58 protein-coding genes and 1 pseudogene (1 of these 59 running past the window's edge) are annotated in these 55974 nt (G+C 65.1%); 30 read left to right on the forward strand and 29 right to left on the reverse strand.

The window, feature by feature from the left end; translation table 11 throughout:
* From AC4ELH_RS04970 to AC4ELH_RS05005, 8 genes are all read right to left on the reverse strand, one after another.
* On the reverse strand, positions 1 to 186 hold a 186-nt coding region (locus AC4ELH_RS04970), incomplete at its 3' end, for a helix-turn-helix domain-containing protein (protein ID WP_498883425.1).
* A gap of 103 nt (positions 187 to 289) precedes the next feature.
* Positions 290 to 1030 carry an acyl-CoA dehydrogenase family protein gene (locus AC4ELH_RS04975; protein WP_236734763.1) on the reverse strand — a complete coding sequence of 247 codons (741 nt, stop codon included), beginning with the start codon at positions 1028 to 1030 and terminating at the stop codon, positions 290 to 292.
* Positions 1031 to 1090: 60 nt separating this feature from the next.
* The gene (locus AC4ELH_RS04980; protein WP_064882642.1) at positions 1091 to 2212 is read right to left on the reverse strand and encodes an acyl-CoA dehydrogenase family protein; all 1122 of its coding nucleotides are present in this window, start codon (positions 2210 to 2212) and stop codon (positions 1091 to 1093) included.
* Between the two features lie 22 nt (positions 2213 to 2234).
* Complete coding sequence (locus AC4ELH_RS04985) at positions 2235 to 2681, reverse strand: nuclear transport factor 2 family protein (RefSeq protein WP_498883386.1); 447 nt, start codon at positions 2679 to 2681, stop codon at positions 2235 to 2237.
* Entirely contained in the window at positions 2665 to 3891 is a 1227-nt protein-coding gene (locus AC4ELH_RS04990; protein WP_498883387.1) for a metal-dependent hydrolase family protein, read from the reverse strand. Before AC4ELH_RS04990 ends, AC4ELH_RS04985 begins: the two co-directional genes overlap by 17 nt.
* 2 nt (positions 3892 to 3893) lie before the next feature.
* Positions 3894 to 4223 carry a hypothetical protein gene (locus AC4ELH_RS04995; protein ID WP_064882648.1) on the reverse strand — a complete coding sequence of 110 codons (330 nt, stop codon included), beginning with the start codon at positions 4221 to 4223 and terminating at the stop codon, positions 3894 to 3896.
* Positions 4216 to 5553, reverse strand: a complete 1338-nt coding sequence (locus tag AC4ELH_RS05000) for an aromatic ring-hydroxylating oxygenase subunit alpha (RefSeq protein ID WP_064882668.1) — start codon at positions 5551 to 5553, stop codon at positions 4216 to 4218. Before AC4ELH_RS05000 ends, AC4ELH_RS04995 begins: the two co-directional genes overlap by 8 nt.
* A gap of 23 nt (positions 5554 to 5576) precedes the next feature.
* The gene (locus AC4ELH_RS05005) at positions 5577 to 6107 is read right to left on the reverse strand and encodes a carboxymuconolactone decarboxylase family protein (protein WP_064882650.1); all 531 of its coding nucleotides are present in this window, start codon (positions 6105 to 6107) and stop codon (positions 5577 to 5579) included.
* Between the two features lie 236 nt (positions 6108 to 6343).
* Here AC4ELH_RS05005 and AC4ELH_RS05010 point away from each other — a divergent pair, with 236 nt between their 5' ends.
* The 8 genes from AC4ELH_RS05010 (at position 6344) to AC4ELH_RS05045 (ending at position 14534) form a co-directional block, all read left to right on the forward strand.
* Positions 6344 to 7639 carry an amidohydrolase family protein gene (locus AC4ELH_RS05010; protein WP_064882670.1) on the forward strand — a complete coding sequence of 432 codons (1296 nt, stop codon included), beginning with the start codon at positions 6344 to 6346 and terminating at the stop codon, positions 7637 to 7639.
* A gap of 52 nt (positions 7640 to 7691) precedes the next feature.
* On the forward strand, positions 7692 to 8870 hold the full coding sequence (locus AC4ELH_RS05015) for an acyl-CoA dehydrogenase family protein (protein ID WP_448447958.1): 1179 nt from the start codon (positions 7692 to 7694) through the stop codon (positions 8868 to 8870).
* Between the two features lie 17 nt (positions 8871 to 8887).
* The gene (locus AC4ELH_RS05020; protein ID WP_448447960.1) at positions 8888 to 9646 is read left to right on the forward strand and encodes an SDR family NAD(P)-dependent oxidoreductase; all 759 of its coding nucleotides are present in this window, start codon (positions 8888 to 8890) and stop codon (positions 9644 to 9646) included.
* 4 nt (positions 9647 to 9650) lie between these two features.
* On the forward strand, positions 9651 to 10904 hold the full coding sequence (locus AC4ELH_RS05025) for a CaiB/BaiF CoA transferase family protein (RefSeq protein WP_448447962.1): 1254 nt from the start codon (positions 9651 to 9653) through the stop codon (positions 10902 to 10904).
* A 21-nt stretch (positions 10905 to 10925) separates the two neighbouring features.
* Complete coding sequence (locus AC4ELH_RS05030; protein ID WP_448447964.1) at positions 10926 to 12083, forward strand: thiolase family protein; 1158 nt, start codon at positions 10926 to 10928, stop codon at positions 12081 to 12083.
* Positions 12084 to 12097: 14 nt separating this feature from the next.
* Positions 12098 to 13246: an acyl-CoA dehydrogenase family protein gene (locus AC4ELH_RS05035; protein ID WP_448447966.1), complete on the forward strand. Its 1149-nt coding sequence runs from the start codon at positions 12098 to 12100 to the stop codon at positions 13244 to 13246.
* 116 nt (positions 13247 to 13362) lie between these two features.
* A complete protein-coding gene (locus AC4ELH_RS05040; RefSeq protein ID WP_064882659.1) occupies positions 13363 to 14016 on the forward strand; it encodes a TetR/AcrR family transcriptional regulator in 654 nt (217 codons plus the stop codon).
* A gap of 14 nt (positions 14017 to 14030) precedes the next feature.
* On the forward strand, positions 14031 to 14534 hold the full coding sequence (locus AC4ELH_RS05045) for a hypothetical protein (RefSeq protein ID WP_055120461.1): 504 nt from the start codon (positions 14031 to 14033) through the stop codon (positions 14532 to 14534).
* A gap of 32 nt (positions 14535 to 14566) precedes the next feature.
* On the opposite strand, the gene AC4ELH_RS05050 is transcribed toward AC4ELH_RS05045, so the two are convergent.
* Together AC4ELH_RS05050 and AC4ELH_RS05055 are read right to left on the reverse strand one after the other, a co-directional pair.
* Positions 14567 to 15439 (reverse strand): endonuclease domain-containing protein, encoded by an 873-nt coding sequence (locus tag AC4ELH_RS05050; protein ID WP_448447969.1) that lies wholly within the window; start codon positions 15437 to 15439, stop codon positions 14567 to 14569.
* A 154-nt stretch (positions 15440 to 15593) separates the two neighbouring features.
* Positions 15594 to 16715 (reverse strand): cytochrome P450, encoded by a 1122-nt coding sequence (locus AC4ELH_RS05055; RefSeq protein WP_498883426.1) that lies wholly within the window; start codon positions 16713 to 16715, stop codon positions 15594 to 15596.
* Positions 16716 to 16987: 272 nt separating this feature from the next.
* Between AC4ELH_RS05055 and AC4ELH_RS05060 the strand changes: the two genes are divergently transcribed.
* On the forward strand, positions 16988 to 17344 hold the full coding sequence (locus AC4ELH_RS05060; RefSeq protein WP_064884112.1) for a limonene-1,2-epoxide hydrolase family protein: 357 nt from the start codon (positions 16988 to 16990) through the stop codon (positions 17342 to 17344).
* Here AC4ELH_RS05060 and AC4ELH_RS05065 read toward each other — a convergent pair.
* The 4 genes from AC4ELH_RS05065 to AC4ELH_RS05080 are packed head-to-tail and all read right to left on the reverse strand — an operon-like array spanning position 17301 to position 21294.
* Positions 17301 to 18302, reverse strand: a complete 1002-nt coding sequence (locus tag AC4ELH_RS05065) for an NADPH:quinone oxidoreductase family protein (protein ID WP_498883388.1) — start codon at positions 18300 to 18302, stop codon at positions 17301 to 17303. The two genes, AC4ELH_RS05060 and AC4ELH_RS05065, sit on opposite strands and share 44 nt — an antisense overlap.
* Positions 18299 to 19288: a phosphotransferase family protein gene (locus AC4ELH_RS05070; RefSeq protein WP_498883427.1), complete on the reverse strand. Its 990-nt coding sequence runs from the start codon at positions 19286 to 19288 to the stop codon at positions 18299 to 18301. The genes AC4ELH_RS05065 and AC4ELH_RS05070 overlap by 4 nt, the downstream gene beginning before the upstream one ends.
* Positions 19289 to 19320: 32 nt before the next feature.
* A complete protein-coding gene (locus tag AC4ELH_RS05075) occupies positions 19321 to 20622 on the reverse strand; it encodes an acyl-CoA dehydrogenase family protein (RefSeq protein WP_498883389.1) in 1302 nt (433 codons plus the stop codon).
* A gap of 15 nt (positions 20623 to 20637) precedes the next feature.
* On the reverse strand, positions 20638 to 21294 hold the full coding sequence (locus AC4ELH_RS05080; RefSeq protein ID WP_498883390.1) for a TetR/AcrR family transcriptional regulator: 657 nt from the start codon (positions 21292 to 21294) through the stop codon (positions 20638 to 20640).
* Positions 21295 to 21357: 63 nt separating this feature from the next.
* Here AC4ELH_RS05080 and AC4ELH_RS05085 point away from each other — a divergent pair.
* The 5 genes and pseudogenes from AC4ELH_RS05085 (at position 21358) to AC4ELH_RS05105 (ending at position 24727) form a co-directional block, all read left to right on the forward strand.
* Positions 21358 to 21874: pseudogene (locus AC4ELH_RS05085) on the forward strand (SDR family NAD(P)-dependent oxidoreductase).
* Between the two features lie 135 nt (positions 21875 to 22009).
* Positions 22010 to 23290 (forward strand): cytochrome P450, encoded by a 1281-nt coding sequence (locus AC4ELH_RS05090; RefSeq protein WP_498883391.1) that lies wholly within the window; start codon positions 22010 to 22012, stop codon positions 23288 to 23290.
* Positions 23290 to 23484 (forward strand): ferredoxin, encoded by a 195-nt coding sequence (locus AC4ELH_RS05095; RefSeq protein ID WP_064884102.1) that lies wholly within the window; start codon positions 23290 to 23292, stop codon positions 23482 to 23484. Before AC4ELH_RS05090 ends, AC4ELH_RS05095 begins: the two co-directional genes overlap by 1 nt.
* A gap of 15 nt (positions 23485 to 23499) precedes the next feature.
* Positions 23500 to 23796, forward strand: coding sequence for a DUF1330 domain-containing protein (locus AC4ELH_RS05100; RefSeq protein WP_003880116.1), 297 nt, complete (start codon positions 23500 to 23502; stop codon positions 23794 to 23796).
* 13 nt (positions 23797 to 23809) lie between these two features.
* The gene (locus AC4ELH_RS05105) at positions 23810 to 24727 is read left to right on the forward strand and encodes an LLM class F420-dependent oxidoreductase (RefSeq protein WP_498883392.1); all 918 of its coding nucleotides are present in this window, start codon (positions 23810 to 23812) and stop codon (positions 24725 to 24727) included.
* Between the two features lie 69 nt (positions 24728 to 24796).
* Here AC4ELH_RS05105 and AC4ELH_RS05110 read toward each other — a convergent pair whose 3' ends face one another.
* The 9 genes from AC4ELH_RS05110 to AC4ELH_RS05150 form a co-directional block, all read right to left on the reverse strand.
* Positions 24797 to 25564, reverse strand: coding sequence for an alpha/beta fold hydrolase (locus AC4ELH_RS05110; RefSeq protein ID WP_498883393.1), 768 nt, complete (start codon positions 25562 to 25564; stop codon positions 24797 to 24799).
* A 2-nt stretch (positions 25565 to 25566) separates the two neighbouring features.
* Positions 25567 to 25767, reverse strand: coding sequence for a ferredoxin (locus AC4ELH_RS05115; protein ID WP_055115942.1), 201 nt, complete (start codon positions 25765 to 25767; stop codon positions 25567 to 25569).
* Positions 25767 to 26969 carry a cytochrome P450 gene (locus tag AC4ELH_RS05120; protein ID WP_463794299.1) on the reverse strand — a complete coding sequence of 401 codons (1203 nt, stop codon included), beginning with the start codon at positions 26967 to 26969 and terminating at the stop codon, positions 25767 to 25769. The genes AC4ELH_RS05115 and AC4ELH_RS05120 overlap by 1 nt, the downstream gene beginning before the upstream one ends.
* Positions 26970 to 27118: 149 nt before the next feature.
* Positions 27119 to 27907, reverse strand: coding sequence for an NAD(P)-dependent oxidoreductase (locus AC4ELH_RS05125; protein ID WP_064884094.1), 789 nt, complete (start codon positions 27905 to 27907; stop codon positions 27119 to 27121).
* On the reverse strand, positions 27907 to 28725 hold the full coding sequence (locus AC4ELH_RS05130; RefSeq protein WP_055115937.1) for an NAD(P)-dependent oxidoreductase: 819 nt from the start codon (positions 28723 to 28725) through the stop codon (positions 27907 to 27909). Before AC4ELH_RS05130 ends, AC4ELH_RS05125 begins: the two co-directional genes overlap by 1 nt.
* Complete coding sequence (locus tag AC4ELH_RS05135) at positions 28725 to 29585, reverse strand: alpha/beta fold hydrolase (RefSeq protein ID WP_064960171.1); 861 nt, start codon at positions 29583 to 29585, stop codon at positions 28725 to 28727. The genes AC4ELH_RS05130 and AC4ELH_RS05135 overlap by 1 nt, the downstream gene beginning before the upstream one ends.
* Before the next feature lie 47 nt (positions 29586 to 29632).
* Positions 29633 to 31288, reverse strand: coding sequence for a thiolase C-terminal domain-containing protein (locus AC4ELH_RS05140; RefSeq protein ID WP_064884092.1), 1656 nt, complete (start codon positions 31286 to 31288; stop codon positions 29633 to 29635).
* Between the two features lie 93 nt (positions 31289 to 31381).
* Entirely contained in the window at positions 31382 to 31603 is a 222-nt protein-coding gene (locus AC4ELH_RS05145) for a ferredoxin (RefSeq protein ID WP_064884089.1), read from the reverse strand.
* Entirely contained in the window at positions 31600 to 32889 is a 1290-nt protein-coding gene (locus AC4ELH_RS05150; RefSeq protein ID WP_498883394.1) for an NADH-ubiquinone oxidoreductase-F iron-sulfur binding region domain-containing protein, read from the reverse strand. Before AC4ELH_RS05150 ends, AC4ELH_RS05145 begins: the two co-directional genes overlap by 4 nt.
* Positions 32890 to 32922: 33 nt before the next feature.
* Here AC4ELH_RS05150 and AC4ELH_RS05155 point away from each other — a divergent pair, with 33 nt between their 5' ends.
* Positions 32923 to 33396 (forward strand): hypothetical protein, encoded by a 474-nt coding sequence (locus tag AC4ELH_RS05155; RefSeq protein WP_448447993.1) that lies wholly within the window; start codon positions 32923 to 32925, stop codon positions 33394 to 33396.
* Between the two features lie 19 nt (positions 33397 to 33415).
* Here AC4ELH_RS05155 and AC4ELH_RS05160 read toward each other — a convergent pair whose 3' ends face one another.
* Genes AC4ELH_RS05160 through AC4ELH_RS05175 form a run of 4 tightly spaced genes read right to left on the reverse strand, consistent with a single transcriptional unit; the run spans position 33416 to position 37001 of the window.
* Positions 33416 to 34345, reverse strand: a complete 930-nt coding sequence (locus tag AC4ELH_RS05160; RefSeq protein ID WP_498883395.1) for an alpha/beta fold hydrolase — start codon at positions 34343 to 34345, stop codon at positions 33416 to 33418.
* Complete coding sequence (locus tag AC4ELH_RS05165; protein WP_110777436.1) at positions 34342 to 34734, reverse strand: Rieske (2Fe-2S) protein; 393 nt, start codon at positions 34732 to 34734, stop codon at positions 34342 to 34344. The genes AC4ELH_RS05160 and AC4ELH_RS05165 overlap by 4 nt, the downstream gene beginning before the upstream one ends.
* 38 nt (positions 34735 to 34772) lie before the next feature.
* Positions 34773 to 35915, reverse strand: coding sequence for an amidohydrolase family protein (locus tag AC4ELH_RS05170; RefSeq protein ID WP_463804778.1), 1143 nt, complete (start codon positions 35913 to 35915; stop codon positions 34773 to 34775).
* Positions 35916 to 35939: 24 nt separating this feature from the next.
* On the reverse strand, positions 35940 to 37001 hold the full coding sequence (locus AC4ELH_RS05175) for an amidohydrolase family protein (RefSeq protein ID WP_110777671.1): 1062 nt from the start codon (positions 36999 to 37001) through the stop codon (positions 35940 to 35942).
* Between the two features lie 338 nt (positions 37002 to 37339).
* Here AC4ELH_RS05175 and AC4ELH_RS05180 point away from each other — a divergent pair, with 338 nt between their 5' ends.
* The 4 genes from AC4ELH_RS05180 (at position 37340) to AC4ELH_RS05195 (ending at position 41724) form a co-directional block, all read left to right on the forward strand.
* Positions 37340 to 38344 carry an acyl-CoA dehydrogenase family protein gene (locus tag AC4ELH_RS05180; protein WP_498883396.1) on the forward strand — a complete coding sequence of 335 codons (1005 nt, stop codon included), beginning with the start codon at positions 37340 to 37342 and terminating at the stop codon, positions 38342 to 38344.
* Positions 38345 to 39520, forward strand: coding sequence for an acyl-CoA dehydrogenase family protein (locus AC4ELH_RS05185; protein WP_448448003.1), 1176 nt, complete (start codon positions 38345 to 38347; stop codon positions 39518 to 39520).
* A 145-nt stretch (positions 39521 to 39665) separates the two neighbouring features.
* Entirely contained in the window at positions 39666 to 40628 is a 963-nt protein-coding gene (locus AC4ELH_RS05190; RefSeq protein WP_498883397.1) for an LLM class flavin-dependent oxidoreductase, read from the forward strand.
* 22 nt (positions 40629 to 40650) lie between these two features.
* Complete coding sequence (locus AC4ELH_RS05195; protein ID WP_498883398.1) at positions 40651 to 41724, forward strand: NAD(P)H-dependent amine dehydrogenase family protein; 1074 nt, start codon at positions 40651 to 40653, stop codon at positions 41722 to 41724.
* Between the two features lie 7 nt (positions 41725 to 41731).
* On the opposite strand, the gene AC4ELH_RS05200 is transcribed toward AC4ELH_RS05195, so the two are convergent.
* Both AC4ELH_RS05200 and AC4ELH_RS05205 read right to left on the reverse strand, forming a co-directional pair.
* Positions 41732 to 43051, reverse strand: a complete 1320-nt coding sequence (locus tag AC4ELH_RS05200) for a TetR/AcrR family transcriptional regulator (RefSeq protein WP_064960159.1) — start codon at positions 43049 to 43051, stop codon at positions 41732 to 41734.
* A gap of 187 nt (positions 43052 to 43238) precedes the next feature.
* Positions 43239 to 44168, reverse strand: a complete 930-nt coding sequence (locus AC4ELH_RS05205) for an SDR family NAD(P)-dependent oxidoreductase (protein WP_463794289.1) — start codon at positions 44166 to 44168, stop codon at positions 43239 to 43241.
* Positions 44169 to 44318: 150 nt separating this feature from the next.
* Here AC4ELH_RS05205 and AC4ELH_RS05210 point away from each other — a divergent pair, with 150 nt between their 5' ends.
* From AC4ELH_RS05210 to AC4ELH_RS05260, 11 genes are all read left to right on the forward strand, one after another.
* Positions 44319 to 45962 (forward strand): nitric oxide reductase activation protein NorD, encoded by a 1644-nt coding sequence (locus tag AC4ELH_RS05210; RefSeq protein WP_498883428.1) that lies wholly within the window; start codon positions 44319 to 44321, stop codon positions 45960 to 45962.
* Positions 45963 to 46098: 136 nt separating this feature from the next.
* A complete protein-coding gene (locus AC4ELH_RS05215) occupies positions 46099 to 46947 on the forward strand; it encodes a CbbQ/NirQ/NorQ/GpvN family protein (RefSeq protein ID WP_498883399.1) in 849 nt (282 codons plus the stop codon).
* A gap of 87 nt (positions 46948 to 47034) precedes the next feature.
* The gene (locus tag AC4ELH_RS05220) at positions 47035 to 48150 is read left to right on the forward strand and encodes an ABC transporter substrate-binding protein (protein WP_064886222.1); all 1116 of its coding nucleotides are present in this window, start codon (positions 47035 to 47037) and stop codon (positions 48148 to 48150) included.
* A 1-nt stretch (position 48151) separates the two neighbouring features.
* Complete coding sequence (locus AC4ELH_RS05225) at positions 48152 to 49282, forward strand: spirocyclase AveC family protein (RefSeq protein ID WP_498883400.1); 1131 nt, start codon at positions 48152 to 48154, stop codon at positions 49280 to 49282.
* A complete protein-coding gene (locus AC4ELH_RS05230; RefSeq protein ID WP_498883401.1) occupies positions 49275 to 50192 on the forward strand; it encodes an SDR family oxidoreductase in 918 nt (305 codons plus the stop codon). Before AC4ELH_RS05225 ends, AC4ELH_RS05230 begins: the two co-directional genes overlap by 8 nt.
* Positions 50185 to 51672 carry an aldehyde dehydrogenase family protein gene (locus tag AC4ELH_RS05235; RefSeq protein WP_498883402.1) on the forward strand — a complete coding sequence of 496 codons (1488 nt, stop codon included), beginning with the start codon at positions 50185 to 50187 and terminating at the stop codon, positions 51670 to 51672. Before AC4ELH_RS05230 ends, AC4ELH_RS05235 begins: the two co-directional genes overlap by 8 nt.
* 12 nt (positions 51673 to 51684) lie before the next feature.
* Positions 51685 to 52905 (forward strand): cytochrome P450, encoded by a 1221-nt coding sequence (locus AC4ELH_RS05240; protein WP_498883403.1) that lies wholly within the window; start codon positions 51685 to 51687, stop codon positions 52903 to 52905.
* A 99-nt stretch (positions 52906 to 53004) separates the two neighbouring features.
* Positions 53005 to 54273, forward strand: a complete 1269-nt coding sequence (locus tag AC4ELH_RS05245; protein WP_463804784.1) for a cytochrome P450 — start codon at positions 53005 to 53007, stop codon at positions 54271 to 54273.
* A 43-nt stretch (positions 54274 to 54316) separates the two neighbouring features.
* Positions 54317 to 55192, forward strand: coding sequence for a mycofactocin-coupled SDR family oxidoreductase (locus tag AC4ELH_RS05250; RefSeq protein ID WP_498883404.1), 876 nt, complete (start codon positions 54317 to 54319; stop codon positions 55190 to 55192).
* A 67-nt stretch (positions 55193 to 55259) separates the two neighbouring features.
* Positions 55260 to 55397: a hypothetical protein gene (locus tag AC4ELH_RS05255; RefSeq protein ID WP_165609204.1), complete on the forward strand. Its 138-nt coding sequence runs from the start codon at positions 55260 to 55262 to the stop codon at positions 55395 to 55397.
* A protein-coding gene (locus AC4ELH_RS05260) for a spirocyclase AveC family protein (RefSeq protein ID WP_498883405.1) crosses the window boundary here: on the forward strand, positions 55394 to 55974 show its 5' portion. It continues 199 nt past the right edge of the window; only the first 581 of its 780 coding nucleotides appear in the window; the start codon lies at positions 55394 to 55396; the stop codon falls past the right edge of the window. Before AC4ELH_RS05255 ends, AC4ELH_RS05260 begins: the two co-directional genes overlap by 4 nt.

Here is a 55974-nt window from a genome sequence, read left to right on the forward strand (position 1 = left end):
CTGCGTTCTGGTCGGTTTTGCCACCAGCACCTTCCTGCCATGCAGGACCCAACGGCGATGTATCTCGCGAACCGGCCCCCGGCTCACTCCCAGATACCTCGCCGTGGCGCTATAGCCCCGACCCTGCTCGAACAACGCTACCGCCGCACCGCGCTGGGCCTCAGTCAACGAACTACAAGGATGCAAAAAAGTACTCCCCAGAAGAACAAACTGAATTTCTCAGTCCAACTTCCGGGGAGCACTTCATTCACGTGAAAAGGGGCAGTTCCACGTCTGCTCGGCGGGGAAACTAGAGCTGGGCCAGGCGGGGCACCGTGCCGCGAGCACGCAGTCCGGCGCCGGCTTTGCGGGTGAGTTCTCTTGAGCTGCCCAGCAACCCGTCGAGCACCAGGACTCGCTTCACGTGATTGTGCAGCTCGTGCTCCTCGGTGAACCCGATACCGCCGAGCACCTGCTGGCAGTGCTTGGCCGCGGTCAGCGCGGCCTTACCCGCGGCGGCTTTGGCCAGCAGCGAGTTCAGGTCGACATTGTCCGCACCGGGCAGGCTCAGCGTCGCCTCGGCACCCTCGATGGCCACCAGCGTCTCGGCCAATCGGTGCCGCACGGCCTGGAAGGACGAGATCGGCTTGCCGAACTGGACCCGGTCCAGTGCGTGCTGACGGGCCAACGCGAGCATCGCCCGGGCCGAGCCGACCAGCCACCAGCCCAGCGCACGGCGGGCCTCCGAAACCCGGAGCAGCTGGCCGTCGGGCACCTGCCGCAGCGGCAGCCCGCCCAATGCCGGATTGCTGCTGTCAGTTCTTTCCCAGACCACCCAGGTGCCACCGGCATACGGCATCGGCGGGGTGCCGCCGGGCAGGCCGCCGATGGTCTCGAGCAGCACATCGTTGAGAATCGACGCGTGCGAACCTGTTTCGCCCAACAGCCGGAACACCAGTGGCAGGGCGGTCTCCGGCATGTCGGAGAGCATCTCGGCCCAGCCGAGTTCGGCCAGCGCGGCATCGAGTTCGGCGCCCGAGGCCGAAAGCATGGTCTTGCGCAGGGTGTCTTCGAGCAGGCCCAGTGATTCGGTATCCAAGTCCGTCACGCCTCACTCCTTCCCGAGGTCCAGCAGTCGGCGCGCGATGATGTTGCGCTGCACTTCGGCGGTGCCGCCATAGATGGTCGACGCCCGCGAGTACAGGTACTCGGTGCGCCATTCGGAGTCTTCGAGTTCGATCACCCCGGGCAGCAGATTGCGGGCGGTGTCGTAAAGCAGCTGTTCGGCGCCGGCCAGCAGCACCTTGTCGATCGAGGTGTCCGGCCCGAGCTTGTGCCCCTCGGCCAGCCGGTGTTGAGTTGCCGCCGAGCGGCAGCGCAACGTGTGCAGGGCTAGATAGACCTCACCGAGGTCCGGATCCACGACCTGCCCTTGCCGTTTCACCGCTTCCACCAACGCGTCGAACCGTGAGTACAGGTAGGCGATGCGCTGCCAGAAGCAGGTCGAGCGTTCGTACGGCAGCAGGTCCATCGCCAGTTGCCACCCGTCGCCCGGATTGCCGAGCATCCGGCTCGCGTCGACCTCGACGTCGTCGAAGTACACCTCGCAGAATTCGTCCACGTCATGCATGGTGTGCAACGGCCGCACCGTGATGCCGGGGGCGTCGGTGTCGACGAAGAACGCCGTGATGGCCTGGTGATTCGGCGTGTCCGCGTCGCCGGTGCGGGTCAGCAGGATGCACCGGTGCGAGTACTGCGCGAAGCTGGTCCAGACCTTCTGGCCGTTCACGATCCACTTGTCGCCGCGCTGGACTGCACGGGTGGTGAGCGAGGCCAGGTCGCTGCCCGAACCCGGTTCGGAAAACCCTTGGCACCATTGCTCCTCGCCGGACAGCAGTTTCGGCACCATCTCGGCGGCCAGCTCTTTGGGTGCATAGTCGATCATCGTCGGCGCCAGCACTTCGAGCATCGAATACGGGCCGGGTTCGGCCAGCCTGCGACCCACGACCTCCTCGCCGACGATCGCACGCAGCATCGCCGGTCCGCCCAACCCACCCGCGTGTTCGGGCCAGCCGTAGCGGCTCCAGCCGCCGTCGTACAGGGCCTTCTGCACGCGGGCGAACTGGCGCATGTGACCTTCGAGCGAATGGTCGTCCGGTGGCGTCAGGTCATTCTCGGCGAGCCAATCCTGCAGCGCTGTACGGAAGGTGGCGGGATCGAACAGGTCGCTCATGCGGTTGCCTCGCTACGCTCGCTCATCCGGCTTCCGGCCTGCCGATCGCATGGGGCCTGCCATGGTCGTGATCACCACTGCGCCGGATGAAGGTCATCGCACGAGTCTTCAGCCGCCAGCCCTCACTGGTCCGCACGTAGGTGTCGCGGTAGTAGCCGATGCGCATGTCGTGCTTGGAGTGCTCGATGAAGCACAGCGGCTGCGTGCCGGTCGCAGAGTCGGCACCCTCGACCAGGTCGATCAGGGCGGTACCCGTCATGAACAGGCCCTTGGGGGCGGCGTCCACCAGGACCGGGAAGCGATTGAGCGTGTAGGTCTCGCCGAACGCGCTGTAGGTGCCGTCGGGGGTGAAAACACTGATCAGTCCATCGATGTCGCCCTGGGTGATGGTCACCGCGTACTTGGCGAGCACCTGCTGGATCTCGATCAGATCCTCGGTTCGCGTCGGGGAATCAGTTGATGTGCTCATTGCGGAAGACCTTACCGCCTTTCATTACAAAATCCACATGTTGTGTAACGGTGATGTCCTCGAGTGGATTGCCCGGCACCGCGATGATGTCAGCCAGCAGTCCCTCGGCCAGCCGACCCCGGTCGGTGACATTGATCAAATCGGCGGCGATGGTGGTGGCCGAACGCAGCACCGCGGCCGGCGGCATACCCCACTCGACCAGTGTCACGAGTTCGTCGGCGTTGCGGCCATGGGGGATGGCCGGTGCATCGGTACCCACCGCGATCTTCACCCCGGCCTCATACGCCGCCTTGATCGAGGTCTCGGCCTTCGGAAACATCTCGGCAGCCTTGTCCTGCAACACCTTCGGTGCCTTCGACACGTCCATCGCCTGAGCCAGCCGACGGGTGGTGACCAGGAACCGGTCGTTGTCCACCAGCATCTGGATCGCCTCGTCGTCCATCAGGAAGCCGTGCTCGATGCAGTCGATACCGCAGGCCACCGCATGCTTGACCGCTTCGGCGCCGTGGGTGTGCGCGGCCACCCGCAGGCCGCGCCGGTGCGCCTCGTCGACGATGACGCGCAGTTCCTCGTCCGAATAATGTTGTGCCCCAGCCTCACCGGTGAGGGACATGACACCGCCCGAGCAGCACACCTTGATCAGCTGAGCCCCGTGCTTGATCTGGTATCGCACCGCCTTGCGGATCTCGTCGACCCCGTTGGCGATGCCTTCCTCGATGGTCAGCTCCAGCACTCCCGGCATGAACGCCGCGAACATCGTTGGATCCAGGTGCCCGCCGGTGGGGGTGATGGCGTGACCGGCGGGGATGATGCGCGGACCTTCGATCCACCCCGCATCGATGGCTTTGCCAAGGGCGACGTCGAGCAGGTAGCCGCCGGTCTTGACGAACAACCCGAGGTTGCGCACCGTGGTGAATCCGGCGCGCAGAGTCCGGCGGGCATTGCCCACCGCGCGCAGCACGCGCGTCGGCGGATCGTCCTGAACCTGGGACAGGCCCGGATTCTCACCCCGGCCACCCATGAGCAGGTTGACCTCCATGTCCATCAGCCCGGGCAGCAGAATCGAGTCACCGAGATCGATGACCTCTGAGCCCTCTGGGATTTCGCCACCTACACCGATTATCCGGTCCCCGTCGACACGGACAATGCCGGGACGAATGATCGTCCCGGCATCGACGTCGACAAGACCCGCAGCTTTGAGGGTCAGCACGACTAAACCACCGGCTCCTTGATGAGATTGATATAGGCAGCACCGCTGTCGAGCACCCGCGGTTGCTTCCAGACCTCGACCGGGAAGCTGACCTGGACAATCGACTGACCCAGGTGCACAAGGGCTTTGGCGTCATCGGGCATGCTTGCCAGCGGGAAGCGGGCATCGACGTAGACCATGATGTCCTCGAGCCGCGCCATGCCGGCGTCGTAGAGCTCCTGCATCTCGTCCATCGTCGAGCTCAGGCGCTTCTGATAGCGCTCTTCCTCGGTGGGCAAGCACCAATCGCTGAATCGCTCCAGATCGGCGAATTCCTCGGGCAGCTTAGACATTTACTTCATCCTTCTTGTCGGCACCGGCGTGCTTGCCATTGGTCGAACCATTTCCGTTGGCCTTGGCCTCTTGGTACCGGTCCACGTACTTGTGGGCGGTGTGGTGCAGGTGGCGCAGCAGAATTTCCTGGTCGCACAGCGGGAAGTCGAGCACGGCGCGGGTGCCGATCTGCGTCTGGGTGGCTTCCAGCGTGTTGGCGTCCTGGAACGCGTACTCCTTGAACGTCACCGCGGCCAGTTCCTGGGACAGCCGCTCGCGCAGGTTCTTCGGCGGCACGAAGTACAGGTCGGCCTCGAAGATGTGGCTGTCTACGCCGGTGGGCCAGTAGTTGTAGGTCAGATACCAGCCCGGCGCCCAGAAGAGCAGGGTGAAGTTCGGGAAGAACTCGAAAGAGTCCTGGCCCCACGTCGAGTGCCGGCCGGGATTGATCGCCGGTGGCAGCTCGTCGGGCAGGATGCCCTTGATGTCGGGACGATCCCATGGTCCGAACAGGCCACTGTGCAGGATGCGCTCGATGGGCTTGACCATCTTGAGGTCCTTCGGCGGGCTCATGCCGCCCCAGGACGAGATCATCGAGTGATCGCCCTTGATGTCGTAGTGCAGCGCCTCGAAGCCGAACTTGGCCAGCTTCTCGGCTTCCTCCTTCTCCGCCTGCTTCATGTGCAGGATCGGCGCGTGGTAGAACTCGACGAACGCGTCGATGAACAGCTTCCAGTTGGCCTTGACCTCCGAGCGGTAGCTGTAGTGCTCGGTCATCTCGTGGAAGGGATAACCCTTGAGGCCCTCGCCGAACTCGCCCAGGTATTCCTCCAGCGAGACTGCGTCGTCGTCGAAGTTGACGAAGATGAAGCCTTCCCAGACCTCGCAGCGCACCGGCTTGAGCGGGTAGTCGGCTTTGTCGACGTCGAAGAACTCCTGCTCCTGCTGGATGAAGGTCAGGTCGCCCTTGAGGTTGTAGCGCCAGGCGTGGTACTTGCAGACGAACTGGCGGCAGCTGCCGGACACCTCCTCGCCGGGGTAGTCGTTCCACACCAGCTTGTTGCCGCGGTGGCGGCACAAATTGTAGAAAGCGCGGATCTCGTCACCGTCGTTGACGATGACGATCGACGTGCCCGGGCCGACCGACGGCAGCTCACGGGTGATGTAGCTGCCTTTCTTGGGGATCAGCTCCACGCGGCCCATCTGCAGCCAGGTCTTGCGGAAGATGGCCTGCTGCTCCAGTTTCCAGTGCTCCGGGTCGATCGAATCCTCGTAGTTGACCGGGGCGGTGCCCAGTTCGGGCCAGTTCTCGGTCCAGCTGCCTGCAGCCGGCTTCGGGAAGAACGCCATCATCTACCTACTTTCTTCTTGAGTTAGTGGCCGGATTCCGGCGCAATTCCAAAGGTGTTGTAGGCCATGGCCATCAGGCCATAGCCGCCGATCGTGAAGACCAGGTCCATGCGCTGGCGCTCGTCGAGGTGCTCGCTCAGGGCGGCCCAGGTGCTGTCCGAGATCTCCGCCTGTCCGTCGAGTTCATCGACGGAGTCGAGCACCAACTGGTCGAGGGGAGTGGCACCGTCGCCAGTCGTGCTGCTCGCGATCCGCTCATCGGTGAGTCCCTCGGACTTGCCGATGAAAGCGTGATGCGTCCACTCGTATTCGCACTTCTTGCGATGGGCGATCCGCAGGATGGCGAGCTCACGCATCTGCGCATCCAGTGTCGAGCGGAACAGCAGATGATTACTGAACCGCAGGAACGCCTTGGTCAGGGAGGGGTGGCGAGCCAGCGTCGACAGCGCGGTGCCCGCTCCCTCGGGGTTGAGCCGCTCCTCCGGAAGCATGACGGACAGTGCTCGTCGCACGTCGTCGTCCCACTCCTCGGCGGGCAAGGGGGCCAAGCGCACGGGGCGGTTCTCCTCTCGATGACCCATCACTGACTCTCGGTTGCGAGAATCAGGTTCTCATTTCCGACTAAGAGGTTTCCATCTTTTGCGCCGATGGTCAACAAGAAGGCGCGAGATTGCATGGTGACCTGGCTAAATCTGCTCGTCAGCGGCATCAGACATTGATTCTCTCTAGACGAGAAGCTAGTTTTCTCCCATAGAGAACCAATGTGACGGCCATGGAACGGAGCGAGGCAGTGCACAAAGACGACATGATCTTGATCAGCGTCGACGACCACATCATCGAACCGCCGAACATGTTCAAGAACCATCTTCCGGAGAAATACCGCGACGAGGCACCACGCCTGGTGCACAACCCCGACGGCAGCGACACCTGGCAGTTCCGTGACACGGTGATCCCGAACGTGGCGCTCAACGCCGTGGCAGGCCGGCCCAAGGAGGAGTACGGGTTGGAGCCCCAGGGGCTCGATGAGATCCGCAAGGGCTGCTATGACCCCGACGAACGGGTCAAGGACATGAACGCCGGCGGTGTGCTGGCCACCATGAACTTCCCGTCGTTCCCTGGTTTCGCCGCTCGGTTGTTCGCCACCGACGACGACGAGTTCTCGTTGGCGTTGGTGCAGGCCTACAACGACTGGCACATCGACGAATGGTGCGGGTCGAATCCGGGTCGGTTCATCCCGATGGCCATCCCGGCGATCTGGAATCCGCAGTTGTGCGCCGACGAGGTTCGTCGGGTGTCGAAGAAGGGCGTGCACTCGCTGACCTTCACCGAGAACCCTTCGACGCTGGGCTACCCGTCCTTCCACGACCTGGAGTACTGGAAACCGTTGTGGGAGGCCCTGGTCGACACCGACACCGTGATGAACGTGCACATCGGATCATCGGGCAAGCTGGCGATCACCGCCCCGGATGCCCCGATGGACGTCATGATCACCCTGCAGCCGATGAACATCGTGCAGGCCGCGGCCGACCTGTTGTGGTCGGCGCCGATCAAGGCCTATCCGGGACTCAAGATCGCGCTGTCCGAGGGTGGCACCGGCTGGATTCCGTACTTCCTGGACCGGGTGGACCGCACCTACGACATGCACTCCACGTGGACGCACCAGGACTTCGGTGACAAGCTGCCGTCGGAGGTGTTCCGGGAGCACTTCATGACCTGCTTCATCTCCGACCCGGTCGGGGTGAAGAACCGCCACGAGATCGGCGTGGACAACATCTGCTGGGAGATGGACTACCCGCACAGTGACTCGATGTGGCCGGGCGCGCCCGAGGAGCTGAGCGCGGTGTTCGACACCTACGAGGTTCCCGACGACGAGATCAACAAGATCACCCATGAGAACGCCATGCGGCTGTATCACTTCGATCCATTCGCCCACATTCCCAAGGAGCAGGCCACCGTCGGGGCGTTACGAAAGGCCGCCGAGGGTCATGACGTATCCATTCGCGCGTTGAGCCACAAGGAGAAGACCGGCGCCACGTTCGCCGACTTCCAGGCCAACGCCAAAGCCGTTGCCGGCGCGCGAGACTGAACGCCGAGACGATCGGCCGAGAAAAATAGGAGAGCACACAGTGTCGGGCGGTATGAACTTCGAGCTGACCGAGGACCAGCAGCTGATCCGCAAATCCGTTGCGGAGCTGGCGGGCAAGTTCGACGATCACTATTGGATGACCAAGGACCAGGCCCACGAGTTCCCGCAGGAGTTCTACGACGCCATCGCCGGCGGGGGCTGGCTGGGGATGACCATCCCCGAGGAGTACGGCGGGCACGGCCTCGGCATCACCGAGGCCACCATCCTGGCCGAGGAGGTGGCCCGGTCCGGCGGAGCCATGAACGCCGCCAGCGCGATTCACATGTCGATCTTCGGGATGCAGCCGGTAGTGGTGTTCGGCTCCGAGGAGATGAAGAAGGCGACACTGCCCCGCATCGTCAACGGCGATCTGCATGTGTGCTTCGGCGTCACCGAACCCGGTGCGGGACTGGACACTTCACGTATCACCACGTTCGCCAAGAAGGATGGCGGCAGCTATGTGGTGAACGGCCGTAAGGTGTGGATCTCCAAAGCGCTTGAGTCGGAGAAGATCCTGCTGCTGACCCGCACCGAATCCCGCGAGGACGTGGAGCAGCGTGGCGGGAAGCCGACCGACGGGTTGTCGTTGTTCCTGACCGACCTCGACCGGGATCACGTCGAGATCCGGCCCATCAACAAGATGGGCCGGAATGCGGTGAGCTCCAACGAGTTGTTCATCGACGATCTCCGGGTGCCTGCCGAGCACCTCATCGGCGAGGAAGGCAAGGGGTTCAAGTACATCTTGCACGGGCTCAACCCGGAGCGGATGCTGATCGCCGCCGAAGCCCTCGGCATCGGTCGCGTGGCCCTGGACCGTGCCGTCAAGTACGCGAACGAGCGGGTGGTGTTCGACCGGCCGATCGGCATGAATCAAGGCATCCAGTTCCCGCTCGCCGACTCGCTGGCCCGCCTCGACGCCGCCGAGCTGATCCTGCGCAAGGCCACTTGGCTCTACGACAACGGTAAGCCGTGCGGTCGGGAGGCCAACATGGCCAAATACCTGTGCGCCGACGCGGGATTCGGCGCCGCCGACCGTGCGCTGCAGACCCATGGCGGGATGGGTTATTCCGAGGAATACAACATCTCCCGGTTCTTCCGGGAGTCCCGACTGATGAAGATCGCACCGGTGAGCCAGGAGATGATCCTGAACTTCCTCGCCGCGAACGTTCTCGGCCTGCCCAAGAGCTACTGAGGAGATATCGAAGTTCAATGAGGACCTATTTCGACCTGACCGGACGTTCGGCACTGGTGACCGGTGCCGGCGCCGGGATCGGTGCCGCGGTTTCCGAGGCGCTGGCCGCTGCCGGCGCCGCCGTGCTCGTCACCGACATCAGCGGTGAGGCGGCTGCGAAGGTCGCCGAGCGCATCAATACCGCGGGCGGCAAGGCTGACAGCGCCGCGCTTGACGTCAGCGACCGTGACGCGGCAGTGGCCGCCGCCGCGCAGGCCGCCGCCCTCGGCGAGGGAAACCTGCACATCGTGGTCAACAACGCAGGGGTCACGTCGCCGGCGATGTTCCCCAAGCTGACCGACGAGACGTTCCGGGTCACCTTTGACATTCATGTCATGGGCACCTTCCACGTCACCCAGGCTGCGCTGCCACACATCCCCACTGACGGGACCGGTCGCGTCATCAACGTCACCTCGGCAGCCGGGCTCACCGGCACTCTGGGCCAGGTGAACTACTCGGCGGCGAAGGCCGGACTGATCGGGTTCACCAAGTCGCTGGCTCGTGAGCTGGCCACCAAGAACATCATGGTCAACGCCCTGGCGCCGCTGGCCGCCACGCCGATGACGGAAACCATCCGCACCAACGAGAAGTTCGCGGCCAACATGATGAACCGCATCCCGCTCAAGCGGTGGGCCGATGCCGACGAGGTCGCGGGCGCGTTCGTCTTCCTGGCCTCTGACGCTGCGTCGTACATCACCGGGCAGGTGCTGCCGGTCGATGGCGGCATGGTTATGTGAGCCTGTGAGCGAGTTTACGAGCGAACCATCAAGCACAGCGGCGAAAGCCTCTTTGCCGCTGGCCGGTATCACCGTCATCGCGATGGAGCAGGCGGTCTCCGCGCCGATGTGCACCCGGGTGCTCGCTGACTTCGGCGCCAGGGTGATCAAGATCGAGAACCCCAAGGGGGGTGACTTCGCCCGCGACTACGACGATGTCGTGCTCGGTCAGGCGGCCCATTTCGTCTGGGCCAACCGGGGCAAGGAATCGGTCACCCTCGATCTGAAGTCACCCGGGGGCATGGAGGTCCTGCACCGGTTGCTCGACGGCGCCGACGCCTTCGTGTCCAATCTCGCTCCGGGAGCCACCGCGCGGTTGGGGCTGGGGCCCGAGGATCTCAAGGTGCGTCATCCCCAGGTGATCCCGGTGGAGATCGACGGTTACGGACCCGGAGGACCGCTGTCGCACAAGCGGGCCTACGACCTGTTGGTGCAGGCCGAATCCGGTTCGTGCGCGTCCACCGGCTATGCCGGCATGCCAGCCAAACCCGGTGCGGCGGTTGCCGATATCACCACCGGGCTGTATTCGGCGTTGTCCATCATGGCGCTGCTGGTCGGCCGGACCCGCTCGGGCGACACCGAGGCCGCGCCGGCCGTGGCGGTCAGTCTGTTCGACACCATGACCGACATCATGGGGTACCAGCTGGCCTACACCCAGCACTCCGGAATCGACCAGGTTCCGCTGGGGATGAGTTCGCCGGCGGTGGCGCCTTACGGCGCATTCGATACGCGCGACGGCCAGACCGTGGTGCTGGGGACGACCAACGACCGGGAGTGGCAGCGGTTGGCCCGCGAGATCATCGAGCGGCCCGATCTCGCCGACGATCCGCGCTTCGCCACCAACTCCGATCGCTGTGCGCATCGCGACGAGCTCAACAAGGCGATCGAATCCTGGTGTGCCCAGCATGATCTCGATGATATTCAGCGGACCGCCGATGACGCCGGGATCGGCAATTCGCGGTACAACCTGCCCAGCGAGGTCATCGACCACCCGCATCTGAAAGCCCGTGACCGCTGGCGTCAGGTCGGGACCCCCAACGGGGAGATCGCGGCGCTGTTGCCGCCGCCAGTCATTAGCGGGATGGAACTGGGGATGGGCGCAGTGCCGGGGCTCGGCGAACACACCGATGCCATTCTGAGCGGGATCGGCCTGAGCGCCGAGCAGATCGCCGTGCTGCGCGAGCAGGGCGCCATCGGCCCCGCCTACCCGCAGTCCTAGTCAACAAGAACGGAGAATCCAATGCGCGAAACCGTCATCGTCGAGGCCGTCCGTACCCCGGTCGGCAAGCGCAACGGCGGCCTGTCGGGATTCCATGCCGCAGACCTGTCGGCGCTGGTGCTCAATGCACTGGTGGAGCGGGCGGGTATCAGCCCCGAGATCATCGACGACGTGGTCTGGGGCTGCGTCTCCCAGGTCGGTGACCAATCCAGCAACATCGGCCGATACTCGGTGCTGGCCGCCGGCTGGCCCGAACACATTCCGGGCACCACGGTCAACCGCGCCTGCGGATCCAGCCAGCAGGCGCTGGATTTCGCGGTCCAGGCGGTGATGTCGGGCCAGCAGGACGTCGTCGTCGCAGGCGGGGTCGAGGTGATGAGCAAGGTGCCGCTGGGGGCGGCCCGGGCCACCGGCCAGCCTTACGGGCCGAAAGTCTTTGAGCGGTACCAAGATTTTTCGTTCAACCAGGGCATATCGGCCGAGATGATCTCGCAGAAGTGGGGTTTCGGCCGGACCCAGCTCGACGAATACTCCGTCGCCTCGCACGAGCGGGCGGCGACGGCGCAGGACCGCGGCGCCTTCGAGAACCAGATGATCACGGTGTTTCCCGACCCGGCCGATCAACTCGACCCGGTAGTCGCCGACGAAGGGGTCCGCCGTGGCACCACGGTGGAGAAGCTCGCCGGTCTCAAGCCCGCCTTCACCGAGGACGGGGTGATCCATGCGGGCAACTCCTCACAGATCTCCGACGGTGCGGCGGCCCTGCTGGTGATGACGGCCGAAGCTGCTCTGACAATGGGCCTCACGCCCATCGCGCGGTACCGGGCCGGCGTGGTGACGGGCGCGGACCCGGTGTTGATGCTGACCGGGCCCATCCCGGCAACCGAGAAGGTGCTGCACAAGGCCGGTGTGCGTCTGGACGAGGTTGGCGTGTTCGAGGTGAACGAGGCGTTCGCCCCGGTGCCCCTGGCCTGGCTGGCCGAGACCGGCGCCGACGAGGCCAAGCTGAACCCGCTCGGCGGCGCCATCGCGCTCGGACATCCGCTCGGCGCTTCGGGTGCCGTGCTGATGACTCGGATGATCAACCACATGCGCGACAACGGAATTCGTTACGGACTGCAGACCATGTGTGAGGGCGGCGGTACTGCCAACGCCACGCTGGTCGAGCTCATCGACTGACAAGAGGACAACGCATGCAGCGAAATCTATTCACCGAGGACCACGAGGCGTTCCGCGCGCTCGCAAGGGATTTCATCGAGAAGGAAGTGGTCCCCGCCTATCCCGAGTGGGAGAAGGGCGGGCGGATGCCCCGTGACGTCTTCAAGCAGATGGGTGAGCTCGGCATGCTCGGGATGGCGATCCCCGAGGAGTACGGCGGCGCCGGCATCGGCGACTACCGCTACAACGTGGTGCTGCAGGAGGAGGCGGCCCGCGCGTTGGTGACGTTGTCGACGGTGCGGACTCAGCTCGAGGTGATCCTGCCTTACTTCCTGCACTACGCGAATGAGGAGCAACGGCAGCGGTGGTTCCCCGGGCTGGCCGCGGGCACGCTGCTGACCGCTGTCGCGATGACCGAGCCGGGAACGGGTTCGGATCTGGCCGGAATGCGTACCACGGCGGTCCGGGATGGTGACGAGTACGTGCTCAACGGTGCCAAGACGTTCATCACCGGCGGCGTCCAGGCCGATCTGGTGGTCGTCGTGGCGCGGACGTCGACCGACCCGGAGAACCGGCGCAAGGGGCTGACACTGCTGGTCGTCGAGGACGGCATGGCGGGCTTCGAGCGGGGCCGCGAGCTGGAGAAGATGGGCTGCAAGGTGCAGGACACCGCGGAGCTGTCGTTCACCGACGTCCGGGTGCCCGTGGCCAACGTGCTGGGGGAGGAGGGCGAGGCCTTCAGCTACCTCGGCCACAACCTGGCCCAGGAGCGGCTCACGGTGGCGGTGGGTTCGGTGGCTCAGGCGCGCTCGGCGATCGCGGCTGCGATCGGCTACACCAAGGACCGCAAGGCGTTCGGCCAGCCCGTGGCATCTTTCCAGAACACCAAGTTCGAGTTGGCGGCCTGCTCGACCGAGGTCGAAGCGGCTCAGGCGATGCTCGACCGGGCGGTGGCCCTGCATGTCGACGGCGAACTGTCCGGCGCCGACGCAGCCCGGGTGAAACTGTTCTGCACGGAGATGCAGGCGCGGGTGATCGATCGTTGCCTGCAGCTCTTCGGCGGGTACGGCTACATGATGGAGTACCCCATCGCCCGGCTCTACACGGATGCCCGGGTGGCTCGCATCTACGCCGGGACCAGCGAGGTCATGAAGGTGATCATCGCCAAGTCGCTGGGGCTCTGACCGGGCATATCCGGCGGCTGTGACGGCCCTCGGAAACTTCTTTCGCTGAGACGCTTGTCACAACGGTCAAACCAACCTACTGTGTGTTCACTAGGTTGGTTCGACGAAGGAGTCCGGTGACCTCAGTTGCAGGGGCAGAGGTGTCCTCTCAGGGTGCACGGCCCTATGAGACGCTCCTGGCCAAAGGGGAAGACCGCAGGCAGCGGATACTTTCTGTGGCTGAGAAGCTGCTTGCCCGCAATGGTTGGCGCAACACCTCCCTGGCTCAGATCGCCCGGGAGGTCGGCGTCACCCCGGCTGGTCTGTTGCACCACTTCGAGTCCAAGGAGCAACTGCTCAACGCAGTGCTCGATGCCCGCGATCATGACGACGACACCCATGCCGACCGCTCCGGCGATCTCGCTCAGGAGATCAAGCGGGTGGCCGAGCGGTTTGTCCGGGCGCCTGAACTGGTCGGCACTTTCACGGTTCTGTTGGTGGAGAACATCCAACCCGATGCGCCGCTGCACGATCGTTTGCTGAAACGGCAGCAAGCTGCGCGCGACATCGTCACCGACATCATCACCCGCGGGCAGCGCAGTGGCCGCTACCGCTCTGACTTCGACGCGGCCACCAAGGCCGTGGAGATCCTGGCATTCATCAATGGAATGGAGACCTCATGGCTACTCGATCCCTCGCTCCCGTTGACGGACGTGTTCAAGAGCTACGCCGACATGCTGGGGCGGGAGATCGAGCAGCCGGACGGCCGCAACGGGGCGACCGTCCAGTGAGATTGGAGGACGACATGCGGTATCGGCTTGATGTGGTCGCCCCCTGTGTGGTCGACGCGGTCCGGTTCGCCGGCGGCTGGCTCGTCGATCGGGTGATGGCCGGGTGGGACGTCACGGTGCTGATCGGCGCCGACGAGGATGTCCGACCGCTGGCGATCCTCGGGGTCGAGACCATCGCCCTGGAGTCTGTCCTGGAGTCTTGGGAGGACCGTCCGCATCCGCAGACCGTCGCAGTGGCCGCCAACCTGTTCAACACCGACGAGCGCGTGCGACGCGGCGTCCTGGGTGCGCTGGAGCAGGGCCACACCGAGGTGACGCTGTGGGGTGACGAGTGTCCGGCGGATCTGAGCGTCGACCCGGTACGTCACGAACTGTCCGCCGCCGCACGCGCTTTCAAAGCCCAGGCGCTCGCCGCAGTCAACGATCCCGAAGCCAAGGTGGTCGGAAACACCGAGGCGTTCCGCTGCGGCACGATGCTCAGCCGCTCGGTGCCCGCGGATCTGATTCCGGCCAGCTGATCTCTCGCCGAGCGTGCATACAGATCGCGAATTCACGCGATTTCGCGATCTGAGTGCACCGTCGCCGCCCAGGCCTTCGACAATCGCTCTAGCACTTCTACCGGTGTATGCCGCTTGGCAACTCTGACTCTCGTCCAACCGAGCTCATCGAGATCTTCCGAGCGGATGATGTCGTGGGCGAACTGCTGCGGGTCTTTGCGGTGGTGGTCGCCGTCATACTCAACCGCGAGCATGCGTTCTTCCCATCCCATATCCAGCCGGTAGCGCCGGCAGCCATCGATGCTCGTCACGGGTATCTGAGTCGTCGGACGCGGGTATCCGGCGCGAATCACCAACAGCCTCAACCACGTTTCTTTCGGCGACTCCGAGCCTGGGGCGTAAAGATCGAGTGCGGCCAACAATTGGCGAATGCCTCGGGCACCTCGATGGCCTACTGCTACCCGAAGTACGTCATCGACACGAAATCCCGTGGCATTTCCCAGTGCATCGAGTCGGGCGACCGCGTCATCCAGATGTCCACGCCGACCGAGGTCAAATGCCGTCCGCTCGACAGTGGTGAGTGGAAGTCCCCGGTGCTCCGTGACCTCGTCGGAGGCAAGCGATCCGGTTTTGAGGGTGGTGATCCCTCGCGGGGGCCTGCGGTTCGGCCAGACCAACTCGATCGGGAGCGTGTCCTCGACGTATTGCGCACCGTGTAGCGCCGATGCGGTGACACCCGCAAGCACTCCGCCACGATGCGACCACAACCATGCGGCTTTGGCACGGTGGCGGATCGTCATTTCCGCTGAACGGCGTGTGTAGACGTCGGGGAACACGGTGACGAACGGCCCGCGATGATTGCGCAGCTGATGCTTGGCCACCAGCCCAGCCGCGACGGCCTCGCTGCCGAGGAACGGGGTGTCCATGTCATCACTTTGACGTACTCAGGGCGGCATCAGCTCAACGCTTTTGCGATGTGGGGATCAACCGTGCGTTGTGGATAACTCGCCTGTCCCGAGCGTGCATACAGATCGCGAATTCACTCGATTTCGCGATCTGAGTGCACGCTCGACGGCGGAGCTAGACGAAGGTGGGCATCGCGGACCAGCCCCGCACCGCGGCGGTCTCCGACGGTTTGGCGTTGGCCCAGTCGACGTTCCACTCGGGGAAGCGTTTGAGGATCTCTTCCAACGCGATGCGCCCCTCGAGGCGGGCCAGCGCGTTGCCCATGCAGAAGTGCGTGCCTGCGCCGAAGGTCATGTGAGACTTCTGTTCCCGGTGGATGTCGAAGATGTCGCCGTTGGGGGCGAACCGCCGGTGGTCGCGGTTGGCCGCGCCGACCAGCATGAGCATCGCCGAGCCCGCCGGAACGGTCTGCCCGTAGTACTCGACATCGCGGGTGACGTAGCGGGCGATCTGCAGGGCCGGCGGCTCCCAGCGCAGGATCTCCTCGATCGCCTGGGGTATGAGCTCAGGATTCTCCACCAGCTCACGGCGTTGGTCCGGGACGTCGGCCAGGGTCTTTCCGGCCCAGCCGATCAGGCGCGTGGTGGTCTCGGAGCCGGCTGTCGCGATGACCGTCAGGTATAGCAGTAGCTCGTCGCGACGCAGCGTGCGCACGGTGCCGGTCTCGTCGGTGAATTCGGCATTGAGCAGATCGGTCATGATGTCGTCGGATGGGTGCTCGGTGCGCCAGTCGATGAACTCGGCGAACACCTCACCGGTGGCCAGGGCATCGACCGTCTGCCCCTGCAGAGTCTCCTCGCCGTGGTCGGTGATGGCGCGTTGCCGGTCCTCGGGGATGCCCAGCAGCATGCCGATGACGCGCATCGGCATCTGTTCGCCGAGATCCTGTACGAAGTCGAACTTGTCAGACCCGACCAGCGGATCCAGGCAACGTGCGGTGAATTCTCGGATCTGCGGTTCGAGGGCGAGCACCTTGCGCGGGGTGAACACCCGCGACAGCAGGTTGCGGTGGATGTTGTGGATCGGCGGATCCTCGAAGATCAGTGTTCCCGGCGGTATCTCCATGCCGGACTTGATGATCTCGAGCAGGGCTCCGCGCCCGGAGATGAATGTCTCGTGGTCGATGACCGCCTTGTTGACATCGTCGTACCGGCTCAGCGCGTAGAAGTCGTGCTGCTCGTTGTAATACAGCGGGGCCTCTTCCCTGATCCGGGCGAACACCGAATAGGGATCCATATTGAGCTCGACGCTGTACGGGTCGTAGTACAGGTCGGCTTCGGTCGACGTGGGCACGGCTGGTCTCCTGACCGTATCGAATGGGCTGTGCACCTGCTTAGCAGGCCAGAGGTGGCCCGGTCAAGGATCGGCCCGCCGGCACCCATACCCGGCTCGAATTCGATACGGGCTGTTGCGGATTGAAAGGTGAGCTGATCCGAAAATGATGTCTATCGGAATTACACTCGGGCGCGCTAGTGTAAATCTCTGTCACAACGGCCGACGGGGGAGTGATGACCGCTGAGGAGATCGTGCGCGCCGAGATCGCCGCATGGGGGAGCAACGACGTCGACGAGGTCATGGTTCATTTCGCCGACGACGCCACCTTCGACATCGGGCCCGACTGGCCGAAACTCTCGGGGCGCGACGCGATTCACGAAATGATGAAGGTGTTCTTCGCCGGCGGGAAATGCGTGGACCTCGAGATCCGGTACCTCGCTGTTGACGGGAACGTGGTCCTGATGGAACGGCGCGATCACTGGATCGTGGACGGCAGGCAGATGAGCTGGCCGGTCATGGGTGCCTACGAGGTGCGAGACGAGAAGATCACGGCGTGGCGGGAGTACTTCTATCCGCCGAAGGAGTCTTGAGGTCGATCACGACCTTGCCGACAGCCTTCCCGGAGGCCACCTCGCGCAGTGCCGCGGGGGTTTCGCTCAGCGGATAGACCGCACCGATGTGTGGCCGAACGGCGCCGGCGGCCAGCAGATCCCGCAGTTCCGCTTCGTTGCGAGTGAACTCGTCTGGGGCGATGTCCTGGAATTGAAAGCCGAGCACGTGAATTCCCTTGACCAGAACCAGGTTCAGCGGGATTCGGGGGATGACGCCGGAGGCGTAGCCGATCGTCACGAACCGGCCGCCGCGACGCAACGACCGTAGCGCCGGCTCGGACAGGTCGCCGCCGACCGGGTCGAGCACGGCGTGCGCGCCGTCGGGCAGGGCGTCCCGCAGTGCGGCGCGTAGGTCGCCGCGCGTGTGGTTCACGAGCGAGACTGCACCGTATTGAGCTGCAGTGGAGAGCTTTTCGTCAGATGAGGCGACTGCCGTGACCCGCGCCCCGAGGGCGGTTGCGAGCTGCACCGCCGCCAGACCCACGCCGCCGCCGGCGCCCAGCACGATCACGTCGTCGGCCGGTTGGATCCGGGCCACCGAGCGCAACGTGTGATACGCGGTGCGGTGAGCCACCCCGAAGGCCGCCGCGGTGCCGTCGTCCACATTGTCGGGAATTCGGGCCAACCCCGATGCCGGAATGCACACCTGCTCGGCGAACGCACCGAACAATCCGGTTCCGGTCACCCGGTCGCCGACGGCGAAACCGCTGGTGTCAGAGGCAACCTCGGTGACCACTCCGGCGAACTCACTCCCCGGGATGAACGGCACCGGTACGTGAATCTGGTACTTGTCGGCCACCAGCAGTACATCGGGGAAGTTCACCGCGGCCGCGCCGATCTGGACCCGTACCTGGCCGGACTGCAGCGGGGGAGCGGGGACATCATCGAAGCGAACGACATCCGGAGGCCCGTACTCGGGGCAGACGGCGGCCTTCACCGGTAGTCGGTGGATTCGGCGAGTTCGGCGGCAGACCGCATCAGCTCGGTGACCACCGGCCCGAACGCCAGCAGCTTCTCGTCGTCGCCTGCCCGCTGAAAACCCTGCTCCAGGACGATCGCCAGCTTCCACTTCGCCAGCACCAGGTAGTAGTCGAGGTCGTCCACCTGGCGTCCGGAGACCTTCGCGTAGTGCGCGACGACGTCGTCGCGCGAGGGCATCCCACGCATGTCGACGTAACCCATCTCGGACGGTTCCGGGTTGTCTGTATCGGCTGGCCAACTCTGCACCATCCACGCAAGGTCCAGCTTCGGGTCGCCGACGGTGCCCATCTCCCAGTCCACGATCGCGGCCATCGTGGCCGGTGTGCCGTGGCGGTACATGACATTGGCGAACTGGTAGTCCCCGTGCATCAGGCCCGGGATGAAATCGAGCGGCTTGTGGGCGCGCAGCCAGTCCGTGGCCACCTCGAGCCCGGGCAACTCACGGTTCTTGATCCGGTCGAGGAATCCGATCCAGCGGTCGACCTGGCGTTCGTGAAAGCCGTCGGGCCTACCGAGATCGCTCAGCCCCTTGGCCTGCCAGTCCACTTTCGACAGCAGCGCAATACCCTCGGCCAGCTGATAACTCAGCCCGGGCCGGGTGCTGGGGTCGGAGTTGAACGGCTCAGGCCAGCGACCGTGGGTATCCATCGGCGACCAGCCGTCGACGAATCCCATCAGATAGAACGGGCGGCCCAATACGTCGGGATCGGCGCACACGCCGACTGCCGCCGTGTGCGGGACCTCCGTGCCGTCGAGTGCCTCGATGATGCGCCACTCCCGCAGGATGCCCTTGTCCCGGTCCGGCGGGGCGCCCTCCGGCGGCATGCGCAACACGCAGGTGTGCTCGCCACGGCGGATCTCGAAGATGACATTCTGGGTTCCGCCGGACAGGAAGCGGGCCTCCAGCGGCTCACCTTTGCCCGCCAGCCCGGCGTTGTCCATCCAATCGGCAAGGCGTGCAGTGTCGATCGTGCTCACAGATTGCCCACCTCAGCTTCCAGGTATTCGGCGAACTTGGCCTTCGCGGCGTCGCGCTTGCGCGGGATCCACTCGGTCGGCCAGGTGTCGGTGGTCGGCTGGTAGTCGCGCAGCACCTGCCGGGCGACGGTGGTCTTGTGTACCTCCGTCGGGCCGTCGGCCAGGCCCATCACCGCGGCGCCCGTGACCATGCCGAGGAAGGGCATCTCGTTGGTGACACCCAGCGCGCCGTGGATCTGCATCGCCCGCCAGGCGATGTCGTGCAGCACGGTGGGCATGGCGACCTTGACGGCGGCGATGTCCTTGCGGACCTTCTTGTAGTCGTTGTACTTGTCGATCTCCCACGCGGTGTAGAGCACCATCAACCGGAATTGCAGCAACTGGGCGTAGGAGTCGGCGATATAACCCTGGACGAACTGTTTGTCGGACAGCCGGCTGCCCTGCGTCTCGCGGCTCAATGCACGTTCGCACATCATGTCGAGCGCCTTCTGAGCCAGACCGATCGTGCGCATCGCGTGGTGAATCCGGCCGCCGCCCAACCGCGTCTGGGCGATGACGAAGGCCTGACCCTCGCCGCCCAACAGCGCCTCGGCGGGAACCCGGACGTTGTCGTAGTGGATCAACGCGTGGCTGCCCTCGTTGTCCGGCTCGCCGTACAAACCCACGTTGCGGACGATCTTGACACCGGGGGTGTCGGTGGGCACCAGGAACATCGACATGCCCTGGTAGGCACTGACCTCGGGATTGGTCACCACCATGACGATCAGGAACGACGCGGTTGCGGCGTTGGAGGAGAAGAACTTCCACCCGTTTATCACCCAGTCGTCCCCGTCGCGCACCGCGCTGGTGGTGAACAGCGTCGGGTCCGCACCGGCGTGGGGTTCGGTCATCGAGTAGCAGGAGAACAGCTCACCCTCGAGCAGCGGATGCAAATACTTCTTTTTCTGCTCCTCGGTCCCGTAATGCGCGATGATCTCGGCGTTGCCCGTATCGGGGGCCTGACAGCCGAACACGATGGGTGCCCACTGCGAGCGGCCGAGGATCTCGTTGAGCAGCGCGAGCTTGAGCTGCCCGTGACCCTGCCCGCCCAGTTCTGGCCCGAGATGAGTGGCCCACAAACCTTTTTTGCGCACCTGTGCCTTGAGCGGGTCGATGGCCTCCCGGCGGCTGCCCTCCAACGGGGTGAACTGTTTGTGCGGCCACGCCAGGTCGAGCGGTTCGACCTGCTCGGTCACGAATTCGTCGGCCCAGTCCAGTAATTCCTGATACTGCGGGTCGGTCTCGAAATCCCACGCCATCGGGGGTCCTCCGATCTAGTTGTTGAGGGTGTTGAAGCCGGTGATCATCGCGCCGATGTCGCACGCGACGCGGTCGGTGAACGAGCGGTTGCCGAAACTGCCTCCGGCCCAGTGCCGGACGCCCTCACTGACCAGGATCTGCGCCAGCCGCGACAGGTGGTCCACGTCGACGTGAGCGCCGAGCTTGCCGTCGGCCTGGGCGCGTGTGAACAACTCGCCGAACATGTCGGCGTCCTCTGTATCGGGGTCGACGTCGCCGGTCAGGATCCGGTGCTCGTGCCGGTAACCCTCCAGGATCGTCTCGACGATCAGTTCGGGTGGGTTGCGCGCCATCGACCGTTCCAGGCTGCGGAGTGCCTCCGTGATGACGGCCATCATGTCGTAATCGCCGGTCAGGAGCGACTTCACGCGCTTCTGGGCCAGGCGGGTCGAGGTCAGGCCGACCTCGAACAGCACGTCTTCTTTGGCCGGGAAATAGAAGTAGAACAGCGCCCGGGACACCCCCGCGGCTCGGCAGATGTCAGCCACCGTGGTCTTGGCGTATCCGTTGGTGCGCCAGAGCGCCATCGCGGCCTGGACCAGGTCGCGTTTGGTCTGGTGTGAGCGAGCCCGTTGGAACGAGGCGCGACGTTGACTGCTGTCAGCAGTGTCAGTCGTGGCTTCCTTGGGCATATTCTGACTCTAACAACGGATTCTGCTATTGAAAATAGTTGACGTTTGTCTAACTATCTCAATATGAACCAACCGCTGCACGGCCGCCGGATTCTGGTCACCGGCGGTGCGTCCGGGATCGGGTGGGCCGCCGTGGATGTGCTGAGCGCCGCGGGCGCCGATGTCATGGCCACCTATCACCGGACGCCACCGCCGGACGGCGCGACGATTCGTTGGCTGCAGTGCGACTTGCGCGATGCGGCCGCCGTCGACGCCATGGTGACCTCGGCGGCGCAGGCGTGCGGTCCAGGCCTGGACGCGTTCTGCGGCCAAGGCCTGGGCGGCTGACCGGGTCACGGTCAATGCGCTCGCGCCGGCGGTCGACACCCCTGGGGCGGATCGTCTACGCGACTTCCTCGGGCCCGAGGTCGCAAAGCTCGTCGACGCGCAGATGAAGATGACGATCCCGTTGGGCGGCGCACTCGGGGACCCGGCCCGCGATCTGGGGCCGGTTCTGGTGTTCCTGGCCGGAGAGGGGGCGGCCTTCATCACCGGTCAGTTGATCGCTGTCGACGGTGGCCTGACGATGCTGGGTGGATAGCGCGAGAATCCTATTCTTGCTGTTTGTCGCTGATCGGTCGGGGTCCGGCGTTGACGCGCAACCGGGGCTATGGAAATCTACTATTCATAGATGAGAGGCGCATTCTCATACGCGTGGCTGGAACGGGAGTAACAGATGGCGATCGACCCGACGGGTATCGATTTTTTCCGCGATGAACGATTGGTCGACGACCCGTATCCGTTCTTCGAGGCGCTTCGGAACAAGTGCCCGGTCAGCCCTGAAGACCACTACAACGTGACCATGGTGACCGGCTGGGATGAAGCCGTGCAGGTCTACAACGACGAGGAGACCTTCTCGTCATGCCTGTCGGTCACCGGACCTTTCCCGGGTTTCCCGGTCCCGCTGGAAGGGCGCAGTGCCGAAGAGGTCACCGCGCTCATCGACAAGCATCGCAACGAACTGCCGTTCAGCGATCAGCTGCCGACGCTGGATCCGCCGACGCACACCGATCACCGCTCGCTGCTGATGCGGCTCATCACGCCCAAGCGCCTCAAGGAGAACGAGGACGCCATGTGGCAGTTGGCCGATGAAGTACTCGACAGCTACCTCGCGCCCGGCCAGGGCGAGTTCATCAAGGGTTTCGCGGGTCCGTTCACCCTGTTGGTGATCGCCGATCTCCTCGGTATCCCAGACGAGGATCGCGAAGCGTTCGTCAACGGCATCAAGCAGAATTCCGGCGGCGGCATCGGCAGCACCAGCAAGGAGTCGTTGTCCCACAGCCCGCTGGAGTTCCTCTACGGTCAGTTCTCTGACTACATCTCGGACCGTCGAGCCAACCCGCGCGACGACGTGCTCACCGGTCTCGCCGAGGCCACCTTCCCCGACGGCAGCATCCCCGACGTCGGCGATGTCGCGAGGGTGGCGACCAACGTCTTCTCGGCCGGGCAGGAGACCACGGTGCGCCTGCTCAGCACCGCGCTGAAGGTCCTCGCTGAACAACCGGAAATCCAGCAGCGGCTGCGCGCCGACCGCAGCCTGATCCCGAACTTCATCGAGGAAGCGCTGCGGATCGAGAGCCCGGTCAAGGGTGACTTCCGGTTGTCGCGCTGCCCGGTGACCATCGGCGAGACCGAGTTGACCGCCGGCACCACGGTGATGGTGCTCAACGGTGCGGCCAACCGCGACCCTCGCCGCTTCGAGGATCCCGACACCTTCGACCCGGCGCGCAAGAACGCTCGCCAGCACCTGGCCTTCGGCCGTGGCATCCACAGCTGCCCCGGCGCCCCGCTGGCACGCGCCGAGACCCGGGTCGGCCTTGAGCGTCTGTTGGACCGCACCACCGACATCCGCATCTCCGAGGCCAAGCACGGCTCGGACGGCGACCGGCGCTACAACTACATCCCGACCTTCATCCTGCGCGGGCTCACCGAGCTGCATCTGGAGTTCGACAGCTGATGAAGGTGAGGGTCGACGAGGACCGTTGTGCAGGCCACGGCATGTGCCTGACTCTGTGCCCCGAGGTCTTCGAGATGTCAGACGACGGTTGGGCGGTGGCCGACCCGGAAGAAGTTCCGTCCGGGTTGGAAGACGCCGCCCGCGAAGCGATACAGAACTGCCCGGAACGGGCGATCAGCGAAATCGACAACTAGAGAAAGAGATTCGCAATGGCATCTGCCAAGGGTTACGTCATCATCACCGAGGACATCAAAGACCCGGCCGGTATGGGTGAGTACGCCAAATTGGCGTCGAAGGCGATGGGTGGCGCGACCATCGTGGCCGTCGATCAGAAGCCCGAGGTGATCGAGGGCGCCTGGCACGGAACTCAGACCGTGGTGCTCGAGTTCGAATCCGTTGACGCCGCCCGTGAGTGGTACTACTCCGACGCCTACCAGGCGGCCGCCAAGGTCCGCCAAGGCGCCGCCGAGTGCAACGGCGTGATCCTCTCCGGCTTCCCCTCCTGATCGGGCGGCCGCAGTGCGCTACAGCATCACGTACCCGATGCACACTCATCCGTACCATCCGGATCTGGTGAGTGGCAGCGGAGTTGCCGCGATGGCCGCTGCGGCCGAGGCTGCGGGTTTCCACGGCTTCGGATTCACCGACCATCCCGCTCCGTCCCAGCGCTGGCTCGACGCCGGCGGCCACGACGCCTTGGACCCGTTCGTGGCCATGGCCTTCGCCGCGGCGCACACCACGACGCTGCGTCTGGTGCCGAACATCGTGGTGCTGCCGTATCGGAATCCCTTCGTGGTGGCGAAATCCGGTGCGAGTTTGGACCTGTTGTCCGGTGGCCGGTTCACGCTGGCCGTCGGAGTCGGTTATCTCAAGCGGGAATTCGCCGCGCTCGGCGTCTCCTTTGACGAGCGCGCTGCACTGTTCGACGAGGCCCTCGAGGTGATCCGCGGCATCTGGACCACTGATGATTACACCTTCGAGGGTAAGAACTTCAGCGCACGCGGTATCACCGCGCACCCCCGGCCGGCGGCGACGCCACATCCACCGATCTGGATCGGCGGCAACACTTCCGCGGCGCGGGCCCGGGTCGCCAAGCACGGCGACGGTTGGTGCCCGTTCGCCGCACCAGCGGGCCTGGCCAAGACCGCGGGAACAGCCGCGATGGACTCGTTGGACGCCCTGGCCGCCGGCATCGAGGATCTGCGGGCCCGGCTTACCGCCGCCGGTCGCGATCCCGACGGAGTCGACATCGTGTTCAACAACTTCGAAGGCGGTAACCCCGGCAGCGACGATTTCGACGCCGACGCCTACCTGGCCGGTGTGGACAAGCTGGCCGCACTCGGGGTCACCTGGTTGCACGTCACTCTGCCCGGCGACAGCCTGGCCCACGCGCTGGAGGCCACCGAGCAGTTCGGCAAGTCGGTAATCGCCGCCTAGCGACATTGACTCTGCGGTGAGGGCTCAGCGCACTCGCACTTTCGCGCCCTCAGCGCAGAGTCGACAGTCTCAAGCAGACGTCAAGGCCGCGATCGGCGTCGTCGTGGTGGCGTGCACCAACAACTCGGCCAGTTCACGTGGTCGGCTCAGGAACGGCGAGTGCGACGCGTCGATCGTGAGTTGCTCGACACCGAGACGTTCGGTCACGGTGTCGGCGAGCCATTGCGGCATCGAGCGGTCCTGGGTGCAGCGGATGAAACTGCGGGGGAGGTCGGCGGCCCAGAACTGTGGCACCGACACCGGCGTGACCGTCGTATCGCCGAACCGCTCCGGCCCGAGACGATCGAAAGCCCAGCGGGCCGTTGCCTCGTCGCAGTCGTGGTAGAAGTAGCGCCACGCTCCATCGAAGTCGGCGAAGTGCATCGCACCTTCGTCGTCGAAATGCAGATAGCCCAGCATCTCGCCGACGTCACCGTCGAACTCGCCGCCCAACTCGTCATCGGCCGAACGCATGGCCATGGCCTCGGGATACGTGCGGCCCTCCCTGGGCAGCGCCGCGGCCAGGTACACGATGTGGCCCACCAGTTCCGGTGCGGCGTCCGCGGCGAGGGTGGCGTCGAACCCGCCGCCAGAGTGTCCGACGAGCACATCTCCGGCCTGCATCACGTCGAGGATCGCGGCGCACCGATTGGCCAGCGTGGACTCTTCGGCCACCCGGGCGCCGTGCCCGGGCAGATCCACCGCGACGCCGTCATGACCCAGATTCTGCAACTCGGCGATGGTGCGCTCCCAGCACCAGGCGGCGTGAAAGCCGCCGTGTACGAAGACGAACCGCACGCCTACTCGTCCACGATCGAGATGGCCTGGCGGGGGCACTGCCGAACCGCTTCGCGGATCTGTGCCTCGTTCTCCGGCGTCACGTCCTCCTGAAGGATGTGCAGGTAATCCTGATCGTCGAGATCGAACACCTCGGGGATGATCCCCATGCAGACCGCGTTGCTCTCGCAGATCTCGAAATCGACGTGAACCTTTTTCGCCATCACCTCAACACCCTTACCGGCACATGCGAATAACCCGCCACGTTCTGCATTTGAACCCGTTGCAGCTCATCCCATTTCACCTCATAGCGGGGCATGAAATCGAGCAGCTTCTCCAGGGCGACCGCACTCTCCATGCGGGCCAGCGCCGCACCGAGACAGCTGTGGATGCCGTAGCCCAACCCCAGGTTCTGGGCCTCGGTGCGGTCGCGCTCGATGTCGAAGGTGTCGGCATCGGTGAACGCATCGGGATCGCGGTTGGCCGCGGCGCTGATCAGGAAGACTGCCTTGCCCGCCGGAATGGTGCCGCTGGGCACGTGGGCTTCTTTGAGGGTGTAGCGGACGTTGTACTGCACCGGGCCCTCGTAGCGCAGCAACTCCTCGACAGCGGCCCCGACCTTCTCGCGGTCGTCGAGCAGTTTCTGCCACTGCTCGGGGTTACGGGCGAAGAGCACCATCGCGGTGCCGACGAGCTTGGTGACGGTTTCCGCACCCGCACCGCCCAGAAGGGTGGCGAAGCCGGTGATCTCGATGTCGTCGAGACGACGCATCTGGCCGTCTTCGCCGGGGATCTCCGCGGCGATGAGCCGGCTGATCATGTCGTCCTGCGGGTTTTCCCGGCGCTTCTGCACCAGCCCGTAGTAGTAGATGCCGGTGTCGATGTTGGCCTGCATGCCGGCCTCGGAGTAGCCGATCTGCCCTGGCTCACGCGACAGGCTGGTGTCGATCCAGTGCCGGACCTGCTGGCGGTATTCCGGGTCGACGCCGGCCATCCGGGTGATGACCTCGACCGGGAACGGACCCGAGAAATCCTGGACCACGTCGAATTCGTCGGAGTCGATCAGGCTGAGGTGATGGTCGATCTGTTCGACGACAGTCTCGCGCTGAGACTGGATCATGCGCGGGGTGAACGCCTTGTTGAGCAGGCTGCGCATGTGCCGGTGATCGGGTGGGTCCATGAAGATGATCGACTTCTGCGGCGGTTCGTCGCTCTGCACCATGGCCAGATCGCAGCCACGCGACGAGGAGAACGCCTCGTGGTCCTTCAATGCTGCCGACACGTCCTCATGCCTTGTCAGGGCATAGAAGTCAGAGTCCTCGTTGTAGTACAGCGGTGCGTCCTCGCGCATCCGGCGGTACATGTCGAACGGGTTGTTGAAGAACTCCTCGGAGAACGGATCGAAGATCACCTGGGCCTTGGTCATTTGGCTGGCTCCTCCTTCGCGGCGGGCTGGGCCGGAAGTTTCGTGACACGTTACGGGAAACTGTTGAACTGTAACGCTAACAGTAACTCTGTTGAGAGTGTTTGAAAAGCACAAAATAGGTGCTGATCAGGTCGTGATGTCCGTGTGGGTTACCTGATGGCGGCGTCGAGGAGTCCCTCAAGCCGGCCAAGGTCGCTGTCCAGTTCAGAGGCTGTCCTGCGCACCACGGCGACGTCTTTGCCGATGAATTCGCCGACCCGCTCGATGAAGGCGTCGGCCGAGCCGGTGGCGGCGATACCGCCGAGGGCGCGGCTTGCCGCACTGCCGTGCGTGAGGGCGGTCAGCAGTGTCGCCTCGTCGATGCCAAGCCGATCGCCCAGGCGCACTCCCTCGGCCACGGCGCCGATCTGCGCGGCGAACAGCGCGTTGTTCACCAGCTTCACCCGCTGCCCGGCACCGACCGGGCCGACGTGCAGTACCGGATCGGCATAGGCCGTCAGCACCTCACGGGCGCGGGCTATCGCGTCGGCGTCACCACCCGCGAACACCGTGACGGTGCCGGCCGCGATGTCATGCGGTCCGCCGCTGACCGGAGCGTCGACGACGGCGATGCCCCGCGCGGCCCCGCGCTCGGCGAGGGCCTCGGCGGTGCGAGGGCTGCCGGTGGTGTGCAGCACGAGCACCGACCCGTCCGGCATCTCGTCGATCAGGCTTGGGCAGAGGTCCCGGACCTGATCATCGGTGAACACACAGACGATCGTCACGTCGGCGCCCGTGACCGCCGCTAGTGGTGAGCTCACCGGGTCGGCGCCGAGTTCGGCCACCGCAGCGCGCTTTTCGTCGTCGCGGCCCAGGACCCGTACCTGGTGCCCGGCACCGGCCAGGCGGCGCACCATCGGTGCGCCCATCCGGCCTGCTCCGATGAAACCGACGCGCATCAGCGGGGATGGTTCATGATCGCCAGGGCGTTGTCGGCGGCATCAAACACTGCCCCCTGGGGAGCTGAGGCATCGTCGGCCAGGCTGGCGGCATGCCTGCAGTCCTTCTGCAGCAGCGCGCCGGCGATCGGTGCCAGGTTGTCCAGCGTCCCGCCGAACATCGCGATGCTGTTGAGCGCCTTGCTGGTGGCCGAACCGCGCGAGATCACCTCGCACAGTGCCTGACGCGGAACTCCCAGTGCCTCACCGAGTTCCAGCGCGCTCATGGCCGCGCCCAGGTTGGCGCTGAACAGCAGGTTGTTGAGGATCTTGGCGACCTGGCCGGCGCCGACGCCGCCCAGGTGCACGATCGGGTCGGCGTAGGTGGCGAACACTGGACGCACGCGCTCGACGACCTCCTCGTCGCCGCCGACCATCACCAGCAGAGTGCCGGCGGAGGCAGCGGGCTCGCCACCGCTCACCGGGGCGTCGATGACGGTGATTCCCTGGGCGGCAGCCTTTTCCGCAAGCTCGCGGCAGGTGTCGGGGTGCACGGTCGAGTGAATGGCGATGACGCCGCCCGGGGCCAGTCCGGCCAGCACGCCCGTCTCGCCGTCGAGCACCTGACGGACGTCGTCGTCGCCCACGACGCACAAGCAGACCAGATCGCTGGCGGCAGCCAGTTCGGCAGGGGAGCCCGCGGTCTTGGCGCCGGTGTCGGCGAAGGGTTCCAGCGAGGCCGGGCGCCGGGCCCAGAGGGTGGTCTCGAACCCGCCTTCCACGATCCGCCGCGCCATCGGCGCCCCCTGGCTGCCCAGCCCGATAAATCCGACTCGCATCAACCTGCCTCCACTTCCAGTTCGGTATTCACAGTGCCTTTCGCCGGCTCGGGGCCACGGTTGGCCACGCACTCATCGGCGAACGACAGCACCTTGCGGTGATAGGTATCGGCGGTCAGTCCCACGCTGAGATTGTGTCCGCTGTCGGCCAGTTCGCCGGTCTCTACCCGCGGCGAGACGGTGAACATCGCAGCGATCCCGGCCAGTGCCTCGGCATCGGACTCCCAGACGTTCTCGTACTCGCCGGCGAGGAACTGCACGGGAACGGTGGTCTGCCCGGCCAGTGCCGGAAACTCCTGCCGTGACCAGGTTTTGACGACATCGCCCTCGTAGGCGGTGCCGCCCGCCGACAGTCCGGCGCCGATAACATCCGGCGGATAGAGCCGGGCCGGTTCCCACAGCAGCTCGCGCAGACCACGCGGCCGGTTCACCGGTGAGGCGTCCTTGAGCAACTCCTGAGCGGCAGGGTGATACCGACGGCCGGTGCCGGCCAGGGATACACCGAGCACTTCGGGCCGTTGGACGGCCAGGTGCAGGGCCAGCTCACAGCCCATCGAATGGCCGAGGACGAACAGGTCAGCCGTACCGGTGATCCGCTGGATTGCCCCGAACGCCAACGCGACCCGCTGTTCGGGTCGTGCCATGGCGTCCGGGTAGGCCGCCGACGCACCGTAGCCGGGGCGGTCCAGCGCGATTGCGGTGTACCCCTGGTCGACTGCGGTCCGCAACAGGGACAGCCCCGGGTGACCGGGGCAGTCGAAGTAGGCCGACGTGGTGGCGCCACCGTGCAATGCGACGACGACGGCGCGCGGGTCGGGGGACTCGGCGACCAGGGCTGACATCGGGACTCCGTCGACCATCACCACTCTGGGGTGCGGATCGGCCTTGCTCGCCGTCGACGTCACGGCTAGTCGTCCCTGCGCATGAGCAGCACACCACTGGGGGTCAGGCCGCCGCTGCTGGCCACGGCGACGCGCACATCCTTGACCTGACGTTCGCCGGCCTCGCCGCGCAACTGCGTGACGGCCTCGTGGATCAGCCCCATGCCGTGGGTACGGCCGTGCGAGAGCTGACCGCCGTGGGTGTTGAGCGGGATGATGCCGTCGCGGGCGATGTTGTGACCGCCGTCGAGGAAGTCCTTGGCCTCGCCGATGCCGCAGAAGCCCAGCCCCTCCAGCCAGGACAGGCAGTTGAAGCTGAACCCGTCGTAGAGCTCGGCCACGTCGACATCGCTGGGCCGCAACGAGGTTCGCGACCACATATGTGCACTCTGACCCAGCACCTGAGGCTCGTGGGTGAGCGTGGTCTGGTCCCAGTCGAGTCGTTCGATGATCTGGGTGCCGACGGCCTCGAACAGGATCGGCGGCTTGGCCAGATCACGCGCGGCGTCCACAGCCGAGACGATGACGGCCACCGCACCGTCACACGGCACGTCACAGTCGTAGAGGCCGAACGGCGTCGTGATCATGCGGGCCGACAGGTAGTCGTCCATGGTCAGCGGATCGCGGTAGATGGCGGTCGGGTTCAGCGCGGCATTGGCGCGCTGATTGAGCGCGATCCAGCCGAGGGTCTCGCGCGTGGTGCCGTACCGGTCGAAGTGACGGCCGGCGTTCTGCGCCAACGTGTGTGCCGCCGAGGTGGACCCGAACGGATGCTGCCAGTTGTCGCTGCGGCCACCCATCGGAGGGGACATCTTGCCCTCCTTGACCAGCTGGCCGAAGGTCGCCTCCCACAGTGTGCGGAAGCACAGCACATGGCGTGCCATGCCGGTGGCCACGGCCATCATGGCCGCGATCACCGAGCCACCCGGACCGAAGGTGTCCATGCCGCCGTTGATCCAGGTCGGCCGGAGCCCGAGTGCGCCCTCCAGGGCGCTCACGCCGCCTTCGCCCATACCGGCGATGGCCAGACCCGGGTAGGTGGAAAGTCCGTCGATGTCGTCGAACGTCAAACCCGCATCGGCGACCGCTTTTTCGGCGGCGTCGATCGTGAGCGCCAGGGGCGGCACCATCTGTCGACGACCGATCTTGGACATCCCGATGCCGGTGATGGCCGAGTGATCCTCGAATTTCTCCTTGGTCAGCATCGGCCGGACGTACTTGGCGACGTCCTGGGGCGCGACGGGTTCGGCGACCGGCGGGGTGGAGGTGGTGTCGGACGACGGCTTGAACACCGGCAGCCAGACATCCTCGATCTGCTGGAATTCGACCTCGACGGGCATCCCGAGCTTGAGGTCCTCGGAATCGCAGTCGACGATGTTGGTCGTCAGTCGGACGCGGGGATCCTCGGCGATGGCCACCTCGGCCACCACGTACGGCGGCGGCAGATCCGGGAACCCGAAACGGTGGTTGACCGTGAACCCGGCGAGCGATCCGCGCCCGGACACGTCACGCACGCCCATGTTGCGGCTGCGGCAGTACCGGCAGACCGGCTGTGGCGGGTGGATGAGGGCGCTGCAGTCCTGGCACTCCTGGATTCGCAGCACCCCGTCGGCGCCCGCGGTCCAGAAGTACTCGTTGAGCGTGGTGACCGTCGGGAGCGGACGTCCCGGTATCTGTGACAACTCGACTCCGGTGGTAAGCGGGTTATTCTGTGTGGAGAATCACGTTACCAGTTTCCGGGATCGGTGATCCAGCCTCTACGCATCCGAGCCGGGTCAACCCGCCTCGCGCTCCGTCCGCGTTTCCTTCAATTCGATGATCGCGTGCACGGGGCAGTCCAGCAGGGCACGTCGGACCGCGTCCTCGTCGGCTTCGGGGATGTTGCCGTCGCCTTGAAGTGAGGCGTAGCCCCAGTCGTCGAGCGGGAAGTACTCCGGTGCGTGCTTGGCGCACAATCCGAAGCCATCGCACAGCGTGCGATCGAGCTTGACCTTCATACCGCCACCACCGCCTCCAGGGACTCCACTTCGTACGGCCGTGCAGCGGTGAAAGCGCCGGAACGGCAGGTCTGACAGCCATTTTCGAGGTGGCGCTGCACCAGATCGGGGAACTGGGCCAGCAGGCTGGCTGCCACATTGGCCGCGCCGTCGAGCGTCGCGCAGGCGCCGCGGCCCCGCAACACCACCGACCACCGCTTGAGCCGATCGAGATCATCCTGGGTGGCGTTGCCGTCGCGAAGTCCGACGGCAACCGCGGCCATCGCGGCCGTCCCGTTGAAGCACGACCCGCACTGGCCGGCGTTCTCGCGGTCGAAGTAGGCCAGCACCGACGCGGCGACCGCCACCGGACACTCGTCGGTGAGGATGCCGATCGCGCCGCAGCCCAGCCCGCTGTTCAACGCCCGCACTGACTCGTGATCCAGTGCGGCTCCCACGATGTCGCGGTTGACCAGCCCGGCGAAGTACCCACCCATCAAGGCTCCGCGGACGTTGTCGGGGGATACCCCGTGCAGCGTCAGCAGATCCGCGAACGCGATACCGTGCGGCAATTCGTACAGTGCGGGTGCTCGTCCGGCACCGGTGATCGTGGCCAGGAAGGTTCCCGGTGAAGCCTCGGTGCCCAACTCCCGGAACGCCCTCGCGCCGTGCTGGTGGAGGTAGGCCAGGTGGGCCAGCGTCTCGACATTGCTGATCAGTGTCGGCTTCCCGTCCACCCCTTCCTCGAACGGGCGTGGGGGTTTGTCGGTCGGCTTGGCCGGTCCGCCGTTGACCACGTGCACCGCCGCAGTCTCCTCGCCCGCGACGTAACCCGGTGCGACGGTGAGTAATTCGATTCTCACACCGTCCCGTTCACGCGGGCTTTCGTCGAGCGCCAGCTCAACACTGTCGGCTGCCGCCGAATCCGATACATACACCACGGCGCGGTCGGCGCCGACAATCCCGGCAGCGAGCCGGAGACCGTCCAGCACGACATGTGGGCGGTTGCGCAGCAACCAGCGATCTTTGATCGAGGCCGGCTCGCCCTCTTCGCCGTTGGCGATCACTACCGTGCCCGACGCGTCCCGCCCGTTGGCGCGCACCGTCTGCAGTTTCACCGCCAACGGAAAGGCCGCGCCACCCCGGCCCAGCAGCCCGCTGGCGTGCACCTCGGCCAGTAGGTGATCTGGATCGGCAAGGGCGCCATAGCCTCCGGACTGCTGGTACTCCACTAAGCTCTCCGGCCGGTCGCGGAGCAGACGCGGGGTGATTCCCGGCCATACCGCGACGCTGAGTTCGGCTGTCATGGTTACATCCCGTCCCCGGTTAGGCTTACCGGCATGAGAACTGCGGTGGTGCGCGTCGGAGTCGACCCGGCTGGTGAGCTCGGCGCGGAACAGCTGTCCGACGGCATGGCAACGCTTCGTGAGTTGCTGGGAGACCGGGGCGCCGAGGTGCTGGACAACCAGCTCGCCGAACTGCCCGCCCATCGCCGCGAGGTCGAGGTGCTGATCGCCGGCAACGACGCACCAGAGTTACAGGCCATCGCGATGGAGCTGTGCGCCAAGGCCTTTGGCACCAGTCCCGCGGCCGGGGTGGTCACATTCGTCAGCCGCGGCACCGATGAGGATGTCCGGGGTGTGCTTGCCGGGTTCGGCTTGTCGGGCGACATCGTTCGATCGGTCGATGGTGAAGGCTGGGATGTCGTGACGGTGACCCTGGACAAAGCCGATCTGGCCCGCATCCCGGAAAGCCGCGTCCACACCGCTCTCGAGGCTTCGTTGAACTGCGAGGTGCACATCCGGACGGTGTGACGGTACGGCGGCACCGGCGTCACGAGGACCTCAGGAAGTCGATGATCGCCGGCGCAGCTTGCACCCAGGTATCGAACAGGCAGAACGTCTTACCGCCGCTTTGGGCGAACCTCTCGCCCGCACGCTCCCAGGCGTCCTCGGGCCAGGGGGGATCGATCAGCTCGGAACCCTTGATCAGACAACTCACTTCAAGCGAGGTGCGCTTGGGATGATCCCAGTCGTTCTCGCCACCACGAATGATCAGGGTGGGCACGGTGATGTTGTCGAACATCTCGTCGGGAACACCTGGAATGGTCTGTCCGGGTTTCGACACGAACGCGTTGAGCCAGCGCAGCATGACCTTGAGGAACTCGTCGGCGTCGAGGTCGAGCAGGCGTTGTCTGTTGGCCGGGTTTTCGGCGATCCGCTCACGCCATTCCGGCACGTTCAGCAGCCCCTCGATCCCGAGCCCGCGCACGGCCAGGATGCTCGGAGTCACGTAGTGGCCGCCGAGTACGAACGACCCGTACACCCCGCCGACGATGTTCCACACCACCAGCTTTCGCACGATCTCGGGATAAAGCATGGTGGTCAGCATCGAGTCCCGCGCACCACCGGAGCCACCGAGGATGAAGCACGGCCCGATGTCAAGGCCGGTGATCAGGTGGTACAGCGTCTCGGCCCGCATGTGCGATTCGCTCTGCCCGTAGAACTGCACGTCCGACCTGCCGCAGTTCGGCCGGTCCCACAGCAGCACCCGGTAGCCGCCCTCGACGAGGGCCTCGGCCAACGGCCGCAGGCCCGGAATGTCCTTGCTGAACCGGCCGCCGGGAGTCAGCGCGATGAAATCGCCCTTGTCGCCGAGAATTTCGTAGACGACGTTGCCGCCGTTGACCTCCATGGTCTTCTCGCCCGGCTTGAGTGGACGAGTCACCGCCAGATCCGTTGATTCGCTCGCAAGCTCGCTCATGCCATCACCAACACATCATCTCCAACCACACGGACCGGGTAGGTACGGATACTCCATTCCGGCTTCACCGCGGTGGTGCCGGTTGCCAACTCGAAACCCCATTGGTGCCAGGGGCAGTAGATGTACTCCTTGTCGCGCACCATCACCGCGTCGCCGGGCACCTTCTCGTCGACCACAGTGCGGCCCCGGGCGCGCCCCGAGCACAGCGGACCACCCTCGTGGGGGCAGTAGTTGGCGATGGCATAGAACGTGCCGTTGACGTTGTACACGCCGACGCCGTGACGGCCGATCGGTACGAGTTTGTGCGTGCCCGGCGGGATTTCGTCGACGGTGGCGACGACATGCTCGCGTCCCTGCGCGAGTCGGGGGCGCTTCTCGGGCTGCTGCACAGATTCCCCGGTCGCTTCGCTCCTGCCCTCCGGAATCATCAGAACACCCGGGCCTGTCCCTCGAGGACCGGAACGGTCTCGGGCAACTTGTAGGTCTGGATGCCATTGCGGAACATGATGGCCTCGCGGGCGTGCTCGGGCAGATGCTTGACCAGCCAGCGCGGGTCGTCGAACGTCCAGTGCGGGTAATCGCTGGAATACAGCAGGATCTTCTCGCACTCCATCCACTCGAATGCCCGGGACAGCTCGGTCTTGTCCTCGGGGTAATCCAGCGGCTGGGTGGTGAACTTGATGTGGTCCTTGACGTACTCACTGGGCTTGCGCTTGATGTCCATCCAACCCTTGCGGGCTGCGTAGATGGCATCCATCCGCCACATCAGCGGCAGGATCCAGGTGAACGCATGCTCGACGAACACGATGCGCAGCGTCGGGAACCGGTCGAAAACCCCGTCGAAGATCAGGCTCATCACCTGGTTGGCCGCCAACAGTGAGTAGCTGACCATGAAGTCGTGGTTGTAGCTGGGCAGCCCCACCGGCGGTGTCGGCAGCGTCTCGTACTCGCCGCGGGACAGGTGGCAGCTCACCGTGATGTCGTGCTTGGTCGCCGCGGCCCAGATCGGGTCGTACTTCGGGTCACCCCACGACGGGCGGGGCTCAGCCTTCATCAGAACCTGGGCCATATAGGGGTGTTCGGCCCACTGCTCGATCTCGGCCACCGCGGTCTGCGGCTCCTCGATGGCGACACAGATGGACCCCCGCCAGCGCTCGTGCCAGTTGTTGTGACCATCCAGCCAGTGATTGGCCAGCCATAGGTTGACCGCGGTGCAGTAGGCCGCGGTGGCCTCGCCCAGTCGGTGCTCGGAGTGTGTTGGTTCGAGGATGGCGATGTCGGAGCCGGCTTCCATGATGAGCTGACGCAGCGCCATATCCGGATCGCTGCAGGCGAATTCACCGTCGGGAGGGAAAGCGTCCACTCGCATGGCATAGGCGTGTGCGTAATCCGGCGCGTCGTAGTAGATCTGCTCGCCGACCTTGTGGCTCAGGAAATACTTACTGCGCCATGGCTCGGGGATGTACTCGATCAGCTCACCGCGGCGCGGCATGGGGTGTACGTCGGAGTCGACGCACCGGACTGCAATCCGCTCGGCTGCAGGCACCCGGGGGTTGGTTGTGACGGTCATCTGTGCTGTGCCTCCCTCGAATACCTACTGCGCCGCAACTGCGGACGCCGAACCGGATGCAACCGCATCCTCTAGCCCGTAAAGCTCTGCGGCGTTGCGCCACAACAACTTGTCGCGTTGTTCGGGGCTGAACGCACTCGGGATCTCCGGTTCGTTGAGCTGCCAGTGTGGATAGCTGGAGCCGTACATCACCATGTCTTCCTTACCGGTGAAGCTCAACCACTCGCCGGCGAACTCGGTGTCGCCGGGCCCGTCGAGGGCGCCCTGAACGAAGTAGACGTGGCCGGGCAGATAGTCGCTGGGCATCTTGGGCGCCCACGGGGTCTGCTCGAGGTGGGGACGGCCGAAGCAGTCCATCCGCCACATGAACGGGGTCAACAGATCTGCGGCGCCGTCGGCCCAGACGAACTTCAGTGTCGGCGTCCGCTCGAACACGCCCTCGGCGATCATGTTCATCAGGTGATAGATGTAGTTGAGCGCCATGAAACCCAGGTACTGCTCATAGGTCCTGGTCTTGCCCGACGGGGTGGGCGCGAACTGGATACCCGCCCCGCCCTCGATGTGCACCGCCACCGGCAGACCGGCGGCGGCGGCCGCGTCCCACAACGGCCAGAACTGCGGCTTGCCATACAGTTCGCGCGACTGCATCGGGATGCCGATCTGCACCACGCGCGGGTGGTCCTTGTACTTGTCGATCTCGCGCAAGGCGCCGACGATGTCGTCCGGGTTGACCCGGATGGTGCCGCGGAACCGCTCACCGTGCTCGGGGTGCTCAAGCCAGCGGGTCACCATCATCGCGTTGTGCGCGGCCGCCAGAGCGGTTCCGAGGTGACGGTCGGGCATGATGCCGCGGGTCATCGGGTGCAGAACCGCGATGTCGACGCCGCGGTCGATGAACAGATGCTGCGCGGCGATGTCGGGATCGGAGCCCGGGTACTGGCGATCGGGCCCCTTGGTGCCCTTGGCGTACTCGCCACCGGGTGCGCCGTACCAGTTCATCTCGTAATCGGGGAAGCCGCGACTGGCGAACGGCTCTTTCAGGAAGTTCTGCCGCAGGTCTTTGTTCGAACCGAAGAAGACATGCACGCTCGCGTCGATAACCGGCGTTCGCGCACTGCCAGGTTGTGCAGGGTTGTTGATCGCCAAGACTGTCCTCCGATGTTCCGTCCGGAAACGAGCTGTGCACACCGCGATGGGCGACGTGCTTTTCACGCCGGACCGTATCGCCAGTCTAGATCCATATTCTTCTATTGCAAGAACATAGTTCTCGGATGACGGCAGGGCTTACGTGCAGGTAGCTGCGGTGCTGGTCGGTCGCCTAGCGGTGAGTTTCCGAGAACGGCCACTTGCCAGAGGAGAATGTCACAACATAGAAAGAGAATGATATTCTCGTCCGGACGTGACAGTGCAGCAGGAGGCGACGGGTGCTACTCGAATTCGATGCCGATCAGCGGCTATGGCAGGAAACCGTGCGCGATGCGGTGACCAAACAGTGCCCGGCCACGCTGGTCCGTGAGGTGGCCGAGCAGGGTGTCGATCCGACACCGCTGTGGCAGAGCTACATCGACCAGGGCTGGACCGAGCTCACCGACTCGGAGAACGCCGTCGAGTTGGCGATCGTGCTCGAAGAACTCGGTCGGGCCACCGATCTGACTCCCTACCTGGCGACCATGACGCAATACGCACCTCTGGCGGGGGATCGCTTCGACGCGGCTCGGGCCGGCACTGCGGTCTACCGCGGTGTGGCGGCCAACCGGGATGCCACCGGCTGGGTGCTGACGGGAACCGCCCATCACGTCCTCGACGGCGACCGCGCCCAGAACCTCGCCGTGGTGACCGACGGTGGTGTGTTCCTGGTCGACGCGGCTCAGGTTTCCGCCAAGCGCAGCGCGGTGTTCGATCCGGTGTTGCACGTGGCCGAGGTGTCATTCGACAACGTTCTTGTCGATGACACGGACCGCCTGCACGTCGACACCGAGAAGGCACACCATCTGGCTCTGACCGGGATGGCCATCACGATGGTCGGCGCCTGTCAGCGGGCGCTCGACCTCGTGCTCGACCATGTGAAGCAGCGGCAGCAGTTCGGGGTGGCGATCGGGTCTTTCCAGGCCGTGCAGCACAAGGCTGTCGACATGCACGTGGCGATTGAGCGGGCCCGCGCGCTGGCGTATTTCGCCGCACTGACCATCGCCGCCGATGACCCGCGCCGTCGACTGGCGGCGAGGATGGCCAAGGCGGCCGCCGGGGAGTGCCAGACCGTGGTGTTCCGCCACGGTGTGCAGTTGTTCGGTGGGATGGGTTTCACATGGGAGAACGACGTGCAGTTTGCGCTCAAGCGGGCCAAGGCCGGCGAGCTGATGCTGGGCGGCGCTGCCGAGCACCGAGGCGTGATCGCCGCTGAGTACCGCACGACCTACAGGGGACTGTAAATGCAGCTGACATACGATTCCGACGTCGAGGAGTTCCGCGCCGAGTTCTCCGCGTTCCTCGATGCGAACCTGCCGTCGGAGGCCGACACCTTGGAGCGGCCTCGTTCGGTCTCGCACATGCCGCAATGGGCCCGCGATTGGCAGCGGCTGCTCTTCGACAACGGCTATTTGCTTCCGGCCCAGCCGCCTGAGTTCGGTGGACGCAACGCTTCGGTGGTGCAGACCTTCGTCCACCTCGACGAGCTGTGCCGTCGCCGGATCTACCACAGCTTCAACCCGCAGGGCGTCAACATCATTGCGGCATCACTGCTGACATTTGGCTCCGACGAGCAGAAGCACCGCTGGGCGGTACCGGTGCTGCGCGGTGAGAAGACTGCCTCGCTGGGGATGAGCGAGCCGAGTGCGGGTTCTGACCTCGCGTCGTTGCGCACCCGGGCTGTCCTCGATGGTGACCATTTCGTCGTCAACGGACAGAAGGTCTGGACCTCGGGCGCGCACGACGCCGATTTCTTGCTGACGTTCGTGCGTACCGACCCGGATGCGCCGAAGCACAAGGGAATCAGCGTGCTGATCATCCCGACGGACACCCCCGGGGTGGTGTGCCGGCCGTTCGCCGACATGACGGGGGAGGAGAACCTCGACTTCAACGAGGTCTTCTTCACCGACGCCCGGGTGCCGGCCGAGAACTTGGTCGGTCCGCTCAACGGCGGCTGGGGAGTGGCCAACGGATCGCTCGGTCACGAGCGCACCATGATGTGGCTCGGTTTCGCCGACCGGATCGACAACATGCTGGCCGACTTCCAGCCCAAGACCGAGCTGGAGCGCGACCAGTACGCCACTACGATCATGGACTATCAGGCCTTGCGCGCCATGGGATCTGCGGCGCTGGCCAAGGCCTCACGTGGCGAAGCGGACACCGCCTCTGTGTCGGTGCTCAAGCTCTTCGGTTCCGAGGCCGAGCGCAACGCGTTCGAGAACGCGCTGACCGCGGCCGGCCCCGACGGGTTGATCCACCCCACCACGTCGGGCCCGTACGAGCACATGAATCTCGACCACTACTTCGCGAGCTGGTTCGAGCGTTATGCAAGGAGTTTCGGCGGCACCATCGCCGGTGGGACTTCGGAGATTCAGCGCAACATCATCGCCACCCAGGTGCTGGGGTTGCCCCGCCGCTGAGGCCCATGGCGCAAATTCGCGTCGTCATACCTGCGCTGTCACGCTGGAGTGGCTTTCGAGCCCGGGAGTCACTCCAGCGTGACAAATGCGAGGTGATCAATTCGCACCGGTGACGCGGAACAAAACTTAGGTTACAGTCGGCGTGATGTTCACGCTGCGCTTCGATATGCGTGCTCCACATACTCCGGCGACCGAGCTCTACGGCGCCGCGATCGACATGTGCGCCTGGGCCGAAACCCGCGGCGCGGTGATGGCGGTGCTGTCAGAGCATCACGGCACCGCCGACGGGCATCTGGCGGCGCCGCATATCCTCGCCTCGGCGATCGCGGCCCGCACCAGCAGTCTGGCGATTCTGCTTGCCGCCGTACCGATTCCGTTCTGGGATCCGGTGCGCCTCGCCGAGGAGATTTGTGCGCTGGACATCATCAGCCGGGGTCGGGTCTCCTGTGCGTTTGGGATCGGACACCGTACCGAGGAATACGAGCATTTCGGCGTGGACATGAGCATTCGCGGCAAGCTGGCCGACGAGAAGCTGGCGCTGCTGCTACGACTGCTGGCGGGGGAGACCGTCGATCACGACGGCCGATGCATCACAGTGACGCCCATGTGCGCAAGTCCGTCCGGACCGTACCTTCTGATCGCGGGCGGTAGCCGGGCCGCAGCGCGACGCGCGGCACGGCACGGCCTCGGGTTCATCTCGCAGACGGCCACTCCCGGGCTCAAGGAGTTCTACGAGGCCGAATGTCGAGCCAACGGCCACGAACCCGGCGTGATCCAGTTCCCGGTACCGAATACCCCCACCGCGATATTCGTGGCCGACGACCCGGACCAGGCGTGGGATGAGTTGGGGCCCTACCTTCTTCATGATGCACGCACCGCGGCGTCCTACCGACACGGTGACGATACGGTCGCCAGCATCTCCCGAGCCGACGATGTGGCGGCGCTGCGGCAAGCCGACGGGCCGTATCGAATCCTGACCATCGACGAGGCCGCTGGCTACCTCCGGGACGGCAGGCCACTGCCGCTGCTGCCGCTGTGCGGCGGGCTGCCTCCGGATGTCGCCTGGCCGTACCTCGAGCGGGCAGCCGCGGCCGCCCAATCCACATGACCCGACTACGAAGGAGTCGAGAATGCCGACACCCTTACGGACCGTCGTCTGGGCAACCGGCGGTGTCGGGTCGATCGCGATCGACGCAGTCGCCCAGCGCCCGGATCTCGAACTGGTCGGCGTCTGGGTGCACTCGGAGACGAAGGTCGGCCGGGACGCGGGTGAGCTGGCCGGACGGGCGCCGCTCGGAGTCACCGCCACCGGCGATGCCGATGCGCTGATCGCGTTGTCTCCCGACTGCGTGGTGTACGCGGCGAGCGGCCCGGACCGCGACGCCGGCGCGGTGCCGGACTATCTGCGACTGTTGAACGCCGGAATCAACGTCGTGTCAACGACTTCGACGGCACTGGTGTACCCGCCGGCGTACTACTCCGCAGAATGGCGAGATCAGCTGGAAGCCGCGGCCAAGGCCGGGAACTCGTCGTTCTATGCGTCGGGCGTATTTCCCGGGTTCGCCTCGGACGAACTGGCACTCATGCTGGCAACCCAGTCGAAGAAGATCGACCGCGTCACGGTGGCCGAGGTGTCCCTCAACGACCACTATCCGGTGGCCGACGTGATGATGGACGGAATGGGTTTCGGGCGTCCACTGGATTTCGAACCGATGCTGAAGACCCCCGGTTTCATCGAGATGGCCTGGAAGGCGCCGATCTATCTGATGGCCGATGCGTTCGGGGCGGAAGTGTCCGAGATTCGCGGCTCGCTGGATCGCCAGATCACCGAGCGTGACATCGAGGTCGCTTTCGGCACTATCCCGGCGGGAACCTGTGGTGCAGTATGCACACGCGCTGTCGGCATGGTGAACGGCCGGGAGGCCATCGTGATCGAGCACATCATCCGGATGTCGCGCGACGTTGCACCCGATTGGCCGGCATCAGAATTCGACGCCACCTACCGGGTGGACATCGAGGGAGATCCCGACATCCACTGCGTGATGAACCTGGGGGAGGCCGACGGACACGGTGCCGGGCAGGCGGCAATGGCGGCCACCGCGATGCGGGTGGTCAATGCGATTCCCTACGTCGTCGACGCACCCGCAGGATTGTTGAGCTCACTCGACATACCGAATACGTTGCCGCGACACGCCTTCGGCTAGCCCACAGTCAGCGCGCGACGACACCGCGCAGGCTCGTATCACGCACATGGATCTGCGCCGCCCGGGTACCCAACTGCCGCAGGATGTTCTCGGGGATCCAGCCCACACAGATCACGGACCGGGCCAGCATCTCGTTCGACGGACTGTCGATGCTGATCTCGCCGGCCCTGATCCCTGCGGCGAGCAGTGACTTGACCTGTTTGACGCGCTGCGTGAACAACCAGCCGGGGTTGGGGGTGTCCGGCGGGGACTGGCGCATCCATGCGAGCTGGATCCTGAACTCGTCTCCGAACTGGTCCAGCGCGTTGGTGTGAATCCAGCTCAGCGCGTCGAGCTTTTCGATCGTGGTGCCCTCGGATCCGAGGACTTCGGTCCAGCCCACGGCGATCTTCTCCCCGAAGGACTGCATGATGGCCGCCAGCAGTTCGTCCTTCGACCCGATCAGCCGATAGACGGTGCCGGTGCCCATACCTGCGGCCGAGGCGATATCCCGCACGGTCGTACCCTCATAGCCGCGCCGGCCGAACTCCGCCCGCGCTACCGCGCGGATATGGGCGGTCTTGTCATCGGCCTCGGAGGCGGCCTCCTCGATCCAGGTCCGCACCACGGCGTCGGCCGCGATGAACGGGACGGACCTGTCGAGTTCGGTGTCGGTGGGCCGGCCGGTGGCCAAGCCTTCCAGCAGAATCCGGCACAGCAGGGTGGCGACCTTCTCCGGTGCGGCGTTGTGGCGCATGACGTCGAGGCCGACCTGCAGCATGGTCTGGCAGATCCGGTCGGCCAGAACGGCCAGATCGATATCCGAGCGCAGGTAGCCGGCCCATCGGGCGGCTCGCAGCGTCTGCTGCATGGCATCCAGCGTCGCCGTCGGGCGGCGCTGTGCCAGCGCGACGAGGTCGGGGTTGGAACTCGGGCTCTCGTAGAACGACATCTGAAGAGCGGCACGGTGTGCGACGGCGCATCGCGCGATATCCGAGCCGAGCTCGGCGATCCGGTCGAACGGCGATGCCGGATCGGGGCCGTCCAACCGGCGCTGGGCGTGCTCGGCGATGCGGTCGAGGTCTTCGTGATACCGCTCGAGCAATTCCACCAGGATGGCTTCTTTGGATTCGAAATGGTGGTACAGGCTGCCCGGCAGAATGCCTGCCGCGTCCGCGATCTCCTGCAGCGATGTGCGCAGGCCCGACGTGGCGATCAACGTGGCGGCGGTCTCGAGGATCTCGGTCCGGCGCGTGCGATCCTCCGCTACGGTGCCGGGTTCGGTTGCGCGACCTGGGGTGCGCTTGAGCGTCTTGCGCTCCCCAGGGGTTACCTGGGGACGGCCCACAGCGGCTCCACGATGATTGCTGGCTCCCGTCATACGATTTGGGTTTCCGACCCAATATTTGGTTAGAGGCTACCAGAACAGCGCTGGTGCGCCGGGGATCCCGTGAAGCCAAAGACGCCGGTAGACCCTGCACGGCCGGGTTCCGGGCCTTGCGCCGAACGTGCCGACGGCAACGCTGTCGCCGGACTCACCCGGTGACGCCGAGCCGCTCGGTAACCGCGAATACCTCGTCGTAGATCGACCCCGGCACTGTGAACGGCTCTGTCGCAGCCACTTCCGACAGATGAGCGGCGACATCGTCGGCGGTCGGGTTGCTGCCGGTGGGTGCCAGCCAGCCCTCACCCAGCCCGACGAACACCCGGGCGAACCGTCCGGCGCAGGCAGAGAAGTTCTGATGGCTGAACTCGCAGTCACGGCTGGCCAGGTACACCACCAAGGGTGCCACCAGCTCAGGCCGGATCGCCTTGAAGAAGCCGTTGCCCTCAAGCGCTTTCGGGTCGCCGAGGGTCTCGGTGACCATCCTCGAGATGCCGAACGGCAGTACGGTGTTGGCCAGGATTCCGTGCGGCGCGCCCTCGAGCGCGATCACATTGGCGAGGCCGACCAGGCCGGCCTTGGCTGCAGCGTAATGGGCTTCGAGGTGCTGGCCGAACATCCCTGCCGACGAGGCGATGAACACGAACCGGCCGTAGCCCTGGTTCTTCATGACCCGGAACGCAGGCTGGGACAGGTAGAAGCCGCCGTCGAGGTGCACTCGCAGCATGCGACGCCAGTCTTCGGGGGAGAGCTCGTCGAACGGGACGCTGTTGAAGATGCCCGCGTTGCTGATCACTACGTCGAGCCGACCGAACTGTTCGACGGCGGTGCGCACGATCGCCTCGCCACCTTCGGGGCTGTCGACCGAATCGTAGGACGCCACCGCGGTACCGCCGGAGCCGACGATTTCGTCGACAACCTGATCGGCCACCGCGACGTCCGAACCGTCGCCAGACATGGACCCGCCCAGATCGTTGACCACCACTGCGGCGCCGCGCCGTGCCAGCTCGAGAGCGTATATCCGGCCGAGGCCGCGGCCGGCACCGGTCACCACGGCGACCTGGTCGTCGAAGTCGATCACTTTGTAGCCCTTGCCAGTTGATGTTCCGGGTCGGTTGATTGACTCCGGTCGGCCCGAACTCTACGGTGGAACAGATATTTGGTCAACGGGGTGCGGAGGTGGAAAGTGCCCGGTGGCGGTGACGACGACGGCCGGTTCGCCGGGCTGGGCATGCTGGCGTCCGCCCTCGCAGCTCGTCCGGTTGCGGTGACGGCGGCCGCCCCGGGGGCCGCGCCGTGGACCGATGGCAAGACCGTGTTCGTCGATCCGTCGGCGTCCACGCGTACGCAGCTCGAATCGGTGGCCGTGCAGGCATCACTGATTGCGGCAGGCAGCCTGGACCCTGATGTGCTCGGAGCCCTGGTCCGTCATCGGCGGTTGGCCGGCCGTTATCTGGCCGTCGAGGGACACCGCGCGCTGTTGGTAAACCGCGCACTCCTGCCGAATTCCCTTGGCGCCATTGCGGACCCGAGGGTCTGCGAGGGTAGCGATTCACCCGCAGCGTCCCTGGCGATGGCGAGCGGCAAGGGTGCGTTACCCGATCCGCCGACGGGATTCGGTGCGATCCAGGCCAGGAAGGTCCTGGCGGCGTGCGCAGCGGCCAAGCCTGTAGATGAGCGGTCGGTGGCACATGTGCCGCGGCGCGATGAGAAGCAGGAGCTCGAGGAACTCGATGAAGACGACGTCGACGACTCTGATGACCCCGATCTGTTCTCCAGCCCGGTCGGCGGGGGTGGAGCCATTGGAAAATGGCTCAAGAAGCTCTTGTCGTCGTCCCGCAAGACAGGTGGCAGCAGTGGGGGGCCGCCGGGTGCCGATTCGCCAACACACCGAACCAACTCGACGAAACGTGGGGTGCACGCGGTCTCCTCGCTCGCCACGGTGTCGTCGGAGGAAATCGTCGACATCAAGACCGACGGGGTGAAGTATCCGGAATGGAACGCCGAACGCCGCGTCTATCGACTCGACTGGTGCACCGTCCGCGAGGCTGACCCGCAGATCAAGCCACACGCGACCCAGCAGATCGAGGACGCGATCAGCGTGCGGCGCCCCCTGGCGCGTCTTGGCATGGGACTGCATCGGCGTCATCGGCAACCGCAGGGCGACGACATCGACATCGACGCCGCGCTGGAGGCCCGGGTCGAAGTTCGGGCCGGATCGGTGCCCGACGAGGCCGTCTACCTGGACAGTCTGCGTCGCCGGCGGGACCTGTCGGTGCTTTTGCTGTTGGACATCTCCGGTTCGGCCGCTGAGCCGGGCACCGTCGGGCGCACGGTGCATCAGCAACAGCGGACGGCAGTGGCCCATCTGATGGTGGCGCTTCACGACCTGGGTGACCGGGTGTCGCTGTACGCCTACTACTCCCAGGGTCGGTCGGCGGTGACGATGGTTCCGGTGAAACGGTTCGACGACCACCTGGATGCACAGGTGTTCCGGCGACTGAACAGCCTTGAGCCGGGCGCGTATTCGCGTCTCGGAGCGGCGATCCGGCACGGCTCGGCGGTCTTGGAGGAGCGTGGTGGCACCTCGCGGCGGCTACTGGTCGTGCTGTCCGACGGACTGGCCTACGACCATGGTTACGAGCGCGCCTACGGTGCTGCCGACGCCCGACGCGCCTTGACCGAGGCTCGGCGTCGGGGGACCGGTTGCGTGTGTCTGACCATCGGCGCCAGCACCGACGTGGAGTCGTTGCGTCGGGTGTTCGGGAGTGCCGCTCACGCCACCATCGCCAGTCCCGATCAGCTCGCCGGCGTGATCGGGCCGGTGTTCCGCTCCGCGATTCGTTCCGGCGAGGTTCGTCGCCGAGTGTCGTGATATGAAGGCCCAGAATGTCTTTGGGGCTGACCGGATATGAGCAGCCGCGTTGTGAAGAATGGTTGAAACAAACATCTGTTCCACGATAGGCTCACTTCCGTACCGCAGCGTCGCGGCTACGACGAAAGGTGTGTTGATGGCCAACGAGTCCGGGCTCGCTCACCAGAACGGCGCCAGTTCGCAGGCCCTGAGTGCACGTCCCTATTACCGACCGGTCGGCAACGAGGAGATAGTGTTCAAGGCGGCGTACCGCCAGGGCCTTTCGCTGGTCTTGAAGGGGCCGACGGGGTGCGGTAAGACGCGCTTCGTCGAGGCGATGGCTCACGATCTCGGGCGCCCGCTGATCACCGTCTCCTGTCACGACGACCTCACCACCGCCGACCTTGTGGGTCGGTATCTGCTACGCGGCGACGAGACGGTGTGGGCGGACGGGCCGCTGACTCGCGCTGTGCGAGAAGGTGCGATCTGCTACCTGGACGAGGTGGTCGAAGCTCGGCAGGACACCACGGTGGTGCTGCACCCACTGTCCGACTACCGGCGCCAGTTGCCCATCGAACGGCTCGGCATCACGCTCGATGCGGCACCGGGATTCGGTCTGGTCATGTCCTACAACCCGGGCTACCAGAGTGTGCTCAAAGACCTGAAGGACTCGACGCGCCAGCGGATGGTGGCCATCGAGTTCGGTTTTCCGGATCCCGATGTCGAAGAGGGGATCATCGCCCACGAAGCGGGCGTGGATCATGCCACGGCTGTCGAGTTGGTGCGGTTCGGCCAGGCGATCCGGCGCCTGGAGACCGGCGGCCTGCGTGAGGTCGCATCGACCCGCGTGTTGATCGCGGCGGGACGGCTCATCGCCGAAGGCCTGCCGGTCGCGGTGGCGGCAAGGGTGGCGATCGCGGGACCGCTCACCGATGACGTTGCGGTAGGTCGCGGTCTGCACGAGTTGATCGACGTCTACCTGGGCGGATCCGCATCGGGTGATTGACGGTGTGTCCGGCCGCCATTAGTGTCTGAACAAATATTAGGTCTGCCCACGGCGCCCTCGCGATGAGTGCCGAAACATGGAGGTCAGATGTCGTACGAGAGCACTGCGCAGCCCATCAAAGTCGGCTATTTGATGGATTTCACCTTGCCGCCGGGTTTCCCGGAAGAACTGATGGCCTCGTTCACCCAGACGTTTGAGCTGGTGTTCGAGGAGGCAGTTGAGCAGGGCCTGATGGATCGCCCGGTGCAGATGATCTACCGCGAGGTGGAAGGGCTGCCGAAGGGATCGGTCAAGGCAGTGATCGACGCCTTCGGTGAGCTCGTCGACGAGGGTTGCCTGGTGGTGTTCGGGCCGAACATCACCGACAACTGCGTACCACTGCGGGAAGCGATCGAGGAGCGCTTCAAGGTGCCCGCGATCAGCGTTACCGGGACCGACGACTGGCTCGGCGAGTGGACGTTCGCCTTCCCCCAGGGATCGATGACCGACGAACCCATCTTCCTGGCGGATCTGATCTCGAAGCGGGGCCTGACCGAGATCGGCGTCCTGGTGGAGCAGAACCTCATCGGTGACAGCTATCTGAAGAATCTACGAACTGCATGTGCCCGCAAGGGTATTCGGATTGTCGCCGAAGCCGCGATCGCGCAGACCGCCCAGGACATCAACGCCGCGGTGAGCACGCTGCACGAGGCGAAGGCAGAGGCGATCGTGCACCTCGGTTTCGGTTTTGGCATTGTCTTCATCAATCCCGCACTTGAGGCCGTCAACTGGGATCCCCCGCGCTTCACCACCACCGCGTTCCAGAACGCGTGGGTCAATCCGATCATGTGGAACGCGCTTCTGGGTTGGGTCGGGGTCGATCAGTACGACGAGGGAAATGCCGTCGGGCAGGCCTGGCTGGACCGGTATGCGAAGCGGTACAACGGGAGTCGCCCCGAGTACTGCGTTTCGGTGGTCAACCACGACGTGGCGGCCACGCTGGTGCGAGCCTTCACCGACGCGCATCCGTTGAGCCCGCGCGGGGTCAAAGAAGCGCTCGAGCGCGTGAAGATGATGCCCGCGGCGTCCGGCGCGCCGGGAACCCGGGTGTCCCTGGGGAAGTGGACGCGACGCGCATGGATGGGGCCGGGATATCTGGTCGCGCGGACCCTTGATGCCGACGGCATCAACTCGCACCTCGTCGACCGGTTCGGGGCGGAATGACATGACTACCAGGGAATCCCTACCGCCTGACGCACAGGTCAAGCCGCCGCCGCGCAAAGGGCCGAACTGGGGCCGGGTCGTGGCGCTGCTCGCCTGGCTCGGCTTTCTCGGCCTGTTCGTCGCGGTCGGGCGGACGGACGTCGACCCGCGGGTGGCCAACCCGAACGTCGAGGGGCGGCCACGTCCCGTCGCGTTCCTGACCGCGTTCGACCACTGGCAGATCATCCCGCAGGTGGGTGCCGTGATCATCGTCGTGGCGTTCACCGTCATGTTCATTGTCGGCTGGCGGAAAAACCCCGGCAGTCCGGTACTGCTGATGGTCCTGTGCACGACGCTGATCGTCTGGCAGGACCCGATCATGAACTGGTCGCCGTACGCGGTGTACAACCCGATGCTGCTGCACTGGCCAGAGAACTGGTACCTGATCATGATGTCGCCGACGGTGGAACCGTTCATCGTGTTCGGCTACGTATTGTTCTACTTCGGACCGTACTTCCCGGCGATCTGGATTCTTCGCAAGCTGCAGGCCAAGCGCGGCCCTGAAGCGTTCGTTACCCGACACCCGCTGGTCAGCCTGGGCGCCCTGGTGCTGGTGATCGGGTTCATCTTCGACGCCATACTGGAAGTCAGCCTGGTGCGGACCGGACTCTACATCTACTCGCAGGCGATTCCGTTCGGAACGTTGTTCCCCGGCAGCACCTTTCAGTTCCCACTCATCTGGGAATCGCTCTCGGTGACGTTCGTGATGATCCCGGCGGCCATCCTCGTTTATCGCGACGACACGGGAAAGTCGGTGGCCGAGAAGCTCGCTGCGAAGGCGAGGCTCTTCCCGACGAAGCCCGTACTCGGCACGTTCCTGGTGATGTTCGCGATCATCAACGTCTCGTACTTCGCCTACGGTGGCTGGTTCTGGGCGATCAAGGCCAGCGGGCTCGCCACCTCGGTCGCCTGCCCGTGGCCATATCCCGAGGCCAAGATCTATGACCCCCAGGGCTACTACCGGGCGAACGGTGCCGAGGGGCCGTACTCGGTGGGCAAGTGGTCCACCTGGCAGCAGGGACCGTCCCGCAACCTCGACGTCGAGCTGGGTTCGAAGAGCGATCGGTGCGCAACGGGGAACCAGCATGACTGAGCGGACCGATGAGCGCTTGCGCGAAGAGCATAGAACGGTCCTCATCACGGGTGCGTCCCGTGGGCTCGGCTTCGCTTCGGCCACGCACCTTTATCGCGCGGGGTGGCGCGTGGTGGCGGCGATGCGCACGCCGGACCGCGGAATGACACTGCTGCGGGAGGCAACCGGGGCAGGGGACGACGACGACCGGCTGATCGGCATCCAGCTCGACCTCACCGACGCCGCTTCGATCGCCGCGGCGGCCAAGGGCATCACCGAAACCGTCGGGGCACCACATGCGGTGGTTCACAACGCCGGGATCTCGGCGGCCGGAATGGTCGAGGAGACACCACCGGATCTGTGGGAGCGCATGTTCGAGACCAACGTCTTCGGCCCGGTGGCGCTCACCAAGGCGCTGCTGCCGTCGATGCGAGACGCCGGACGGGGCCGCATCGTGCTGATCTCCAGCGCTGCCGGGGTTCGTGGAATGCCGGCCACCGCACCATATTCGGCGGTCAAGGGAGCGCTGGAACGTTGGGGGGAGTCGATGGCCGGTGAAGTCGGGCCGTTCGGGATCGGCGTCACCATTCTGGTCACCGGTACCTACGACACGGAGATCATCACCGACGCGGGCACGACAGACGTCCGTGACCTCGACGGGCCCTATGCCCGCCACCACCGCACGATGGACAAGCGGGGGCGGGCCATGATGAAGCGCGCGGCCCGGCCCCCCGAGAAATTCGCCGCGGGTCTGGCCAAGGCCCTCGAGAGTCCGAAACCCTTCGTCAAGACCGCTGTCGGCCCGGACGCACGAATGTTGTTGATCGCCAACCGCTTGCTTCCCGCGGCGGGTTTGCACCAGGTGACCCGGCTGATGATGGGCATCCCACGGTTCGGCGCGTTACGAGGGGAGGGTGCAGGCCATGACTGACTTCGAAGCGAGGATGTTGATCGACGGCAAGCTCGTCGAGGGCGAGTCAGGAGCCTTCGCCAACATCAACCCGGCGAATGAAGATGTGCTCGGCGAGGTTTCAGACGCGTCGAAGGCCGACATGAACCGGGCCATCGACGCGGCCCGCCGGTCGTTCGACGAGACCGACTGGTCGACCGACCATCAACTCCGCAAGCGGTGCCTTGAACAATTGCACGAGGCGATCGAGGGCGAACTGGAGTCGCTGCGCGAGGAACTCATCGCCGAAGTCGGTGCGCCGCGCGCCGTGACCCACGGCCCCCAACTCGACGCTCCGTTCGCCGACGGGCTCAAATACCCGGCCCGACTGATCGACACCTTTCCGTGGGAAACCGATCTCGGCGATACCGTCGTCTCCGTCACCGGGGTGAACACCACCCGCAAGGTGTGGCGTGAGCCGGTCGGCGTGGTCGGTGCCATCGTGCCGTGGAACTTCCCGTTCGAGGTCGCCGTCAACAAGCTGGGGCAGGCCCTGGCGACGGGTAACACCGTGGTGCTCAAGGCTGCGCCCGACACACCGTTCAATGCCACGCGGCTCGGCCGGCTCATCGCCGAGAACACCGACATCCCAGCGGGTGTGGTGAATGTCGTGACGGCATCGGACCACCTCGCCGGCGAAGAACTCACCCTGTCACCCAAGGTCGACATGATCTCGTTCACCGGCTCCACGGCCGTGGGTAGGCGAATCATGGAAAAAGGTGCCGCGACGATGAAGCGGCTGTTCCTCGAACTGGGTGGCAAGTCGGCGACGATCGTGCTGGAAGATTTGGATGACACAGCGTTCAACTCCGCATGTTTGATCGGTATCGGCCCGTTGCTACACGCCGGGCAGGGCTGCGCAGCTCCCACCCGAATGCTGTTGCCGCGCTCCCGTTACGACGAAGGCGTGGCGATCCTGAAGGCGATCTACGAGAACATCACCCCAGGCGATCCGCAGGATCCCGGAACCCTCTGCGGCCCGGTCATTTCAGCCAAACAGCAAGCCCGCATCCTGGGCTACATCGCGAAGGGCGTCGACGAAGGTGCCACGATGCTCGTCGGCAGTACGCAGGCGCCGACGGCTCTCGGTCTGTATGCAAAGGGTTTCTGGGTCAGCCCAACCCTTTTCACCGATGTCGACAACTCGATGACCATCGCGCAGGAGGAGATCTTCGGACCGGTTCTCGTCGTCATCCCGTACGAGGACGAGGATGACGCCGTCCGGATCGCCAACGACAGCCCGTACGGGCTCGCAGGCAACGTCATGTCGGGCTCGCTGGAGCGGTCGCTTGCCGTCGCGCGCCGGCTGCGCGCCGGGTTCATCGGGCTCAACGGCACCGCAGGTTACGGCGCGGACACCCCGTTCGGCGGTTACAAGAACAGCGGAGTCGGACGCCAGAACGGCATCGCCGGATTCGAGCAGTACACCGAGATCAAGTCCGTCGCCTACCCGGCCGGCTAGGAGGAGACAGCTTTGTCGCAGCTATTTGACGACCTGGAGGACTTCGGCTCGTTCGACGACGCCGTCTCGGGAGATGTCCGGGATCCATTCCCGGAGCTCGCCAGGCTTCGCCGCGAGGAACCGATCCAGCGGATCGACATGTCCGCGATGCCGGGAGAAGCGGGTAAGCCCGTGTTCATCGTGTATCGCTACGAGGACGCCCAGCAGATGCTGCGCGACAACCTGACGTTCTCGTCGTCGGGTGTCATCGCAGCGTTCGGTCCGGTGCTCGGCGAGCGCGTGATGCTGGGCATGGATGAACCGGTGCACGGCCGGCTGCGTTCGCTGGTATCGAAGGCGTTCTCGCAGAAGGCCTTGACGCGTTGGGAAGACGAGTTGGTCGGCCGGGTCGGCAACGAACTCATCGACAAGTTCGCGCACAAGGGCAGGGCCGACCTGGTCAAGGAATTCACCTTCGACTATCCGAGCCGGATCATCGCGGGATTGTTGGGATTGCCGGAAGCGGACTATCCCCAGTTCCAGCGTTGGTCCATCTCGCTGCTGAGTTGGATCCTGAATCCCGAGCGCGGTCTGGCGGCTTCAGCCGCGCTGTGCGAGTACTTTGCTCCGATCCTGCAAGCCCGTCGGGCCGAGCCGAAGGACGACATGATCAGCCTTCTCGCCGAGGCCGAGATCGACGGCGAGAAGCTCACCGATGAAGAGATCTTCTCCTTTCTGCGGTTGCTGTTGCCGGCCGGAGTGGAGACGACGTACCGGTCGCTGGGCAATCTGCTGTTCGGGTTGCTCTCGGACCCGACGCAGCTGGACGCGATCCGGGCCGACAGATCACTGCTGCCACAGGCCATCGAGGAGGCGGTGCGCTGGAATCCTCCGCTGTTGACCATCACCCGGACCACCACCTGCGACACCGAGCTCGGCGGGGTGCACATCCCCGAAGGTTGTTCGGTGATGCCGATGCTCGGCTCGGCGAATCGGCAGGACGATCGGTGGGAGAATCCCGACGAGTTCGACATCTTCCGCACCGCCAAAGGAAACCTCGGCTGGGGTCACGGTGTCCACGTGTGTCTGGGCATGCACCTGGCACGGCTGGAAATGCGCACCGGCATCAACCTTCTGCTGGATCGACTGCCCAATCTGCGGCTGGACCCGGACGGGGACGATCCGCACATCCGCGGTCAGGTCTTCCGGTCGCCGACCGCGCTACCGGTGCTGTTCGATGCGGCCGCCCGATGACTACCCCGGCGAGCAGACACATATGTACCCGACACACCGCGATTCGGGGTACGTATGCGTCTGCTCGCGCTAGGAAAAGTGACCCGAGGAGAGGCTGAGATGACCGACTTCGAGACGGTGGACTTCTTCACCGACGAGTCACTGGTGCCCGACCCGTACCCCTACTTCGACCACCTGCGGTCGAAGTGCCCTGTCGCCCAGGCGACCCCGTTCAACGTCCTGGCAGTGACAGGCTACGACGAGGCGCTGGCCGTCTACCGGGACCCGGCGTTCTCATCCTGTGTGTCGGTCGCGGGCCCGTTCTCGGGGATGCCGTTCGGGCCGGGGGACAGTGACGATGTCACCGACCTGATCGAGCAGCACCGTGCCGCGGTTCCGATGGCCGAGCACATCACCTCACAGGATCCGCCGGTACACACCCGCACCCGCGGGCTGATGAACAAGCTGATCACGCCGAAACGCCTCAAGGAGAACGAGGAGTTCATGTGGCGACTGGCCGATGAGCAGCTCGACACCTTCATCGACAAGGGCGGCTGCGAATTCCTGGCCGACTACGCAAAACCGTTCTCGCTGCTGGTGATCGCCGATCTGCTGGGTGTCCCGGCCGACGATCACGAGGAATTCAAGGCCGCGTTCGCGCTGGAGACGGTCGGTGAACTCGGCAAGGAGGCACCGACGACGCACAACCCCCTGCAGTGGCTCAACGAGAAGTTCTACGCCTACATAGAGGATCGCAGGCGCACGCCACGCGACGACGTTCTGACCGGGCTGGCGCAGGCCAAATATGAGGACGGTTCGACGCCCGAGATCGAGGACGTGATGAACCTGTCGACGTTCCTGTTCGCCGCGGGAACGGAGACGACCACCAAGCTGGTGAGCTCGGCGGTGCGGTTCATCGGTGACAACCCGGGATTCGAGAGGTTGCTGCGCGGGGACCGCAGCAAGATCCCGGCCTTCCTCGAGGAGACACTGCGCTTGGAAAGTCCGGTCAAATCGCACTTCCGGATGGCCGGCAAGACCACCAGCATCGGTGATGTCGAGGTTCCCGCTGGGACCACCGTCATGGTGCTTCCCGGAGCGTGCAACCGCGACGAACGGAAGTTCCCCGAACCCAACATCTTCCGAACCGACCGTGCCAACGTACGCGAACAGATCGCATTCATCCGCGGTGTCCACTCCTGCCCGGGTGCCCCGTTGGCCCGCGCGGAGGGCCGGATCTCGCTCAATCGGATCCTCGACCGGATGGGTGACATCACGATCTCCACCGAGCACCACGGCCCGGCGGACAACCGCAACTACACCTACGAACCGACCTTCATCATGCGTGGGCTCAGCACGCTGCACATCACCTTCACACCGCTGCACTGACACCTGAAGCAGACGCAAACTCGCCAGAGAAAAGGAGCACCACATGACCGGAAAGCTCGACGGCAAGGTCGCTTTCATCACCGGTGCCGCCCGCGGGCAGGGCCGGGCCCATGCAATCGCGATGGCCAGGGAGGGTGCCGACATCGTCGCCGTCGACATCTGCCGCGACATCCCGTCCAATCCCTATCCACTGGCCACACCCGAGGATCTCGCCGAGACCGAACGGTCGATCAAGGAACTCGGCCGACGTGTCGTCGCGCGGGTCGCCGATGTCCGCGAGCGCCACGAGCTGCGCGACGCGGTCGAGGCGGGTATCGCCGATCTCGGCAAGATCGACATCGTGGTCGCCAATGCGGGCATCCTGCCGATGGCGATGGGCAATCCCGATCCGATGGGTTTCGTCGATGCCTCCGACGTCGATCTGCTTGGCGTGATGAACACCGTCGCGGTGGCGATACCGCATCTGCCCGACGGTGCGTCGATCATCGTCACCGGTTCCACCGCAGGCATGATCCGCGGCACCACCACCAGTCCCGACATGGGCCCGGGTGGCGCTGGTTACGGTTGGAGCAAGCGGATCGTGATCGAGTACGTCAATGAGATGTGTCTTCACCTGGCGTCGAGGATGATTCGGGTCAACGCGATCCATCCGACCAACTGCAACACCCACCTGCTGCAGAACGAGGGCATGTACGGGGTGTTCCGTCCGGATCTCACAGCCGCAGGCAAGACAGCCACCCGCGAAGATGCCGAGCCGTTGTTCAACCTGTTCCAGGCCATGCCGATTCCGTACATCGAACCGGAGGACATGGCCAATCTCGGGGTGTTCCTCGCCAGCGACGACAGTCGGTACATCACCGGCCAGCACATCCGCGTCGATGCGGGTTCACTGCTCAAGTGGCCCAACGGACCTCAGTAGGTCTCACCCGGGGCGGTGCAGGAAGCCCTATTAAAAGTCGCGAAACTCGTGTCCCCAGGAGGTGACAGTGGGCGCAATCATCATGTTGGGCACCCTGTTTGGCTTGATAGTCCTGATCGTGGGTCTGGTGCTGTATTTCGATCCGGAGGCGCGTCGCACGCCGCCGGAGCCTCGGCCCGCACCGGGCACGGAGGTCGAGGCGTGAACGTGCAGCTCCTGATCAATGCCGGTGTGGCCTTCGCCTACGTCACCGGTCTGGGTTTTCTTGCCGTGGGCATCTACCTGAGCGTGCGCCGCGGCCGACTGCACCCGTTGCTGCTGCTGTGCATCTCGGCACTGTCGTTTTCCTGGATCGAGGCGCCCTACGACTGGGCGATGTACGCCCAGTTCCCGCCGGCGCTCCCGCGGATGCCGTCGTGGTGGCCGCTCGACATGACCTGGGGCGGGCTGCCCTCGGCGGTACCGGTCGGCTACATGGGGTACTTCGTCCTCCCGGCGATCATCGGCGCGGCGCTGGGGCGGTGGGCGATCAGGAAGTGGCACTGGCGACGTCCGCAGACACTGCTGCTGGTTGGCTTCGCCGTCGGGTTCTGCTGGGCGCTGTTCTTCAACGCGATCATCGGCGCGCGGCTCGGCCTGTTCTACTACGGCTACGTGATCGAAGGCCTCGGCCTGTGGGAGGGGACCAAGCACCAGTACCCGATCTATGACGCCATCGCCATGGGTGTGCAGATGATGGTGTTCACCTACCTGCTGGGCCGAACCGATGAGCAGGGCCGCAA

The sequence above is a fragment of the Mycobacterium shunyiense genome, assembly GCF_058270075.1.

What these genes read in the sequence shown, in the direction of transcription:
- AC4ELH_RS05115 (WP_055115942.1), bottom strand. Translation starts at nt 25,767, where the DNA reads ATGGCGAAAAAGGTTCACGTCGATTTCGAGATCTGCGAGAGCAACGCG.
- AC4ELH_RS05135 (WP_064960171.1), bottom strand. Translation starts at nt 29,585, where the DNA reads ATGGTCGACGGAGTCCCGATGTCAGCCCTGGTCGCCGAGTCCCCCGAC.
- AC4ELH_RS05075 (WP_498883389.1), bottom strand. Translation starts at nt 20,622, where the DNA reads ATGGCGTGGGATTTCGAGACCGACCCGCAGTATCAGGAATTACTGGAC.
- AC4ELH_RS05210 (WP_498883428.1), top strand. Translation starts at nt 44,319, where the DNA reads ATGCTGGCGTCCGCCCTCGCAGCTCGTCCGGTTGCGGTGACGGCGGCC.
- AC4ELH_RS05235 (WP_498883402.1), top strand. Translation starts at nt 50,185, where the DNA reads ATGACTGACTTCGAAGCGAGGATGTTGATCGACGGCAAGCTCGTCGAG.
- AC4ELH_RS05245 (WP_463804784.1), top strand. Translation starts at nt 53,005, where the DNA reads ATGACCGACTTCGAGACGGTGGACTTCTTCACCGACGAGTCACTGGTG.
- AC4ELH_RS05215 (WP_498883399.1), top strand. Translation starts at nt 46,099, where the DNA reads ATGGCCAACGAGTCCGGGCTCGCTCACCAGAACGGCGCCAGTTCGCAG.
- AC4ELH_RS05220 (WP_064886222.1), top strand. Translation starts at nt 47,035, where the DNA reads ATGTCGTACGAGAGCACTGCGCAGCCCATCAAAGTCGGCTATTTGATG.
- AC4ELH_RS05060 (WP_064884112.1), top strand. Translation starts at nt 16,988, where the DNA reads ATGACCGCTGAGGAGATCGTGCGCGCCGAGATCGCCGCATGGGGGAGC.
- AC4ELH_RS05070 (WP_498883427.1), bottom strand. Translation starts at nt 19,288, where the DNA reads ATGGACAACGCCGGGCTGGCGGGCAAAGGTGAGCCGCTGGAGGCCCGC.
- AC4ELH_RS04980 (WP_064882642.1), bottom strand. Translation starts at nt 2,212, where the DNA reads ATGAGCGACCTGTTCGATCCCGCCACCTTCCGTACAGCGCTGCAGGAT.
- AC4ELH_RS05250 (WP_498883404.1), top strand. Translation starts at nt 54,317, where the DNA reads ATGACCGGAAAGCTCGACGGCAAGGTCGCTTTCATCACCGGTGCCGCC.
- AC4ELH_RS05035 (WP_448447966.1), top strand. Translation starts at nt 12,098, where the DNA reads ATGCAGCGAAATCTATTCACCGAGGACCACGAGGCGTTCCGCGCGCTC.
- AC4ELH_RS05020 (WP_448447960.1), top strand. Translation starts at nt 8,888, where the DNA reads ATGAGGACCTATTTCGACCTGACCGGACGTTCGGCACTGGTGACCGGT.
- AC4ELH_RS05015 (WP_448447958.1), top strand. Translation starts at nt 7,692, where the DNA reads ATGAACTTCGAGCTGACCGAGGACCAGCAGCTGATCCGCAAATCCGTT.
- AC4ELH_RS04975 (WP_236734763.1), bottom strand. Translation starts at nt 1,030, where the DNA reads ATGCTTTCGGCCTCGGGCGCCGAACTCGATGCCGCGCTGGCCGAACTC.
- AC4ELH_RS05170 (WP_463804778.1), bottom strand. Translation starts at nt 35,915, where the DNA reads ATGACCGTCACAACCAACCCCCGGGTGCCTGCAGCCGAGCGGATTGCA.
- AC4ELH_RS05090 (WP_498883391.1), top strand. Translation starts at nt 22,010, where the DNA reads ATGGCGATCGACCCGACGGGTATCGATTTTTTCCGCGATGAACGATTG.
- AC4ELH_RS05145 (WP_064884089.1), bottom strand. Translation starts at nt 31,603, where the DNA reads ATGAAGGTCAAGCTCGATCGCACGCTGTGCGATGGCTTCGGATTGTGC.
- AC4ELH_RS05225 (WP_498883400.1), top strand. Translation starts at nt 48,152, where the DNA reads ATGACTACCAGGGAATCCCTACCGCCTGACGCACAGGTCAAGCCGCCG.
- AC4ELH_RS05095 (WP_064884102.1), top strand. Translation starts at nt 23,290, where the DNA reads ATGAAGGTGAGGGTCGACGAGGACCGTTGTGCAGGCCACGGCATGTGC.
- AC4ELH_RS05185 (WP_448448003.1), top strand. Translation starts at nt 38,345, where the DNA reads ATGCAGCTGACATACGATTCCGACGTCGAGGAGTTCCGCGCCGAGTTC.
- AC4ELH_RS05055 (WP_498883426.1), bottom strand. Translation starts at nt 16,715, where the DNA reads ATGGATCCCTATTCGGTGTTCGCCCGGATCAGGGAAGAGGCCCCGCTG.
- AC4ELH_RS05195 (WP_498883398.1), top strand. Translation starts at nt 40,651, where the DNA reads ATGCCGACACCCTTACGGACCGTCGTCTGGGCAACCGGCGGTGTCGGG.
- AC4ELH_RS05050 (WP_448447969.1), bottom strand. Translation starts at nt 15,439, where the DNA reads ATGGACACCCCGTTCCTCGGCAGCGAGGCCGTCGCGGCTGGGCTGGTG.
- AC4ELH_RS04985 (WP_498883386.1), bottom strand. Translation starts at nt 2,681, where the DNA reads ATGAGCACATCAACTGATTCCCCGACGCGAACCGAGGATCTGATCGAG.
- AC4ELH_RS05030 (WP_448447964.1), top strand. Translation starts at nt 10,926, where the DNA reads ATGCGCGAAACCGTCATCGTCGAGGCCGTCCGTACCCCGGTCGGCAAG.
- AC4ELH_RS05190 (WP_498883397.1), top strand. Translation starts at nt 39,666, where the DNA reads ATGTTCACGCTGCGCTTCGATATGCGTGCTCCACATACTCCGGCGACC.
- AC4ELH_RS05120 (WP_463794299.1), bottom strand. Translation starts at nt 26,969, where the DNA reads ATGACCAAGGCCCAGGTGATCTTCGATCCGTTCTCCGAGGAGTTCTTC.
- AC4ELH_RS05100 (WP_003880116.1), top strand. Translation starts at nt 23,500, where the DNA reads ATGGCATCTGCCAAGGGTTACGTCATCATCACCGAGGACATCAAAGAC.
- AC4ELH_RS05150 (WP_498883394.1), bottom strand. Translation starts at nt 32,889, where the DNA reads ATGACAGCCGAACTCAGCGTCGCGGTATGGCCGGGAATCACCCCGCGT.
- AC4ELH_RS05045 (WP_055120461.1), top strand. Translation starts at nt 14,031, where the DNA reads ATGCGGTATCGGCTTGATGTGGTCGCCCCCTGTGTGGTCGACGCGGTC.
- AC4ELH_RS05155 (WP_448447993.1), top strand. Translation starts at nt 32,923, where the DNA reads ATGAGAACTGCGGTGGTGCGCGTCGGAGTCGACCCGGCTGGTGAGCTC.
- AC4ELH_RS05080 (WP_498883390.1), bottom strand. Translation starts at nt 21,294, where the DNA reads ATGCCCAAGGAAGCCACGACTGACACTGCTGACAGCAGTCAACGTCGC.
- AC4ELH_RS05230 (WP_498883401.1), top strand. Translation starts at nt 49,275, where the DNA reads ATGACTGAGCGGACCGATGAGCGCTTGCGCGAAGAGCATAGAACGGTC.
- AC4ELH_RS05125 (WP_064884094.1), bottom strand. Translation starts at nt 27,907, where the DNA reads ATGCGCGTCGGTTTCATCGGAGCAGGCCGGATGGGCGCACCGATGGTG.
- AC4ELH_RS05000 (WP_064882668.1), bottom strand. Translation starts at nt 5,553, where the DNA reads ATGGCGTTCTTCCCGAAGCCGGCTGCAGGCAGCTGGACCGAGAACTGG.
- AC4ELH_RS05160 (WP_498883395.1), bottom strand. Translation starts at nt 34,345, where the DNA reads ATGAGCGAGCTTGCGAGCGAATCAACGGATCTGGCGGTGACTCGTCCA.
- AC4ELH_RS05130 (WP_055115937.1), bottom strand. Translation starts at nt 28,725, where the DNA reads ATGCGAGTCGGATTTATCGGGCTGGGCAGCCAGGGGGCGCCGATGGCG.
- AC4ELH_RS04995 (WP_064882648.1), bottom strand. Translation starts at nt 4,223, where the DNA reads ATGTCTAAGCTGCCCGAGGAATTCGCCGATCTGGAGCGATTCAGCGAT.